Source organism: Sediminicola arcticus (genome assembly GCF_040566695.1).
In the GTDB taxonomy this organism is placed as follows: domain Bacteria; phylum Bacteroidota; class Bacteroidia; order Flavobacteriales; family Flavobacteriaceae; genus Sediminicola; species Sediminicola arcticus.
The window spans coordinates 1-57,671 of sequence record NZ_JBEXAE010000006.1; the positions used below are offsets into that span (position 1 = coordinate 1).

Sequence of the window (57,671 nt, forward strand, 5' to 3'; positions counted from 1 at the left end):
TTGACAGGGTTAAATTACAACTTAACTTGCTGTCCTAAAATTGGGGAGTATTATACTATCTATTTCGACCGTATTTTTAAAATTCTTTATTTCTTTTTCTTTGTTGTTATCGACAGTCTCTTTGAGAGAGTTTTTCATATTGAAAATTCTGGTTCTAACATCATTTTTCAAAGAGTCAATTCTTTCAAAATTTATTAATAGTGCGACATTATTTCCTTGTTCATCAATTAATTTAAAATCCATTGGTATCGTTGATGAAGAGCCTAGTGCCTCTTTCATATCCTGCGATACTTTTTCTGAAATACAGAATTTTTGATATGCTTCTAAATAGGCAATCGAATCATTTTTCGCTCGAATTATTATAGTATCTTTTTCGTTCCGTTCAGTTCCACCAAAAAGTGATTCATTTTGTCCAATTTCCACATATTCGTACTTTTTCGATTGTTCGCAAGATGTTATGATTGATATAAATATGACTAAAAGTAAAAGTTTCTTCATTGTTTATTGGTTTGGTTTAGCTAGTTGTCAACGGTAATGTATATGAAAAGTAGCGCCTTTAGTCGTCAAGATCGTTTCAGCTAGTATAAATATTTAAAAAGAGCACAAACTAAATGGCTTTCGCTAATCCTGCTATTTTTTATATACGTTGTTAGCAAATGTATGTTTATCATTAAGTCAATTTTTCCCAAATTTAATTTTCCGTTTTTTATTTAAACTCTCTTTTGTAATTATTCAATTTAAATATGCCTAAGCGACAAAATAATTGAATTATTAACTTTAAATAATCACAGCGCCCTCGCAAACCAGAACATGGGACACAAAATATTTAACTACATATTCTTAATTATGTTCCATCTGTATCCGAAATTCAAAATCGCTTTTGATTCAAATGACAAGGATGTATCGGAATCAAGTGGATTAAATTCAATGGAGGTAATCCAATATCCTTTTTTCCCTTTAGGAAAACTAGATTGCAAGTAGAGATTAAATGGGAATGGTCTTACTCCGACGATTACTTTAGTATTATTAAACTTTTTGCCTATTCCCAATTTGCCAGTCACAAGTGATGGAAGCGCAAAACCCGCTTCATATTCAAAAATGAAATTATTTTCATTGATATATGTCCTCCCCCAAAGAACTGAAGTTCCGGGGAAAATGAAATCATCATTAGGCATATAGGCAACACCAAAATTCCATTCTACGAAAGAATTCTTTGATTTTCCTGCAGATATTTCTTGTGCTTCACTTTTTTGAAAGAAAAAAATTGATAGAAGAGAAATCAAAAGTAGTTTTTTCATAATATTTATTTTTTAGATAGGTATAAATTAAGAATATTGTTTTACATGGCGATTTCTGTTTACAGGTTATTTCAATTTAATATTTTCCTAGAATTTTAGACAAATAATTAGTTCAATAGGACTTCCGTTAATACTATTCGATTTCGAAATATTTGTTAACGGTTGGTATATGAGCTTTGGCGTATCTCGGCACAGACCTTTGCTGACAAAAACTGGCTTTGGAAAATCCGCAGGACTTTCCAAGTGGCACAGACCAAGCCATAGCTTATATACTTTGTTAGCGGTTGGTTGTTTTTTACATTTTAGTGCAATAGTTAATTGAATACTAGATAAGCTATTTTCCACTCTGCTGCGTCATTCTTTTTTAATATAAGAAGGGCCGAACTAGATATATCTTTACTTTCATTGGTCTTAATTGTCGTTGCAATGGCCTTATAGTGGTAAGAAACATAAGCTAAATCACAGGATGAATCCACATAGTCAATTATTATTTCATCGTAGCTTATCTTTATACTTTTAAAAGCTTCCCGCATATCCTTGAAGCCAATCTTTCCCATTTTAATAGCCGGTTTTCCTTCTGACTGCATATATAAAAAGTCGCTTGTAAAGAAATCAGTCCATTGATTAAATGTTAGACTGTCAGATAAGTCATTGGTCATAACGGCATCATGCATAGAAAGCACAACCTGTTTTACATCAACAGAATCAATTTTAGTCAATTTTTCAGTTGTATTTTTTGTTTCCTTGTCTTTTTTAGGGTTGGTGTTGCAAGAAAACAAAACTGTAGATAAGGTCAATATTGTAAATAGCTTTTTCATTTTCTTTTATTGTTTTTGTCAATTTATGTGGTTGCTGAACTTACCGCTAACGTATGGATATAGTTACTATTAACTATATATCCATTTTAGTATTTATTATGCGTTTAATAATGAACAAAAGATAGTAAAAAATCTATGAAATGAAGTAAGCACTTATTCACAATACAGGAATCATACAAGAAAAGTATTTAAAAACAAAAAACCCTTGAAAATCAGATGATTAACAAGGGTCTTTGTACTCGAGGCGGGACTTGAATATTTAGATTTTCTATATTCTTAAATCATCTTTAAATTCTAGTGAAAGCCAATATATTCAACATAAATAGGCATTACGAAGGTAATTGAATTGTTGAAGTTAATCTAATACTGTATAATGATATTGATTAATTGTCGGGATTATGTCGGGAAGAATTTATTAATGCTTTATATTTGATTGTTCTAAGATTCAAATTTATGGCAACAATCAATTTTTTAGTAAAAGGAAAAGATAACCCCGCAACAATCAACTTAAGATTTGTACACGGTAGAAAATTCGATTTTACCAAAAGCACTGGGTTTTTAATAAACCCCAAGGACTGGAGCCCAAAGAAGAAGATGCCTAACCAAAGAGATGAGGTATTAAAAAAACTAACCACGGACTTACAGGAGCTCTCAAACGACATTATTAAATCATTTAATAATACGCCATTAGATGAAATTGGGCCCGATTGGTTACAATATCAAATAGATTTGTCGAAAGGTATTGTAAAACCTCAACAATCTAGAAGTGATTTATTAGATGACTGTATTAAGCATATTATTGATACGGCAAATATTAGGGAAAACTCAAAAGGTGGTTTAGGATTATCAAAAAGTCGTGTTAACTCCTATAAAAACTTACAAAAGATTTTCAATAAATACCAAGGCTCCAATAAATACAGGGTCAGGGATGTTGATATTAAATTTGGGAGGGAGTTTTTGGACTGGATGCTCAGTAAACAAAATTACTCCGAAAGTTATGCTCGCAAAAAGATAGACGATTTGAAAACAGTTTGCAGGGATGCCGAGCTAGATGGTATTATTGTTAGTGCACAACTAAGGAAGATAAAAGGAGGCAAGCCAAAAAAGGAGTATATAGTATATTTAAACCCTCAGGAGCTCAAAAAGATAGAAAAGGCTAATGTTCACAACAATGCCTATCAAAACGCCCGGAAATGGCTCTTATTGGGCTGTAATATAGGACAGAGAGGGGGCGATTTGTTGAAACTTACTAAGAATAATTTTTTTAATAGAAATGGACTGGAAGTTATAGAGCTCAAACAACAGAAAACAGGCAAACAAGTTATTATTCCTTTGTCAGAGGAAACTAAGGAAATTATTAAAGATGGATTTCCAAGGCCGATAGCCATTCAGAATTTCAACGAATACATAAAAGATATTTGTAGAATTGCGGGAATTGATGAAATGACCGAAGGGGTTAAGTCGGTAATGGTAGATAGTAAAGGCAATGAAATCATAAAGGACGAGAAAGGTAAATATGTTTCCAAAGGGGTTAAGAGAAATATAAAGGGAATATTCCCGAAATATGAATTAGTTGCCTCTCATGTTTGCAGGCGTTCTTTCGCGACTAACTTATATGGTGATTTACCTACACCATTAATAATGCAAATAACAGCTCATAGTACAGAAAAAATGTTTCTTAACTACATAGGCAAGGATAGTTTGGATTATGCCCAACAAATTGCAGATATGTTTGCGTTATTGACCCAAAAGAAAAAGAAAGAATCTACACTCGAGATAGTTCAAAAGAGGGTTAACGAATAACAAAAGGAAAAAGATGTATTGGGAAAACCTTTTAAAAAGTTATAGCTCCTTTGTAAAACATGAGGACATTTATAACGAAGATGAAAAAGACATAATTATAAATTCATTTCGTGAATACATAAAAAAGCAATTAAACGCCGGTAAATTGTAAATTTGAATGGGCAACGTAAAATAAATTTTAGATGATTGAGAGGTTAGAATATGATTATAATTTAAAGCTAAGGCAGTTTTTGAGTAAAAACGAAAATGTTACCGAATATAATTTTTTAAAAATAGAAATTGAAAACTTAACTCAATCTATTCCAGAACTTGAAGCTAAAATTAAAAAACTAGAGAGCGAAATACCTAGTCAGGACTATACCGAGGCGGCAGCACATTTATTTCCTAATAATTATCATCAAATTAAATTAGAACTAAAGAGAGCTAAAGATAGTATAGACGAGGCTAGAATGAAACTTAGAGATTGTGAAATTAAAATTAACAGGCTGCCGCAACATCATTTAGGAAGCAGTCAAAAGCAAAATAACGGTCCTTTAGTTAGCGGTAAAAAGTTAAATATTGTGGACCGATACCATATTGCAAAAGAAGTCTTGGATATCGATGGGATTATAAACTCAAAGAATATTTCTCTAACAGAAAAGCATAATTTGTTAGCTCATATTATGGGATGTAATCAGCAAACGGCTAGAGAACTATGGAACAATACACAACAAAAACGAACTAAATTAAACGAAGAAAACATAAATACCTATCTAGAAAAGTTGAAATAGATGTGAATTGTGTGAAAATATAATTACACACTTTTTACACATACCTACCTCTTAAAATAATATTGCATTGTAATTTAAAATAGACACAATGCAGACAATACAATTCGTTGGGGTAACACCCGAACAACTTCAAAATCAAATTGCCGAAACGGTCAAGAATCAACTAGGTGAATTTTTAGAGCACTACAAACCTAAACAGCCAAATGACTATCTAAGTAGAAAACAGGTAAGTGAATTGTTAGATGTGGACCTCAGCACAGTCGCCAACTGGCAAAAGTCGGGAAAACTAAAGCCTTTGGGAATTGGTGGCCGTGTTTACTTCTTACGCTCAGATATTGAAAAAAGTCTTATTTCAATTAACGGTTAAATTCGGGAAATGGTCAACGTACCTGAGTATATTAGCCACGTTTACAAGGTAGAAAAGCAATTAAAGAATTACACCGTTTATTCATTAGTTGAGGTTTCTGGCTCAAAGAATCTATTAACGGAGTTAATAAGGATAGAGGCGTTTAGGGAAAAGAGTGACACAAAAGTAATTAACTTTTATTTGCGGTTGCGAAATACTTCTAATTGGAAAAAATGTAGCCTTGTAACTGGCCTAAGACAAATAAAGAACAATGATGTTTTTTATGGGGATTGCAATATCCCTCAACTAATTGGCAATCGATCTAAATCCTTGCTAATGTTTAGTGATTCAAAATGGAGGTTAAAACTATATATCTACGTTTTCAGTGACTTTTATCCTTTTCAAAAGGGATTTCTTCACAGCATTGTAAATAACATAAAATAAGGCATAGGGGCATAGAATAAGGGGACTGTTAAGGTCCCCTCTATTTGTTCTAATGATCGTTTCTACGGGCAACCCAAAAACTAATCCAATATAGGTAATTGGTAGACTACATTAAAATAATTCTAAAGGGTTATTCAATAAATAAATTATTGGAGAATGACCTATTGAGTTTTGTTTACAAGGGTCTTAATCCCGATACGGGCGAACTATTGACACACAACCGGAATGGCAAGAAAATAACACCCTGTAGACATGCCTATTATGGGACTTTGGAATTTAAGATTTATGATGCCACTAAATTACACCCCGAAGGACTCGTAACACTTACAGGCAGTTTACATAAATATTTTAATAGGGGTTCACAAAATTACAACGACTTCACTGCAAACGACATGCGAGACGTTTTAAAGGAATTAAAGCAAAAGTTTAATTTAGACCTAGAGAACTCAATAATACAAGGAATAGAGATAGGTTTGAACATTACCCCTACCATGCCGACAACGGAAATATTACAGAATTGTTTATTACATAAGACAATGCCTTTTGATGCCCAATATTTTGGGGGTCGAGGCGAATATTTACAGGCGTCTCACAGTGATTACTATATAAAACTTTATAACAAGGGGCTGCAAAACATAAAAAGAGGATTGATTAAGAGAGGCACAGAGATAATGCGTTTTGAAATTAAGTATTCCAAAATGAGAAAGGTGAACGCAAAAGGGATTTTTAACCTCAACGACTTAATTCATTTTAATATGCTGGAATTTAAGGATGATATTTTAAAAGAGTGGAGAAATATTTTATTCTACGATTACACAATCGAACACAAAACAGAAAATTTGAAAAACTACAATAACCCTAATTATTGGAAGGGATTATTGAAAAGAAGTAGTAAGTCGGCGTTTAATAACCACCGTGCCAAATTACGGGGATTAATTAAAAATCATTCAGAAGACATTCAAGGAAAAATTGGACTTTTAATAACCGAAAAAATAGAAGAATTAAATACAAAGGGATGTACAAATACACCCTCTATGTATATGGTGAAAATGAACACCCCTCTCTATAATAAGCAATGCGGAAGAAATAGGCGATGTAGGGTAACAGGAATAGATATAAGAATGCAGGGTGAAAGAAGTTTTTTGTTGGGTCCAAAAGGGTTGAGGTATTACTGTAAAAACGAGCACAGGATATTTGAGCAAGTTAAAAGAAAATACCTTTCTAAAAAGTGGACAAATGAACCTTTAGAAAAGCAGATAGAAGAATTGTACCATAACATAAGGAACCATTACAGTAATGGAAAAGTAAAACAGGCAAGGCTCTATAATCATCAACAAATAAATTTTTTAGAATGTATTGATTACGATATTGAGGTTTATTCGCCCTTAGTTTAGAGCTAAAAAAGCACTGAGGAAGGGATTTAACAGGGAGGTAACAGGGAGAATCGATTTAAATATAAGATTAATTCAATAAAAATAATTAGGCCTAATATTTGCTTACTTTAAATATATTTCGTCCTTCACATAACTCGCATTTAACCAAAAACACTATTTTGTGTATTCCGTTTGTCATGCCTATCTATCAGCTAAATTTAATTCATAAGTGTTTGTTGTATTTCTTAAGTGTAGTATTGCCTGGCTTATCCAATTATAATTTTTTCTACTTCTTGTTTTGCATCTTCTAATATTCGTTTTGAATCACTTTTTAATAATTTAACTTGTTCTTGTAACGATTCAATATAGTCCGAAATCCTTTTTTGTGTTTGTTCATCCGGTAATGGAATTGGTATTTTTTTTAGGTCCTTACCGTAAACGTGAGAAGTTTGTCCAGTTTTTTCTCTATTGATAAGAGATTTAAACATTTCAGTTTTTAATAACGAGAATAGATATGTAGTATTTACTTTATCATTGGCCCTTACGCAAATTAATTCACCAACATAGGAGGTATCAATTTTAGGTTCTTCAATTAGCATTTTGATATGTCTTCCTACATATTCAGATTGGTGAGCAGCTGACAAAATAAAAATATCCCCTTTTTGAGCTTTTAGATTTTGTTTAGAAAATACATAATCAACTTTTTCTAAATCTATAAAATCGTTAGTGTAGCTTCCGACTTTTATGATAGGGAATTGTGTTTGTTCTTCAGAATATTCAGCTTTTGCAGGTGTTTTTCCACTGTTTAGTATGTCAGTAACATCTTTTAAATCAACTATTTCAAAATGTGATTTTTTAATTTCTGCAACAATGTTTTTATAGCTGATATTTTGATAATCTGGGTCAAGTCTACCGTTGGTTATTTCATTAAAATTAGCGTAGAACATTCTACTCAATGATGTGTTGTTTTCTACGGGTAATAAAACACCTAATTCATTAAGCAAATATGTATCTATAGTTTTTAAAAGTTCTTTAGCTTGAGCGTCTTTTGATTGTTTACGCCTGTTAGCAATATTATATAGCTCTACAATTTTAATTTGATTCTCAATGGTGATTTCTGGAACAGGTAAATTATTTATATCCTCTGTTTGAAGTCTTGGTAAAGTATTTCCAGTCATTAAATGTTTTGTTTGATTTACAATTAACGATGACCTTAAATAGATTGTCAAAAATTCATTACTATATTTTTCGCTATCAAAAATGTGAAATTCTGTTGAACAAATCCCATCAAATTCCGCCAAATATACCTTGTTTAAGTAAGGTCTCAGTTTTGGAAAAAGTATATGGCCTCTTTTAAACTTTCCGGCGCTGCTAATACTTTCTTTTTCGCTAGTTGGAATGTAATGCCCTGTATCACTTTCAATATTTTCTAATCCTACATAAACATCGGATTTGGTAATCTCAGAAGTTGTTGTTTTGACATTTTTTACTAAGTGTTTTAACTTAATAAGATTATTATTAAGTTTTAACTTCTCTATTGCATTTCTTCTTTCGACATGAAATTGGTGAGGATCCATTCTAGCTTCAATTTCAGACCGTTTGATTAAGAAGAACTTGATATTTGTATTTTGAGTTGTTTGTGCCATTTGATTAACTAATTACTAAACCGTAATCCTTAAGTAGAATACTTTTAATGTTATCATAAATAATACCTTCTAAATCGTTTAAAGGCCCATTTCCATTATATTTATTTGCAATGTCGTGACCATAATCAAATGGAATTTCTTCACCATCTTTAATAACTATAATTGAAGGTTTATCTAAGCTTCTGGCAAATCCTAATTCATACGCAACATTTGGATTTTTTTCTGAAATATCTGCTATGAAAATTTTACACTCTTTGATTTGATTTAGGAAATTAAATACAATATCCATAGTTCTTCCTATATGTTCCATAATTGGGAATAGCGAAATTTTAAGAGAAGGATTTTCTTGTTTTAATTTTTCAATAACTCTTTCATATGCCTCATTATAGCCTCTTATAATGCTGGAGTCGTGACCAAAATAAGGCATAGCTACAAAAACTGTAATTTCTTGTTCTGCTATTTTGTCAAATATTTTTATAATACTACTGGCTGTAATTTCCGGAATTTCGAAAATGTGGTTTTGAATTACCCACTTTTTGAATAAATTAAATTTTCCTTTATTTTCTTCAACGTGATAGTAAAGAAATGATGTAAGAAGGCCAAAACTAGAGTTGGCTTTTAGTTTCTCATTTTCATTGTATAAAGTATCAATAGCTTTTAACGATTCAAAAACTTTATCTACAATGGATTCAGGATTTTCTCCTTTTGCCAATAACTTGTGAAATACCTCAATGTAATATGTTCTATATTGTTTAGAAAGAATATTTTCAATTCCGGTGAAAATTTCAGGATTAACTTTTTTAATTAAAGTCCTAGTTAATACGCCTTCTAGATTTAAAATATCCTCTAATTCGGATTCTAAAAAGTTAGTTGAATCATCAATGATTACACGCAAATTTTCTTCAGAAGTGAGCGCAATTGTTTTGGTATTTATGTTATGAAAAAAAACTTTAACTGATTTGTCAAAAACATCAGTAGTTGAGTTTTTTACTGGATTTCCACCTTTATAATACTCTTCACCAAGTATAATACAAAAAGGAGCAACCATTCTTTGGACTTTTGGTGATTCAGATAAACCTGCAGCATCCAATCTGTGATTGCCATCAATTCTATGAAATGGTTTTTTAACTAAATCAAATTGAGAATCGTCAATTTCAATTTCTATTAAATTTATTTTACTATTACCTCGTACATCTTCTCTGGCTTTGAAATCAACAGGTTTTGGCTTGAAAACTGTTCCATCTACATTTGATTTGTAGCTTTTGCTTGATTGCAACTTTTGTAATGGCGTTTCACTATCTTTTGATTTATCAAAGGAGTGTTTTATTTTGTAACTTAAAATGACTTCAGGGAAAAACAAATATGTTTCATGTTCCAAAAAATCCGAAATATCTTTCCTATCCTCTATAGGATTTCTTTGATATTTATAGTCTGCTTCAGAAATTCTTGCTAACTCTTTTATTGGAGCAAAACCTCTTATGCATATTTGACCATTTAATGAACTATCTAATATTCCTCTTATTATCATAGATTATTGAATTCTAAATGATTAATGAATTTAGAAAGTTCTACTTTTATTACATCTAAATCGCCATCTCCATCAGCTGTGCTCTTGCCTGTGGCATCATATCCAATGTCTTCTGCTATCGCCATGAAAATAGGATAGTCTGGTAATTTTGTTTGTCTTTCTTTTAAATAAGCATCTTGCAATTGTTCCTTTAAATCGTTTACTTTTTCTGAATAAAAGGCATTTAGTTCTTCTTTCCAAGCTTTGTACTCGGCTGTTTTTTTTAGCTCTGTCATACTAAAGGAAGGATATGGATTGTAAAAGTTCTCTAATTCTATTGTTTTCCTTTTCTTTTCTTTTTCCCATTTTTGAAGATGCTCGAAATACTGAAATTCTTCTTTTAGGTTAATTTGAATACTTGCTTTTAAATTTCTTAAATGCATTGTTTGTTCGGAACTATGTTTTTTGACAAACAATACGGAGCTTTTAACTCCAGCACCTGTAGCACTAAAGGCAGTTTGAGGAATGCTTACAACCGAAACTATTCTAAATTTATCTTCAATATCATCTCGTACATACTGTAAACTACTATTCGTAAGGATTCCATCCGGTAATACAATCGCTAAATAGCCTCCTTCTTTGAGAAATCTATGGCATTGTTCTATGAAAAGAATTTCAGTGTTTTGTTTGTCTCTTTTGGAGATTGTTGTTTTTCCTTTTACATCCAACCAATCTGGTACTTTTTTGCCAAAATCATAACTACTTAAATAGGCTTTCTCAGATTTCCTTACAGAAGAACCAAATGGCGGATTAGTAATAATAAAATCAAAATGGTTGTATTTGAAACCTTTGTTGGTGGTTTTATAAGCGATATCATTAGAGCTTAAAAGTCCGTCCTCTGTGATTACGTTAGTATGACCATCATCGTGAATAATCATATTCATTTTCGCAGCCCTACTAATTTGTTCATTTATTTCAATGCCGAACAGATTTTTTTCTGCAAAATCATGCCAGTACTTTTTCCAGCGGCCGTATTGTTTTGTATCCTTTTTATAATTAGGATACATTCTATTGGCTTCTTCTCTTATTTTATTTAATGCGTAAAGTAAAAAACCTCCACTCCCACAAGAGGTGTCTAAAACGAAGGAATCATTTTTAATGGGCAAAATATCAATAGCGAACTTTACAATTGGTCTTGGTGTGAAGTATTGCCCAAAATTACCTCTAAAGAAGGAATCCATAAAGGTTTCGAAAGCTCTTCCTTTTGCATCTAAGTCTGTTTCTCCAAGATTTATATCTTGTAAGTAGCCAACAACGGTCCTAATTTTTTCGGCTGAAAGTCGAATGTTGTCTCTGAAAACTTCTGCATCTTTTTTTCGTCCTTCTTCATACAATTGGTTTACACGTTCCAGGAGTCTTTTGTTTTCTATATCTCTAATCGCCCTTCGTAATTCGTCATTGTTTAGTTTTTCCCAATTCTTTACTTCTTCTTTTTGAGCAGTAATAATCTGAAAATCGTAAGGATCCCCTGGCAATCTATGCTTTCTTTCGTCCCATATTTTACAAAAAATGAGTTTGTCAAGCTCATCAAATGCTTCTGAAGGGTTTAATTGACCACCAGCCCAAAGTGCATCGTGTGCTTGTTTGAATCGTATTGTTAAAACATTTTCTTCTACAATTTCTAGGTCAAAAAACTTTTGTTTTCCTTCAACTTCTTTTAGCGCTTCGGCCTCATAAACATACTTGTAGGTTGCTAATACTTTAACCCCATATTGCGGTATGTCTGGTTGTGTAATTCTGGTATTGCGTTTTTTGTCAACTTGAAAATATTCATCTTTTGCCCCAGATGTAACCCAAACATATTTGACATCATTAGGTAAGGCATAGGCGTAACTATATGCTTGTTCGATGGCTTGTAAAAATTCTTGTTCACTAACAGTATCATTTTTACATTCAACTAAAATGTGTGGTTGCGAACAATCATCATCATTGTAAACAATAATATCGGCTTCTTTTCTCTCGCTTCCCATTGTTACCATTTCGTACATTTTTATTCTCTCCGCTCGATAATCGTATTGTAAAACCAATTTCACAAAAGTTTCAGCTTGTACTTTTTCTTCAGGGTTTGAGTAATTTCTTGGTCTATGAAAGTTGCAATATGTAATTTGCTTTTCATCTTCACTTATTTTAATCAATTTTTCTTTTATGCCTTGTTCTATTATATTCATTTAGCCTACTTCTTTGATATTAATAGTTCTGTTACTTCAATTTACCATAACTCGAAAATGGCGACCAGTGTTTCTAAAGAGGGGGTGTACTGGGTTTATGTAACCTTAGGAAATTGTCGTTTTGATTTTCTCAAGATTTTCATCAAGCCCGTTGTTGTTTTTACCGTTTTTAACCAAAACTACTTTATGTCTGTTTCTTGTCTTCTTGCGCATTTATATAAGCATAAAACACAAATATATCAGCTTGCTCTGAAATATTGTTATTTAAGAGTTATGAAAATAAAATCTGGTTGAATTTGCCGTTGTTCCTTTTGTCAGCTTGTGTACAATTTTGCATTAAAGTGAAAGTGCTTATTTTACTTTTTCAATATACACTTTTATCTCAATTAATTGAAAATATTCCTCTCTTGAAAATAGGTTTTGTTTAAGTAGTTTTGTCCTTTGCTTGTTTTAATTAGTGAAATAATGTTGTTTTAAGTTTTACTAAGCTATGGATAGTAATTTAAATAAAGATGAGGGAAACCATAATTATGGTAAGGTTTAAATTTTCAAATAAGAAATGTTTTTTTTGATAAGAAAAAGAATTTGAGTTCGGTGTCATAGTTTATGAGGTTTTTAGATTTGTAATCGTAGAGTCCACTAAAAACTATTTGACAACAGTTTAAATTGTATTTTTCCGTATTGCCGGGAACATGTTGGGATAAATCACTATCTTAAATCAAAAAACCCTTGAAAATCAAATGATTAACAAGGGTACTTGTACTCGAGGCGGGACTTGAACCCGCACGGACTAATGTCCATTGGATTTTAAGTCCAACGTGTCTACCAATTCCACCACTCGAGCCTCTGCTTGCGCAGCGATCCTACCATTGGTAGAACGTGGATTTTAATATGAGCGAAAAACGGGATTCGAACCCGCGACCTCCACCTTGGCAAGGTGGCGCTCTACCAACTGAGCTATTTTCGCGAATGTTAAGAACGTTTGCCACTAGGGCCACATCTTTGTCTGATGCGGATGCAAATTTAATACAATTCTCTAAAAGGCAAAGAAATTTGTTCAAAAAGAAATAAAAAAAATAAGCCAGCAGAATCCATGGTCATCAGGCATTTCTCCCGGAAGCTATTGGGACCTTAATTACCAGCCTAATACGGTTCGTCATTTGCTGTCTAGGCGTTTTTCTTTTTAGTGAGAAGACGCTGAATTTCGTTTAATTTCATCAATGCCTCCACTGGGGTAAGCGTATTGATGTCTAAATGAAGAATTTCTTCTTTAATCTGCGCCAACAGAGGATCGTCCAAATTAAAAAAGCTCAATTGCATCTCATTCTGTGCAGCTTTTAGTGTATCCGTTAGCTCTTCATTGGAATGGGATTTCTCCAGCTTCTTCAGAATTTTATTAGCCTTAAGGATCACTTGTTGAGGCATCCCCGCCATTTTGGCTACATGGATACCAAAACTGTGTTCACTGCCTCCAGGGGTGAGCTTACGCAAGAAAAGGACGTTGTCTTTGAGTTCCTTTACGGATACATTGTAATTTTTTATCCTCGGAAAGGTTGCCGCCATTTCATTAATTTCATGGTAATGGGTGGCGAAAAGCGTTTTTGCCCTTGCCGGATGTTCATGAAGATATTCGGATATGGCCCAGGCTATTGAAATACCGTCATAGGTGCTGGTCCCACGTCCAATTTCATCCAAAAGTACCAAACTCCGTTCCGAGAGGTTATTCAAAATTGAGGCTGTTTCATTCATCTCTACCATAAAAGTGGATTCCCCCATAGAAATGTTGTCGCTGGCGCCTACTCTGGTGAAGATCTTATCCACATAACCAATTTCTGCAGATTCTGCGGGAACAAAACTTCCCATTTGAGCAAGAAGCACAATCAGTGCCGTTTGGCGTAAAATAGCCGACTTGCCACTCATGTTGGGTCCCGTGATCATAATGATCTGCTGATCCTCACGGTTCAGGGTGACATCATTGGCAATATAGGCCTCGCCCAAGGGTAATTGTTTTTCAATAACCGGGTGGCGGCCATTTTTAATGAGTAATTCCGTAGAATCATTCATGGTTGGCGCTACATAATTATTGTCTTTTGCTAATTGGGTAAACCCGCAAAGGCAGTCGAGCTGCGCTATTAATTGGGCATTGTTCTGCACGGGGGAAATATACTCCTGCATCCAAACAATTAATTGTGAGAACAACTGTTGTTCCAAATGTTGGATGCGCTCTTCGGCACCTAGAATTTTGAACTCGTATTCCTTTAGTTCCTCGGTAATGTATCGTTCTGCATTTACTAAAGTCTGTTTGCGGATCCATTCTTCAGGAACTTTGTCCCTATGGGTATTGCGGACTTCTATATAATATCCGAAGACATTGTTGGAAGCTATCTTTAGCGAGGAGATTCCAGTACTTTTGGTTTCCCGCTCCAGCATTTTATTGAGGTAGTCCTTCCCGGAAAATGCCAAGCCTCTTAATTCATCCAGTTCTTCGGAATATCCTTTGGCTATGGTACTTCCTTTTAAGATGTTCACAGGGGCTTCTTCACTTACCATTTCTTTGATCTTACCCCTGAGCAGCTCACATAAGTGTAATTGGTCGCCAATGAGTTTTACTGATTCATTGGGGCTCTTGGTAGTTAGTTGTTTTATGGGGATAACAGCCTCCAAAGAATTCTTTAATTGAATCACCTCCTTGGGGCTAATTTTGCCCGTGGCCACCTTGGAAATTAAGCGCTCCAGATCTCCCATCTGTTTGATGTTGTGCTGCAATTTCTGCAGGGTAATAGGATCATGGAACAGATAGGAAATCACTTGATGGCGCCTTCTTATTTTTTCAATATTCTTTAAGGGGAGCGCCAACCATCTTTTCAATAAACGCCCACCCATGGGAGATATGGTCTTGTCTATAACATCCAATAAGGTAACGGCATTGAGATTGTTAGAATGGTAGAGTTCCAAGTTTCGGATAGTAAACCTATCCATCCAAATATATTCCTCTTCAGCAATACGCTGTAATCTGTTGATATGTTGTAATTGTCGATGTTGTGTTTCCAATAAATAGTGCAACACGGCTCCAGAGGCTACCACTCCATACGTTAAATGGTCTACTCCAAAACCTTTTAGGGTACTGGTCTTAAAATGATTGGTCAGCGTTTCTAATGCATAATCCTCTTGAAAAATCCAGTCTTCTGTAAAAAAGGTGTGGAAATTCTTTCCAAAAACTCCCAAAAACTCCTTTTTATTGGCCTTGGAAACCAAAACTTCGTTGGGGGAAAAATTTTGGAGTAATTTATCGATTTGCTCTTCTGTCCCTTCAGAGGTTAAGAACTCTCCGGTGGAAATATCCAAAAAGGAGACTCCTATAGTCTTTCTTCCAAAATGAACGGCACATAGGAAATTATTGTCCTTGGCATTTAGGATGTCATCATTAAAGGCTACCCCAGGGGTGACCAATTCCGTAACTCCCCTTTTTACGATGGTCTTTGTTAGTTTTGGATCTTCCAATTGGTCGCAGATGGCTACCCGTTGCCCTGCCTTCACTAGTTTTGGCAAATAGGTGTTTAAGGAATGATGGGGAAAGCCTGCCAATTCCGTCCTATCACCTCCATTATTTCTATGCGTAAGGATAATGCCTAATATTTTGGATGCCTTTATGGCATCTTCTCCAAAGGTCTCATAAAAATCGCCTACGCGGAACAACAATAAGGCATCAGGATATTTGGTCTTGATGTTATTGTATTGTTGCATTAAAGGGGTTACCTTTTTTGTTTTTTTTGAATTGGCCAAAGCGATTTTATTAACTTATTTTTGCAGATATCTTATACAAACGAAAGTACCATTTTCTTTAGGCTTGGCAAACCATTGTTGATATTTTGGGAATAACTTTTAGCTCATTGGAGGTTTGAGGTTTCTTACGTGCGTGGAAAGATGATCAGAAAAAGTATACATGCGAAAATTAGAGAATAGCGAACTGAATAGATTGGATGTTGATGGTTTTAAGGATGCGGAAAAGACGCCTATAATATTGGTGTTAGACAATATCAGGAGCCTTAATAATATTGGTTCCGTTTTTAGGACTGCTGATGCCTTTTTGGTGGAGAAAGTTTATCTGTGCGGTATCACGGCAACCCCTCCACATAAGGATATCCATAAAACGGCTTTGGGGGCTACGGATAGTGTGGCCTGGGAGTACAGAAAGGATACATTGGAATTGGTGAAGGAATTTAAAAGGTTGGGTTACGAGACTCTCGCCATAGAGCAAGCAGAAAATGCCATAATGCTCAATGAGTATCAACCAAACACCAACAAAAAGCAGGTATTGGTATTTGGAAATGAGGTTAAGGGTGTGGCCCAAGAAGTGGTGACAGCCTGCAATAAGGTAATTGAAATACCGCAATACGGAACTAAGCACTCCCTGAATATTTCCGTGAGTGCAGGAGTGGTGGTTTGGGACCTTTGGTCAAAAATGACAAAGATTACTAAATCTATCGTAAAATAAAAGGACCCAACCGTGAAGTTGAGTCCAAATATAAAGTTTGAGTTAGTTAGTTCTTCTTTATTAAGCACCGCAATTACGTAAATCTGATTGATTTATACAATAATTGGATGAAAATATACATTTTAGGGCAGGGAGACGGTGAATTTTTGTAATTCGTCTAGGATATACTCATAATCATTCTTGTTTTTTACAAAATCGCGCTCACTCACATCAATAATCAAGCTCCTTCGTTCAGGAGTACTTTTGATGAAATCAAGATATCCCCGATTGATTTTCTCTAAATAATCTGCAGAAATATTTTGTTCGTAAGCACGTCCCCTTTTTTTGATGTTGGAAAGCAATCGCTCGGAGTTTTGGTATAGGTATATGAATATATCGGGCTTCTTAACTTCCTTGTGCATAAAGGCGAACACCTTTCTATAAAGAGAGAACTCTTCTTTTTGCAGGGTCACGTTGGCGAAAATCAAGGATTTGTAGATGTCGTAATCACTAACCATGAAATTTTTAAACAGGTCAAATTGTGAGGTGTCGTCCGTAAATTGTTGGTACCTATCGGCCAAGAATGACATTTCTAATGGAAAAGCATATCGGGATTGGTCCTCATAAAATTTAGGCAGAAACGGGTTGTCCGCAAACCGCTCCAAAACTAGTTTGGCGTTAAAATCATCGGCTATCATATTGGCCAAGGTGGTTTTACCTGCCCCAATATTTCCTTCAATGGTGATAAAATGCAGTTTAGAAAAAAGTTCTTCTTTGCTTTTGTACAATTTGAATAAGGTTTTTTCCATGACACTTTTATCTGGACATTCTTGTAACAGATTTCTAGTGTCTTTATCTATGATGGGATGATAAAATTGAGGTGCAATATCTGACAAAGGTCTTAAAACAAAATGTCTTTTGTGGAGATTGGGATGCGGAATTACCAAATTCTCGGTGTGGATCACTTCCTGTTCATAATATAAAATATCAATATCTATAGTTCTGGGCTGGTAGCCCTCCACTTCATCTCTTATTCTTCCTAATGCGGTTTCTACTTCCAAGATAGCCTCTAGCAGTTCTATCGGCGACAAAAATGTTTGCAGTGACAGGCATGCATTTAGGAAAACCTCTCCTTCAAAGCCCCAAGCAGGAGTTTCATAAACAGAAGAAAGCCCAGTAATGAAACCTGCTTTTTTTTGAATAGCGAACACAGCCTCCTGTAGGTTATTCAACTTATTGCCTAGGTTACTTCCTATAGATAGATATGTAGTCTTGGAATTATTCATAATTGGGAAAGCAAAATAAATAAAAGTAACCGACTTAAATTAGATTAATCTATAAAACAATTGAAATAAATATTTGTAACAAATCATATCAGTTTACGACTATATAGGTAGTTTGTTGTGAATACGGAACATTTACAATGCTTATCTTTGAAATCGTAAATTTAATATAGACTTTAATGAATTTTTTAAGAAACCTTCTAGCCTCAATCTTGGGCACTTTATTTGCATTTGGGATACTGTTTTTAATGTTTGTAATTCTTGGCAGCCTTATAGGAGGAGCCGAGGATAGTGTGAGTATAAAGAAAAACTCCATCTTGGAATTGCATATGGAAGACCCCGTAAGTGACTTTGTTGGGAGTGCAGATGCGGATCCTTTTGGAGGGTTTTTTGATAGGGCACAAGGGCTCGACGAAATTTTACATGCAATAAAAGTTGCTAAGGAAGATGATAATATAAAAGGCATCAGCATTAACAACAACTATATCTTGGCAGGTATGTCCCAGACACAAGCCATTAGAAATGCCCTTAAAGATTTTAAAGATGGCGGAAAATTCGTGTATGCCTATGGGGATTTTTATATGCAAAAGGATTACTACTTATCCAGTGTTGCCGATGGTGTTTATTTAAACCCTGTTGGTGCTTTGGACTTTAAAGGATTGTCATCTGAAGTATTGTTTTTTAAAGATTTACAAGAAAAGACGGGGATAAAAATGGAAGTGATCCGTCATGGGAAATACAAAAGTGCGGTAGAACCTTTTCTTTCCAATGAAATGAGCGATGCCAATAGAACGCAGATTAAAGAATTAATTAGTTCCTTATGGACGTCTATGGTAGATGATATTTCGGAAGGAAGAAATATAAGTGCTCTAAACCTAAATACTATTGCTGATACCTTGGGCGGTAGGACTCCAGAATATGCCAAGGCATCTGGTTTGATAGATGATCTCCTCTTCTATGACCAGTATGAATCTAAGCTGAAGGAAGTGGCAGGAGTGAACAATGATAATGATGTTAATTATGTGGGTCTTAAAGAGTATATAAAATATGCTAAGAAGAAGAAGCTGAACACAGGGGCTGATAAAATTGCAGTAATCTATGCCCAAGGCGAAATTATTTACGGAGAGGGAGGCCCTAATGTCATAGGTGCCGATATTATAAATGAATCCCTAATAAAGGCTAGGGAAGATAAGTCGGTAAAGGCGATTGTGCTTAGGGTAAATTCCCCTGGTGGTAGCGCCCTTACCTCTGATATTATTTGGAGGGAAGTGGAACTGACAAAAGAAATAAAGCCTGTGGTGGTTTCCATGGGGGATGTTGCAGCTTCAGGCGGATATTATATTGCGGTAGGAGCCGACAAGATTTTTGCCGAACCTACAACCATTACCGGGTCTATAGGTGTATTTGGGGTGGTACCCAATATGACTGAATTAGCAGGTAATATAGGAATTAATGCAGAGCAGGTAGGGACTAATAAGAATTCTGTGGACTACTCTCTTTTTGAGCCCATGAGCGATACCTTTAGAAAGACAATACAAGAAGGGGTAGAGTCTACTTATAATACCTTCCTTTCTAGAGTGTCTCAAGGAAGAAATATATCTATTGCTAGTGCCGATAGTTTAGCACAAGGACGTGTCTGGAGCGGTGTGGATGCTAAAAGACTTGGCTTGGTTGATGAACTTGGTGGTTTGGAAGAAGCTATTAAAGAAGCAGCCTCAATGGTAGGACTTTCCTCTTACGGCATTAAGAATTTTCCAAAATACAAGTCTGGTTTTGAACAGTTAATGGAAGACTTTGGTGGTAGTAGTGCTAAAGCCAAGCAAGCATTTATCAAAGAAGAAGTGGGAACAGAGATCTATTCCATTTTACAACAAATGAAATCGGCCATGGATCAAAAAGGAGTTCAGGCTAGAATGCCTTTTGTGCTTAATATTAAGTAAGCATGACCTTTAAGGATAAGAAATTTGCGCATACCATATACTTGTATCTGGGTGCGCTTTTTATAACCTCTTTGGTGGTCTCCAACCTTATTTTTCAAAAGTTTTTTTATTGGATGCCTTTTGGAGAGGATACCACACTTTTTAGTGCCCCATTATTTGTGGTGTCCGTGGGTATTTTACCTTATCCAATAACTTTTTTAATTACTGATCTAATCTCTGAGATCTACGGGGCCAAGAAAGCCAATCAAATTGTTACTGCCGGTATTTTTGCCTCTTTCTTTTCCATGGGGATTGTGCTCTTGGCTAATATTGCCCCGGCGGTGGATACTTCCCCAATAGACGACGCTACTTTTAACAAGGTATTTGCATTGTCCCCTGTGGCCGTTTTGGCCTCAATGATTGCCTATTTGTTTGCTCAATACGTAGACATAGGCATTTATCACTTCTGGAAACGATTGACGAACAGCAAAATGCTTTGGCTGCGCAATAACTTCTCCACCTTCGCCTCTCAGTTTATAGATACCCTCACTGTAGTAAGTCTATTATGTGTTTTTAAAGTGATTCCTTGGAGTATGTTTTACGGTTTGGTAGTAAGTGGATTTGTTTTTAAGATTTTAATAGCATTTCTCGACACTCCTTTTCTTTATTTTTTCGTATATCTATTTAGAAAACGATTTAAACTAGAAGTAGGTCAAGAAATAGATTTGGAAGTATAAGAAATTTCAATTCTTTTTGTACTAATTCAGAAGCAAAAACAAAGTATGGAGGATATGGTTCCTGCCGTAGTCTTAAATACATAACGTATATATATTTATGAAAAAGAAAATAGCAAAGATTACAGGATTAATTTTAGTGCTTATGATAGGGGTTCTTATTGCAGCTCCTTTTTTTCTGAAGGGAAAAATCACAAAACTGATCAAGGAAAAGGTAAATACAAGTATCAATGCAACGTTTGATTTTGCTGATGCCGATTTAAGTCTTTTTAGTAGTTTTCCTAACGCTACCGTGATCTTAGAGGATATTTCATTGATAAATAAGGCTCCTTTTGAAGGCGACACCCTTTTTGCTTCCAAGGAAGTACAATTGAAAATGTCTGTTTTGGAATTGTTCAAGGATGCCAATGCGCCCATAGAACTTACTTACTTAAAGGTAGATGGGGCCCAATTGAATATTACATATGACACGGCAGAAAATGCAAATTATGATATTGCATTAGATAAAGGAGTTGAAACCAAAGAGACAGATTCCAATTTTTTACTTAAACTTCAAGAATACGAAATAGTAAACTCCAACGTGGTCTACCATGATTTAGCATCCAATATGCGTCTAGAGATTTCAGAAATGAATCATACTGGAACTGGGGATCTTTCCCTAGATAAATCCGAATTGGATACGCAGACTTCTGCCTTGGTCTCTTTTGAAATGGAAAGCACCAATTATTTGAATAAGAACCCTGTACAGCTAAAGGCTTTGATTGGGGTAGATCTAAAAGAGAGCAAGTATACCTTTCTAAAAAACGAAGCGCTAGTTAACCAATTGGCATTGGTGTTCGATGGGTTTGTAAAGATGAATGAGGATAATCAGGAGGTGAATATCACTTTTAAGACCGCCTCTTCGGACTTTAAAAACTTTTTGGCGGTCATTCCGGAAACGTATTCCAAAAACATAGAAAATGTAAAAACTAGTGGAAATTTCACGGTGGAAGGTGCGTTTACGGGAGTTGTGGACGACCTGCATATCCCAAAGTTCAAAATAGATATCAAATCTGATAATGCATCGTTTAAATATCCTGATTTACCCAAATCGGTGAGCAATGTTCATATAGATACCGAAATAACCAATACTACCGGGATAACAGAAGACACTTTTGTCGATATCCGTAGGCTTAGCTTTATGATAGATCAAGATAAGTTTAATATGGTAGCGAATATTAAGGATCTTATGGGGAATACCAAGGTCAGTGCCCATATAGATGGTAGAATGAATCTTGCCAATATTTCCCAGGCTTACCCCGTTCCTTCCGATTTAAATTTGAAGGGAATGCTAACGGCTGATATATCCACGGCTTTTGATATGGCTACAGTAGAGAAAAAGCAATATGAAAATACCAAGACCAGTGGAAAATTGACCCTTCAGGGATTTGAATACAAATCTGCTGAAATTCCGAATCTAGTTAAATTGGAGAATACGTCCGTGACTTTTAATCCCAAGACGGTTACCTTAAATGAACTAAAGGGAACTACTGGAAAAACAGATTTTGATGTAACCGGGACCATCAATAACCTATTGGGCTTTATGTTCAATGATGAAAACGTGGAAGGTAACTTTAACCTTACATCCAACACCTTCGCCCTCAATGATATTATGGTGGCCGAGACGCTAGAGGAGAAGTCAGATGCAAAAAGCAAGACGCCAGCTAAACGTGAAGAAAAAATCAAGATACCTTCTTTCTTAGATTGTACTATTAACGCAACGGCTGCCAATGTGCTTTATGACAACCTTACCCTGAAAAATGTTTCTGGAACGCTTAAGATCAAAGATGAAAAGGCAGAACTTAGTAACATGAACTCTTCTATTTTTGATGGGAAGATGGCATTTAGCGGTGAGGTGTCTACCAAAACCGATACTCCTACTTTTGCCATGAAATTGGGAATGGATAGTTTTAGGATAGGAGAAACTTTCAAAGCCCTTGAGCTATTTAAGGTTTTAGCACCAATTGCAAATATATTGCAAGGAACCCTCAATTCGGATATAGTGCTTTCGGGAAACCTGAAAGATGATTTTACTCCAAATTTGGCGAGCTTATCTGGAAATATTTTGGCCTCCTTATTTACGGAAAATATAGACTCAGAAAATTCCAAAATTCTGTCCAGTTTGGATGGGGCTTTTAATTTTATTGATTTCAAAAAATTAAATTTAAAAGAATTGAAAACCGCTCTTACTTTTGAGGATGGGATTGTAAAGGTGAAACCTTTTACCATTAATTATCAAGATATAGCCATCAATGTAGCTGGGAGCCATACCTTCGATCAAAAGTTGAACTATGCTGCTACCTTGGATGTGCCTGCCAAATATTTAGGCAAGGAGATTTCCAGTCTAATTGCAAAAATAGATGATACATCCTTAGAAGGTTTAACCATTCCTGTAACGGCTAATATAGGAGGGCAATATTCCAGTCCTACGGTGAGCACGGACCTTACGAGTGGGGTAAAAAGCCTTACATCCAAACTTATAGAGATAGAAAAGCAAAAATTGCTTAATCAAGGAAAGGATAAGGCAAAAAGTTTAATAGGTGGTCTCTTAGGAGGTGATGCCAAAACTAAGGATTCCACTTCCCAAAACACTACTGGTCAAGAAGCTGTGAAGGGAGTTTTAGGAGGGTTATTGGGTAATAAGCCTAAATCTCAGGACACTACAGCTACAAAAACAAATACCACTACCACTAAGAAGGATGCCATTAAGGAAGCTGCTTCAGGGGTGCTGGGCGGTTTTTTAAACAAGAAAAAGAAGGATACTCCAGTCCAAAAAGATAGTGTTAATTAATACCTAGAGAAATATAGTAGCCTTCGCTACTCCTAACGTTAAACACAGTATTATCCTCAAAGATGAGGTATTGACCCTTTATTCCTTTTAAAATCCCTTTAAAATGTGGGGTTTTTTCGAGATTAAGGCTTTTTACCTTATCAGGGTACTGTAAAACAGGAAACTCCATATGGCTTTCCGTATTACTTTCAATAAAATATGGGGCAGCTTCCTCCGGGATGTACTGCCTCAATTTATTTCTATAAGCCACTAAGTCCTCATCATCTACATTATTGGTCAACATTTTGCGCCAATTGGTTTTATCTCCAATATGATCTTTAAGAGCAACCTCGGTAATACCTGCCAAGTACCGGTTGGGAACCTCTACTATCGCTATGGCTTCGTGGGCGCCTTGGTCTATCCATCTTGTAGGCACCTGAGATTTGCGGGTCACTCCCACTTTTATGTTGCTAGAATTGGCCAGATATACGATATGGGGCTGTAGCTGAACTTTCTTTTCATACTCCAAATCCCTATCCTCTTTATCCAAATGCGCCGTACTCAATTCGGGTCTCATGATCCAATCTCCAGCAGAAGGTATTTCAAAAAAACAATTACGGCAAAATCCCTGTCTATAAATGGGTTTATCCAAATTGCAATTTAGGCATTGGTATTTAATAAAGGTAATTTCCAATTCCTTGTCTAGCACCTGGTTGACATTTAAAAAGTCGGTTTCAAATACCAGATAATACTGAATGGGATTCCCTATTTCTGTTTGCATTTTTTTTAAGACCCCCTCAAACTGCATAAAAGCGTATTTTTTTTAATTAGAATTCAATTTGAAATGATAACTTTAAAAGCTATTTTAAAAGAACAAACCAAAAATTAAAGCCTATCATTTTAGGATAAAGATACCGAAAAATGCCAATACCTTTGTTTAATTCGATCGCATCTTGGTTGTTGAAAAAGCGCGATCACCAAATAGAACTCTTCTTAAAATATCCAGCAGAAGTGCAGGAAGAGGTGTTGCGTCAATTATTGTCCATTGCCGAAGATACGGAAATTGGAAAAAAATATGGTTTTGAGTCTATTCCCAATTATAAAACTTTTGCACAAAGGGTTCCCATAGTTTCCTACGAGGAAATTGAGCCTATGATAGAACGGACCCGAAAAGGGGAGCAAAATATTTTTTGGCCTACCGCTATAAAATGGTTTGCCAAAAGTAGTGGTACCACCAACGCTAAAAGTAAATTTATACCGGTAAGCAGCGAGGCTCTGGAAGATTGCCACTACAAATCAGGGAAGGATTTGTTGTGCCTCTATCTGAACAATAATGAGAATTCCCAATTGTTTACGGGGAAGAGTCTTCGGCTTGGAGGGAGTAAGGAGCTGTATCAGGATAATGGGACCTTTTTTGGAGACCTATCGGCTATTCTGATAGACAACATGCCTTTTTGGGCAGAATTAAGTAGTACCCCAAGTAATAAAGTGTCCCTAATGAGCGAGTGGGAATCCAAAATGCACGCAATAATAAAAGAGAGCGTACAGGAAAATGTGACCAGTTTGGCTGGTGTACCCTCTTGGATGTTGGTGTTATTAAATAATGTGTTGGAGGAGACCGGGAAGGACCATCTGTTCCAAGTATGGGAAAACTTAGAAGTCTATTTTCACGGGGGAGTTAATTTTGGGCCCTATAAGGACCAATACAAAACATTACTCCCAAGAAAAAACTTTAATTACTACGAGATTTATAATGCCTCTGAAGGCTTTTTTGCCATACAGGATAGAAACCATGCCGATGACCTTTTATTGATGTTGGACTATGGAATATTCTATGAGTTCATCCCTATGGATAATTATGGCACCTTGGAGCAAAGAGTAGTTCCTTTATGGGAAGTGAGGGTAAAAGTAAATTACGCCATCCTTATTACGACCAATGCGGGCCTATGGCGTTATAAAATAGGGGACACGGTTCGATTTACTTCTACAGATCCCTACCGCATAAAAGTAACTGGTAGGACCAAACACCATATCAATGTTTTTGGGGAGGAATTGATTATAGAAAATGCGGAGGAGGCTCTAAAGAGCATATGTAAAAAAACAGGTGCCGAAATCAAAGATTATACGGCAGCACCAATCTTTATGATTAATAAGGAAAAGGGAGGTCATGAGTGGATCATTGAATTTAGGACGCCGCCTGAAGAGATAGGGTATTTCACGGAAATATTGGATAATGCCCTCAAATCCTTGAATTCAGATTACGAGGCGAAACGGTATCACAATATCACATTGAATATGCCTAAAGTGCATATTGCTCGTCATAACCTCTTCTACGATTGGTTAAAATCTAAAGGTAAACTGGGAGGTCAGCACAAAATACCGCGTTTGTCTAACGAACGGACTTATGTCGAAGAATTGCTACAAATGAACAAGTAAATAGTGTTTATAACGGAATATGACGCAAATTGGCGATAGAATTATACCCTTATTAACCTTTAAAACTTTTTATGATGGCAGAACGGCTCGTAGTATTATCTGATATGTGGGGTGCAAAGAAAGGTCTCTGGATTACTTCCTATCTTGGGTATTTGCAGCAGCACTTTGATATTGTATTTTATGATTGCCAACAATTGGCAAATATAGATGTAGCAATAGATTCCAACAAGAATGTACATCAAGCCTTTGTGAATGGTGGTATAGATATCGCTATACAACATCTATTGAAAAAAGAGACTAATCCCAGTCATTTTTTGGCATTTAGTACGGGAGGAACCATTGCTTGGAAAGCAGAACTTGCAGGGTTAAAGATGAAATCACTTTACAATGTTTCGGCAACGCGGATAAGAAATGAATCTGAGAAGCCCAAGTGCAGAACTACTTTAATTTATGGAGGTAAAGATGCATATAGGCCTTCAGATGAATGGGCCAAAAATATGGAATTGGAATTAGAGATCATTCCCAATTTTGGACATGAACTTTATTCCGATGAAAAAATAATACAAAAAGTCTGTAAAGACCTTTTGGGTAGAGCAATAAAAAAGCAGCTTCAATCTTAAGAAGCTGCTTTTAGTTTTTTCAATGTAACAAAGGAAAGTTTTTCTTCTGCATAGGATCTTGTCACTTTAAACTCACTTTCATCGCTGCTAGGTAATTCAAACATAGCATCGGTGAATATGGCTTCACAAAGAGATCTCAATCCTCTTGCTCCCAATTTGTATTCAACAGCTTTCTTTACAATGTAGTTAAGTGCTTCCTCTGTAATGTTAAAGCTAATATTATCCATAGCAAACAACTTTTCATATTGTTTGATAATGGCATTCTTGGGTTCAGTAAGTATAGCTCTTAGTGTTTCCTCATCTAATGGATTCATATGGGTAAGAACTGGTAATCTCCCAATAATTTCTGGGATCAGACCAAACTCCTTTAAATCCCTAGGAATAATATATTGCAGGATATTGGTATTGTCCAAGTTGTCCTCAGCTTTGGATGCGCTATAACCAACAGCTTGCATATTTAAGCGTTTGGTAATAATTCTCTCTATTCCATCAAAGGCACCACCAGCAATAAATAGGATATTTTCTGTATTGACCTCAATAAATTTTTGGTCGGGGTGCTTGCGCCCTCCTTTTGGTGGGACATTTACAACGGTACCTTCAAGAAGCTTTAGCAAACCTTGTTGTACCCCTTCGCCAGATACATCTCTGGTTATGGAAGGATTATCACTCTTACGGGCTATTTTATCTATTTCATCAATAAAAACGATTCCTCTTTCGGCTTTCTCTAAATTATAATCGGCTGCCTGAAGCAATCTAGTAAGGATGCTTTCAACATCTTCACCTACATAACCTGCTTCTGTTAATACAGTGGCATCTACAATAGCCAACGGTACATTCAACATTTTAGCGATAGTTTTGGCCATCAATGTTTTGCCTGTTCCCGTTTGTCCGGCCATGATGATATTACTCTTCTGTATTTCTATATCATCGTCCTTGCTTTTTGGCTGTAATAAACGTTTGTAGTGATTGTACACTGCAACTGACATTACTTTTTTGGTACGATCTTGTCCTATAATAAACGTGTCCAAGAACTCCTTGATGTCCATAGGTTTTCTTAGGGTCAGTTCGGAAGATAGATCGTTCTTATTAGATTGTTTTGATTCTTCGGCAACTATTCCGTGCGCCTGCTCAATACATCTATCACAAATGTGTGCATCCAACCCGGCAATCAATAAATTGGTTTCCGGTTTCTTCCTTCCGCAAAAAGAGCATTCTAAGTTTTCTTTTGCCATACTAATGGGGGTAACATAAAATACAATAACGATTGTCTTGTATTTTTGGTTTAATTATAAAGAATTTAATTCCTGTATGTTATTTTGTTTTGTCGAGATTATTTGGAATCCCTTACCAATATTTCATCGATCATGCCGTACTTCAAGGCTTCATCTGCTTTCATCCAATAGTCCCTATCACTATCGTCGCTCACCTTGTCAAAGGATTGCCCGGAGTGCTTGGAAATGATTTGGTACAATTCATCTTTAAGCTTAAGAATTTCCCTAGCTGTAATTTCTATATCACTAGCCTGTCCTTGTGCGCCACCCAAAGGTTGGTGAATCATCACACGAGAATGGGTTAACCCACTTCGTTTTCCTTTTTGGCCTGCACATAAAAGTACGGCTCCCATAGAAGCGGCAATTCCGGTACATATAGTGGCCACATCTGGTTTTATGAATTGCATTGTGTCATAAATTCCTAGGCCGGCATATACACTTCCTCCTGGGGAGTTGATGTATATCTGAATATCCTTGGAAGCATCTGTGCTCTCCAAAAATAACAATTGTGCTTGTACAATATTGGCTACCTGATCATTGATACCGGTTCCCAAAAAAATGATCCTGTCCATCATTAATCTGGAAAAAACATCCATTGCAATAGCATTGAGCTGTCTTTCCTCAATAATGTTAGGGGTCATTGCCGACGGGTACATGGTACTCATAATTTTGTCGTAGTACATGCTGTTGATCCCTTGGTCTTTTATAGCGTAGTTCTTGAACTCTTTTCCGTAATCCATGTGTTTTTATTGATATTTTTTTTGAAACAAAAAAAGGTGCCGAAAGATAATTTCCGGCACCGTAAAGATACTTAAATTATTTTTGAAAACTACCCATAAACTTCTTTCACAAAGTTCTCATAGGTCACTTCTTTAGTTTTTAAATTTGCTTTCTCTTTGTATAGTTTCAATAGTTTTTGGCTCATTAATTGTTCAGATAATCTACGAACCTCGTCTTTATTTGATAAAACCCTAGCGGCAATACTGTCTAATTCTTCCTCTTTGGGATCTAATTGTCCAAATTGTGCCATTTGTGTTTTGATAAATCCTTTGGCAAAGTCTTTTAACTCGTCAAATTGTACTTGAATATCATTTTCTTTAATGATCTTACCTTCAATCAATTGATAACGCAATCCTTTTTCAGACTTTTCATACTCTACTTTTGCCTCTTCCTCAGACAATGGCTTTTCACCAGTTGATTGAATCCATTTTGTTAGGAAATCCGCAGGAAGGTCAAATTTTGTGCTGTCAATAAAATGCTCAGTAACATCATTCAATAATTTTTGATCTGCTTGTTGTTCAAACTGCTTTTCAGAATCTTCCTTTATTCTTGCTTCAAGTTCTTTTTTGGAAGTAACTACGTCTTTTCCAAAAAGTTTATCGAACAATTCTTGATCCAATTTAGCAGGCTCTCTTTCATTGATTTCCTCAACAGTAAAAGTAACCTCTATATCTAACTTTTCAGCTTTATCTGCCTGTATTCCCAATACATTGGCAAGCAGATCGTCCTCCTTAAAAAGACCTTTTGTTTTTAAGGTAACTACATCACCTGCTTTTTTACCCAAAAGGCTATTGATAGCTTTTTTATTGGAGATTTGATCTAGTTCAAGAGTTGATTTCTTGTCTACTCCTTCCTCCTCATTTTTGAAAAATCCAGTAATTTCATCTTTTTTGCCAGCCTCGGGCTTGTTTACCAATTTCCCGTATTGTTTTTGGATACGTTCTATTTGCTCGTCAATCATTTTCTTGTCGGCAACAATTTGGTAATGCGTTATGGCTTTTTTAGATTTTAGGTTAATCTCAAAGCTCGGGGCTAATCCTAATTCGAATTCGAAGTCCAAATCCTCGGCATCCCAGTTAAAGTTGTCCTGTTGTTTTGGAAGAGGGTTTCCAAGAACATCCAATTTTTCCTCAGTAAGGTACTTATTAAGGTTGTCTTGAAGAAGTTTGTTCACTTCATCAACCAAAACGGCTTTCCCGTATTGTTTTTTTATCAAGCCCATTGGAACCTGGCCTTTTCTAAAACCTGGAATATTGGCTTGTTTTCTGTAGTCTTTTAATATATTTTCTACTTTGTCGTTGTAATCGTCCTTTGTAATGGCAACTTTTACAACGGCATTTAACTCGTCAATCTGCTCTTTTGTGATGTTCATCTCTGTATCGAATTTTACATAAATAAAATGGGATGCAAAAGTAGTACATTTTAATAAGTCCGCCAAGTTTTTAAATTACTGAATGTCAAACGGTAACTCAATTATTTTTATCCTCTTTAAGGATAGAATATAATATAGATTGCAAAAAAGATAGTAAAAGGCTAAATAGTAAGGCCCACCATATGTTGGTAACTTCAAAACCGGATATTAAATTATCGGCCAATAATATAATAATGGCATTAATAATCAACAGGAAAAGACCAAGAGTCAGAACCGTGATTGGTAAGGTCAATATTACCAAGATGGGTTTCACGATAAAGTTTAAAAGACTTAATACAATGGCTACAATTATGGCAGTTGTATAAGAATCTACGCCAATCCCTGGTAAAATTTTGGCCAATATTACGACAGCAAGGGCGCTCAATAATATTCTTAGAATTAGTTTCATCTCTTAAATTTTAAGGTTGGGTCATATTATCCACAATAAATGTAAGCAATTAAATGGAAAATAAAGGAATGCTAGAGAGGTGTTTTGAAACCATTTTTTATGTTTTTTAAGGGACCATTTTGCTTCTACCCTTTCATAAAAGCCATGGATTTTTCGAAAAAAGATTCTGGGTTTTCGGCATGAAGCCAGTGTCCGGCCTTTTCGATAGTATCCAATTCAGCGAAGGGAAAATGCCTTTTTATTTCAGGGAGGTCCCTCATGGTTACATATTCGGACTTGTCACCCCTCAAAAATAGGGTAGGCCCTTGAAAATTTGCTATAGATCCAATATTTTCTCCTACTTCTTCCATCTTTGTACTTAAGACAGGCAGGTTGAAACGGAAAGCTAGTTTTTCCTTGCTTTTCCAATAGAGATTTTTTAAAAGGAACTGCCGTACTCCAAAATTGGTAATATGCTTCGCCAATAGTTTGTCTGCCTCAGTTCTCGAGGTTACTGTGTCTAGGTCTATGGCGTTTAAGCCGTTCAGAATATCGTCGTGATGGGGTGGGTAGTATTTTGGAGCAATATCTGCTACCAATAACTTGGATACCACCTTAGGATAGGTACAGGCCAATTGCATACCTGTTTTTCCTCCCATAGAATGACCAATTACTATAACATCTTTTAATTGGTAATGTTGAATATAATCAAAAACGTCTTTCGCCAACAGATCGTAATTGAAATCGCTAGAGTGGAAGCTCTTTCCATGGTTACGTTGGTCCAATAAATGCACTTCAAACCCTGCCTCTGCATATTGGGAACCTAGGGTCTTCCAATTGTCCAACATGCCTAAAAAGCCGTGAAGGATTAGTAAGGGGGTTCCTTTTCCTAAAATGTTCGAATGTAATAATGGCATTATTTCAGTTTGTTTAGGTACATGTTCACCACATTCTCCAGCCCAAGGTAAAGGGATTCGCAAATTAGGGCGTGTCCAATGGAGACCTCTAAAAGTTGGGGAATGTTTTCCTTGAAATATTTTATATTATCCAAGCTAAGATCATGCCCTGCATTGATGCCTAAATTTAGGCTATTGGCCATTTTGGCAGCTTCTATAAAAGGAAGGATTCCTGCCTTGCAGCGTTCGGCATTGCCTTCTAAGTAGGCTTTTGCGTAACTTTCTGTGTACAATTCTATTCTATCAGTACCAGTTTCAGCGGCTCCTTCCACCATTTTGGTGTTGGCATCCACAAAAATGGAAGTGCGTATACCATGCTGTTTGAAGGTGGAGATTACCTCTTTAAGGAAGTCTTTGTGTTTGATAGTGTCCCAACCTGCATTGGAAGTAATAGCATCCACACCGTCTGGTACTAAGGTGACTTGGGTTGGTTTTACTTCCAAGACCAGATCCATGAATTTTTGTACTGGATTTCCCTCTATATTGAATTCGGTAGTGACTACCTTTTTAAGGTCTCTGGCGTCTTGATACCTAATATGTCTTTCGTCCGGGCGCGGGTGTATGGTGATTCCTTCTGCTCCAAACGCCTCTATATCTAGGGCGACTTTGATCAGATCAGGAGCATTTCCGCCTCGCGCATTTCTTAAAGTAGCTATTTTATTTACGTTAACACTAAGTTTTGTCATGTTGTAATGCTGAATTATTCCTGGCAAAAATACAAATAAGGCATGCTTTTTGCCATTAAAAATTAGTAATTTGCATTATATTTAAGAATTATGGAGATCCAATCCCGAATTATAAAAAATATCCCCGTGTTCAAATTAGGGGATTCATTAAAAGAAGTCATCAAATTCTTTAAGAACACTACCTATTCCCATGTGGCAGTGACCGATGAGGGACAATTTATTGGGCTTTTGAGCGAAAATGACTTGGAGACCTTTGAAGGAGCGAAAAAGATAGAAGATCATAGGTACAGCTTGGAGTCGTTTTTCGTGACTATAGAAACCTCTTGGTTAGATGTTCTGGAATCTTTTGCTCGCAATGAGGCCAACTTAGTTCCGGTGATGGACGTGGAAGGAAAAATCTTGGGCTACTATAATTTAACGGATGTAGTCACTGTTTTTATAGATACGCCATTTTTTACGGAGCCAGGTGGTGTTTTGGTAATTGCCAAAGGAATTAAGGATTATTCTTTCAGTGAGATTGCTCAGATTGTTGAAAGTAATAACTCCAAATTATTAGGTGGCTTTGTCACAGATATGAAAAATGATGTGGTGCAGGTGACCATCAAAATAGGTGCTACAGAGATCAATGATATTATACAAACGTTTAGAAGATACAACTACACCATTCTTTTTGGTAATACAGACGATCAGTTTTTGGAGAACCTAAAACAACGTTCTGATTATTTGGATAAATATCTAAACGTTTAATTTTTATGAAGGTTGCCATCTACGGACAAACGTACCAAAATAATGCACTAGAGCATGTGGTGGCTTTCTTAGACGAACTACAGAAGTCAGATTCAGAGGCTTATTTTGAAGAAGATTTTTACAAACTTTTATTTTCATCAGGGGAGCTATCTGCCTATAAGACCTTTAACATAGTAAAAGGTTTAGACAATTCCTTTGATATGTTTGTCAGTTTTGGAGGAGATGGAACCATTCTGCGTGCTATTACTTATGTTAGGGAATTAGATATCCCCATTGTAGGAGTTAATACGGGAAGATTGGGATTTTTGTCCACCTTTAAAAAAGAGGATGTACGTAAGGTGATACAGGAATTTGTTTCCGGAGCCTATACCATTGTGGAAAGAAGTTTATTGGAAGTGCATGCAGTTGAGGAGATACCCGAATTTGGGGATCTCAATTTTGCGCTTAACGAAATTACTGTCAGCCGCAAGGATACAACTTCTATGATTACTGTGGAAACTCATTTGAACAACGAATATCTTACTTCCTATTGGGCAGACGGACTTATTGTTTCCACGCCCACTGGATCTACTGGATATTCTTTGAGTTGTGGAGGACCCGTAATAGCTCCAACGGCTAAATCCTTAGTATTAACCCCAATTGCACCTCACAATCTAAATGCGAGACCCCTTGTGGTTTCTGATGATACGGAAATACGACTGCGTGTTTCTGGACGCGAAGTATACCATCTGCTTTCGTTGGATTCACGAATTGCTACCTTGGAAAATGGCAAGGAGATTTTAGTTAAAAAAGCTGGCTTTACTATCAAGATGATAGAGTACACTTCTGAGAGTTTTTTTAAAACACTTCGCAACAAATTATTATGGGGAGAAGATCGCCGAAATTGACCCCAGTCTCGGACAATAAACGAAGCTAAATATTGTTTATCAAAATGAGAATACATGTATGACCATTTAACTAGGCTAAAAAGCTGAAATGGTTATATTTGCAAACTTTTAGGATGTATGAGGATATTTTTTGCTTTAATTCTAGTAATGATTTTTGGCCAACTGAGGGCACAAACCTACGAGGTGGGTATTTTTGCTGGAGGGGCCAACAACATCGGTGATGTTGGGAGGACTAATTATATATTACCTTCTGGTCCAGCATTTGGAGGGTTGTTCAAATGGAATAAAAGTAAAAGGTATGCATGGCGTGCAAGTGCCACATATGGGAAGTTTACGGCAGATGATTTTAAATCGGATATGCCATCAAGACAAAGTAGAGGTTATGTGATGGAGAATTCGATCTTGGAAATGTCTGCGGGATTGGAATTTAATTTCGTGGAATATAATTTACACAAACTAGGGCCTGCATTTACGCCCTATTTGTATACTGGAATTACCTATTTCAGGTATGACTATGCCTATTTTGATGCAGGGCAGTTGCAAGAAATTGCTGGCGGGCAGCGGGATGGTTCCTTTGCAATACCCATGACTGTTGGTGCTAAGGCCAGAATTAACCAGTATTTGATACTGGGTGTGGAAATAGGAGGAAGATATACCTTTACGGATAATTTGGATGGTAGTAATCCTGTAGGATCTAATTTTGAGGAATTTAGATTTGGGAATGTTTTTAGTGATGATTGGTACGTTTTTTCAGGTTTGACCCTGACCTACACCTTTGGTAGGAAACCGTGTCGTGATTGCTTTCAGTAATACGTAATGATGAACACTATAGAAGATATCAATAATCAGAATTTGCCGGTGCATATAGCCATAATTATGGATGGTAATGGAAGATGGGCCAAAAAACAAGGTAGGCTTCGCGTTTTTGGTCATGAAAATGGCGTTAATACCGTACGGGAGACTGTAGAAAATTGCGCAAAGATTGGTGTTGGCTATCTTACCCTTTATACGTTTTCTACAGAAAACTGGAACAGACCAAAGATAGAAGTGGATACTCTAATGAAAATCTTAGTGTCCTCTTTAAAGAAGGAATTGAAAACCCTTCATAAAAACAATATCCGTTTAAACGCTATCGGCAATATTGATTCCTTGCCCAAGAGGGCTAATAAGGAATTGAAGGAGGTGATAGGAAAAACAGCAGAAAATTCCGGAATGACCCTAACCTTAGCACTTAGCTATGGCGCTAGGGAAGAGATTAGGAACGCTGTGGAACAAATAAGTATCAAAGTTAAAAATAATATAATTTCTCCCGAAAAGATTGATGAAACGATTATAAATAACCATCTTTACACGCATAATTTGCCCGATGTAGACCTGCTAATTAGAACAAGCGGAGAGCACAGAATAAGCAACTTTTTACTTTGGCAGATTGCATACGCCGAATTATATTTTATTGATGTATTTTGGCCCGATTTTAAGGAGCATCATTTGGTAGAGGCCATTATAAATTACCAAAACAGAGAACGAAGATTTGGAAAAACTAGCGAACAACTTAACTAGCGATATGAAAAGGTTGATATCCTTTGAACTTTTAACAACATTCCTACTACTTATTTTTACCACAATTGCCACCGCACAGGACACGTCTTATGAGGATGGTAAAAAGTATATTTTGGGGGGTCTGGAAGTAAGTGGCCTTCAGAGCTACAATGAGCAAACGGTAAAAACGTATACGGGACTTAGGGAAGGACAACCTATCACCATTCCAGGAGAGGAAATAAGTGCCATCATCAATAAATTGTGGGGCTTGGAGCTTTTTAGCGATATAACCTTCTTCATTACCAATATTGAAGATGATAAGATTTTTCTTGAATTGAATATTTTGGAGCGCCCAACCTTATCAGAGGTTACGGTTTTTGGAGTTAAGAAAAGGAAGGTAGAGGATATCATTAAAGATACAGATCTTAAAAAAGGGAAAAAGATTACCGAAAGTTTAATCGCCAATACCAAAAACTACCTTCAGAACAAATATAAGAAGCAGGGTTACTTAAACACCAAAGTTACTATAGCAACCGCTACGGATACCGTGGGTAGCAATACTCAAAAAATGGTAATCAATATCAAAAAAGGGGGTAAGGTAAAAATAAAGGACATCGAGTTTGAAGGAAACGAAAAACTTTCCGATAAAAAACTAGCTAAATCCTTAAAGAAAACCAAGCAAAAGAAATTTTATCGCCTCTGGAAAAAATCTAAATTTATTCAGGAAGATTATAAGGAAGATCTAACAGCCTTGATAGAGAAGTATGCTGAAAACGGATTTAGGGATGCCAGAGTAATTTCTGATACTGTTCTTAAAGTAGATGAAAATAACATCAATCTAAAGATCAAAGTAGAAGAAGGTGAAAAATACTACTTTGGGGAAATAGATTTTGTTGGTAATACAGTGTATTCGGACCGGGTGTTGAGCCAAGTTATCGGTATTAAGAAGGGAGATACCTATAATGGGGTATTGCTGAAGAAACGTATTGCGGACGATAGTAAGCCAGACGGACAGGACATTACCAATCTATACCAAAATAATGGGTACCTATTCTCTAGTGTAAACCCAGTGGAAATTTCGGCGCAGAACGATACTATAAATTTTGAGATCCGTATCATTGAAGGAAAGGAAACCTTTTTGAACCATGTAACGGTAGAGGGGAACGACAAGACCAATGATCACGTAATCTTTAGGGAACTTAGAACACGGCCAGGGCAGAAATACAGCAAGGATAATATTATCCGTAGTATACGTGAATTAGGGCAATTGGGCTTCTTTGATGCGGAAAATATTAAACCAGACATCATTAACCCGAACCCTAACGATGGTACGGTAGATATTAACTATAGCTTGGTGGAGTCTGGATCTAGCCAGATAGAATTGCAAGGTGGTTATGGTGGTGGTGGTTTTATAGGTACATTAGGGCTTTCTTTTAGCAATTTCTCTTTAAAGAATATTTTAAATGGGGAGGCTTATAAGCCAGTACCCATGGGAGATGGGCAGACCATGGCCTTGCGTTTACAAGCTAGTAGAACCTTTAGAGTATATAGCCTTAACTTTTCTGAGCCTTGGTTGGGTGGTAAGAAGCCGGTTCGTTTTAATATGTCACTTTCCAGAACACAGCAGTTCCAATTTGATTTTAGAACCAGACAGCCAGATAAAAACAGACAGTTTTCCATAACAGGGGTTTCTTTAGGGTTGGCCAAACGTTTGCAATGGCCAGATGATTTCTTTACCATTTCCCATTCCATCGGATATCAATTGTATGATTTTCAGAATTACAATATAGGGTTGTTTAATTTTGGTAATGGAAAATCCAATTCCTTGTCTTATACCTTTGGACTATCCCGTAAATCTTCAGGTCCTAACCCAATCTTTCCATTAGGAGGTTCTAATTTTGAGTTCACGGCCAAGTTTACCCCTCCTTATTCTTTGTTTAGTAGCAAGGATTATAATCAGTTGAATAGAGATGAGCAAACGGCGATTGAAAATCAAGACTTAGTAGCTTTAGAAAATGTAGACCGTGAGCGTTTTAAATGGCAGGAATATTATAAGGTTAAATTTAAAGGAGATTGGTACACAAATCTAGTGGATAAACTAGTATTGCGTTCCAATGCTGAATTTGGATTTCTAGGGAATTACAACAGTGCTATTGGGAATGTTCCTTTTGAGCGTTTCTTTGTTGGTGGTGATGGTTTAGGTAACTTTACTTTAGACGGTAGGGACGTAGTACAGTTGAGGGGGTATGAGAACCAATCCTTAACACCTTTTAGTTTAAACCCTACAACTGGAAGAGAGGAGCAAGATGGAGGTGTTGTATACAATAAATTCTCTTTGGAACTTAGGTATCCATTGACATTAAAGCCTTCTGCCTCTATTTATGGGCTCACCTTTTTGGAAGGTGGTAATTCTTTTAGTGGTTTTAGCGAGTTCGATCCATTTCAAATTAAAAGATCTGCAGGAGTAGGATTACGTATCTTTATGCCAGCATTTGGTTTGTTGGGAATAGACTTTGGTTACGGATTTGATTCTGATAATATTCCAGGGTCTGTTGGTCCTAGCGGATGGCAGACACATTTTATTATTGGGCAGCAATTCTAATAATTCAAAGAACTTTCTTATAAGTGTGAAACAAGAATTATCTTCATTTTAAAATATTTACTTATTTTGGCACGATATTTTCTATATACTAAAAAGTAAACAGGATGAAAACGAAAGTTCTTTTAATTCTAACAGCTGTATTCTTTTCAACAGCCATTTTTGCCCAACGAGGGGTAAGAATCGGATATGTGGACATGGAGTATATCTTGGAAAATGTGGAGGAGTACCGCGATGCTAATGAGCAGTTAGAAGTTAAAGTGCTGAAGTGGAAGGTGGAGATAGAGCAGAAGCAGAGTGTAGTGGAACAAATGAAGAAGGATCTCATGGCAGAAAAGGTGCTGTTGACCAATGAGCTGATTGCAGAACGCGAAGAGGAAATACAGATTTTGGAAAAGGAATTGTTCCAATACCAACAAGATCGTTTTGGACCTCAAGGAGATTTGGTGCTTCAAAAACGAAGATTGGTACAGCCTATCCAAGATCAAGTTTTTAACGAGGTGCAGAAGATTGGAGCCAATAAAAATTATGATTTTATTTTTGATAGTTCTGCAGATGTTGTAATGTTGTATTCCGAAAAAAGGCACGATATCAGTGACTTGGTACTTAGGGGTATAGCAAGGACTAGAAAAATAAGTAAACCTTTAAAAGGGAACGGAATAAATAGTCGTTTAGATGCTTTTGAAGGTAACGGGGAGCCAGAAGAAGAAGTGATTACTGAGGAGCTTCAGGAAAGATTGGATAAAGCTGGTGCTGCCCAAGAAGCAAGAGAAAAGAGCGCTGAAGAAAAAAGAGCAGAACAGCTAAAATTACGGGAAGAACGTAAAAAAGCATACGAGGATAGACGTAAGAAATTGCTGGAAGAAAGAGAAGCCCAGCGAAAAGGTAAAATAGAAGAAAGAAAAGAAGGCGAAGTGAAAAAGGATACAGTCAATTAAGAATTGGAACTTCGTAGAAATTTAAAACCATTAATTTAACACGTAAATAGTAATTAAAATCATGAAACACTTAAAGAAAATAGCTGTAGCCATTGTATTGTTTGTAGGAGCTACTAGTTTTGTTAATGCACAGAGCAAGGTTGCACATATCAATGTAGAACAACTGTTGTCTCAAATGCCTGAAATGATAAAGGCACAAGCAGAATTGAAAAAACTACAGGAAACCTATAGGGCGGACATAGAAGGTTCTATGACTGCATTAAAAAATAAGTATACCCAATATTCCAATGAATCTGCTTCTAAGACTCCAGAAGAGAACGAAAAGAGAGCTTTGGAATTGCAAGGATTCGATAAGAATATTAAGGAAGCCGAGCAAGCAGCTTATCAGGAATTGCAAAAGAAGCAAGGAGAGCTAATGGGTCCTATCACTGAGAAAGCAAAAGTAGCCATAGAAAAGGTTGCCGCTACGCTAGGATATGACTATGTGATGGATGCAACCCAAGGTGGTGGCTTAATCGTTGCCAAAGGAAAAGATCTATTATCTGACGTAAAGAAGCAATTAGGCTTCTAAGTAGTTAGAATTTTAGTATATAAGAAACCACACAAGTACTTGTGTGGTTTTTTGCTTTTGAACTGGAAAGGAATTGGTATTTAAGGAAGGTTTTTATAAAAATTCCTATGGGAATTAAAGTGTAACTTCATACTTTTAAATGCAGAACAAAGAATATGGACAATAGGCCAATCGGCATTTTTGATTCGGGTGTAGGGGGAACTTCAGTCTGGAGGGAAATTGAAAAATTACTTCCCAATGAGGATACTATTTATTTAGCCGATAGCAAGAATGCCCCTTATGGAGAACGTTCAAAAGAGGAAATACTTCAGTTAAGCATTAAGAATATAGATTTTTTGTTGGCAAAAGAATGTAAGCTTATCGTTGTGGCTTGCAACACGGCCACTACCAATAGTATATCGTACGTACGTAAGCACTATGTAGTGCCTTTCATCGGTACAGAACCAGCTATAAAGCCTGCAGCATTGCAGTCCAAAACAAAAACAGTGGGGGTATTGGCGACCAAAGGGACTTTGTCTAGCGAACTTTTCTTTGCCACCTCCCAAAACCACGCAGGTGATATCAATAAAATTGTACAAGTTGGGACTGGTCTTGTGCCTTTAATTGAGGCGGGAAAGGTTAATTCTTTAGAAACAAGGGAATTGTTACAGACTTATCTGGCGCCTATGTTGGCAGAAGGTATGGATTATTTGGTGCTAGGGTGCACTCATTACCCGTATTTGATTCCCGTGATAAAAGAACTAATTCCGGCTAATGTAGAGATTTTAGATTCTGGTGCGGCCATTGCACGGCAAACAGTGGCTATATTGAAGGAAAACAATCTTTTGGCAAACCTTGATAATAAAGGGATCCATTTGTTTTACACCAATGCAAATCCAAACATCTTGGCTAGTTTTTTGACCGATGTGGATGCCAACTATAAAACCGCTTATTTAGATTTTTAGTTCTTCAACTTTATATAGGTTCTATAGGTGAAGTCCACTGCATGTTTATCATCTTTAGCGTGATATTCTTCACGATCCAATTTCCATTCAGAGGGATTTAATGCAGGGAAAAAGGCATCGGCCTCATACTTTTCGTGTACCCTCGTAATCTCCAAGATATCGCAAAAGGGCAAGGCCAAGGTGTAGATTTCACCTCCACCGATGATATAGGACAAGTTTTCGTTAGCAACTATGGCAAAGGCATCAGCTAAAGAATTTACAATGGTGCAATTGGGATAATCAACTCGGTAGCTTTTGTCTCTAGTAATAATGATGTGGTGCCTATTGGGTAGCGGTTTGGGGAAGCTTTCAAACGTTTTTCTTCCCATAATAATCATATGGCCGGTGGTCATAGACTTAAATCTTTTAAAATCATCCGGAAGATGCCAAAGAAGGTCGTTGTCTTTGCCAATGGCATTGTTTTCTGCAACGGCGGCTATTAAGGTAATTTTTCCCATGAATCTTTTTTTTGGTTGATGTTGGACATTGGAAATTCAGTCTCTATTTCCTTTTGGAGTTCAGCTATTCGCTGCTTTTGTTTTTCAACTAGCCTTTCCCTTTGCTTTCGCTCCCATTCCCAACCCATAAATTTTTTGGTCAACCCTACATTTATAGCATGAATCACAAAAAGAAAGGCCCAAAAGGTAATGACCCAGATGAACCAATCATACGCATCACCATACTTAAGGATTTTGTTGGTCATGACCAGAAAAACACTGCCCACTAAAAAGATGATAAGGTGGTTGTATAGCCTCTTTTTTTCTTTGATCCTCTCCTGGGCGTGCTCCAAGAGTTCATGTTGTTCTGTATCTATTTTTGAAGTCTTTTTATTTCTGGAAAACATGGAATACCTATCTTTACTTACAAAGATAAGTCAATTACTAATTATCATTTCGGTTCCCTATGCAAAAGATTACAAAGCAGTTTCCAATACTAAACCAATATGTTTATGCTAATACCGCAGCCTCTGGATTGCTTTATGATGATCTGTTGGACTGGCGGCAAGAACACGATCTTGATTTTTTGATAGGCGGAAGTATCATGAGGGCAAAGTCGCATAAGGTTATAGAGAATACCCGGGAAACAGTCGGACAATTCTTTGGTTGTAATCCTTCTAACGTAGCCTTGATACCCAACTTTTCTATAGGAATTAACTTGTTGCTCGAAGGTTTGTCCAAAGAACATAAAGTATTATTGATTGATGGCGATTATCCGTCCCTAAATTGGCCTTTTGAAAATAGAGGATTCGCTATTTCTAAAATTATTTTGGACGAACATTTGGAAGGGAATATTCTGAAAGCAGTAAAGACCGAGGGTATTACTGTTCTCGCTCTTAGTTTGGTTCAGTGGCTTAACGGAATTAAAATTGATGTAGCGTTTTTAAAGAATCTAAAGAAGGATTACCCTAATTTGATCATCATTGCTGATGGCACCCAATATTGTGGGACAGAAAATTTTAATTTTGAGGAATCTGGTATAGACGTTCTTGGTGCTAGTGGTTATAAATGGCTTTTAGCAGGCTATGGCAATGGTTTTATATTGTTCAAGGATGGGGTAAAAAATAATTTCGCTCCTAAGGGCATAGGGTATAATTCTACAAATTTGGATCTAAAGGCAAAGGATACCATTGCCTTTAATAAGCATTTTGAGCCTGGTCATTTGGACACCTTGAATTTTGGAAGCCTTAAGTTTTCACTAGACTTTTTATCAAAAATTGGGAAGGATACCATTGCGGACCACCTCGAAACTTTATCAGAATTGGCTAAAAAGGAGTTAACTGGTTTGGGACTTTTGCAAGAGTCTGTGGTTAACAGATCAAAGCATAGCACTATCTTCAATATCAAAGGAGGAGACAAACTCTTTCAACATTTGACAGGGAATGATGTACTCTGTGCACAAAGGGGAGATGGCATCAGATTGAGTTTTCACTTCTATAATACAGAGAAAGACATACAAAAGATCATAAAACTTCTAAAGTCGGTAAAGTAGTTTTTAACTACATCAAAATTTACTGTACACAATTTTATTGAAGCTAATCAAATACTACTCAAATATTATCAAATTGATAATTTTGATATAAATCATTGTCCATGAGGTTTTTAATCCGTTTTTTTGTGCTATAATTTAATAATGGTATTATGGCAATTGCAAAACAATATCTTAAGACTAAACCAGTATGTAAAGTTACTTTTACTGTTCCTGCTGAGGACGCAAAAAAAGTTTCTGTGGTAGGTGATTTCAATGAGTGGAATCCAAAGAAAAACATATTAAAAAAATTAAAGAATGGAACCTTCAAGGGGTCATTTGATCTGCCAGTGGAGACCACATACGAATTCAAGTACCTTATTGATGGTAGTTATGCTACCGAAGCTGAAGCTGATGGTTTCAAGTGGAATGAGTTTGCTGGAACCGAGAATCCTATTTTGGCACTTTAAGAATTTTAAATTTGGAAGGTCACCATTGATTTATTTTTCGATGGTGACTCCTTTCCAAAATGCAATATGGCCTTTAATAGTTTTGGCCAATTCGCTAACTTCTGGGTAATACCATGCCGCATCTTTATTTTCTTTTCCATCTACTTCTAGGGAGTAGTATGATGCTTTTCCTTTCCAAGGGCAAGTGGTGTTGGTATTGCTTGATTTAAAGTATTCTTTATTAATACTTTCAGCCGGAAAATAATGGTTATTTTCCACGACCACGGTATGGTCACTTTCGGCTATTACAGTATTGTTCCAAATTGCTTTCATCTTCTATATTTTTTTAAGGGCATAGTTTTTATAATATTTTTTTTCGTCAGAAAACTGTTCAATAATCTTAAGTCCTGATTCCTTCGCTAGCCACGATACCACTTCGTCATCGTATTTTTGGGAAATTTCTGTATGTATGGTTTCCCAGGGTTTAAGGAATATGGTTAGGTCTAAATCTTTTATGGTCACGGTTTGTGCTTTTTTGGATACTAAGTAACTTTTGGCAGTTCCGGTTTCCGGATCATACACTTCCCAGTGTAGGAAGTTATCCGCAACAAAGTTTCCTTTTAATTCCGCATTGATACGCATCAATATATTTTTGTTAAAAGCTTCTGTTATGCCAGTCTCATCATTATAAGCGTCTAAAATGGTCTGGGGGTTTTTCTTTTGGTCGAACCCTACAAAGAATATGTCATCTTTCTTCATAGCTTTTTGAATATTTTGCAAAAATAAAACTGCTTGTGGGTGAAGTAGATTCCCTACATTGGAACCCAAAAAAAGAATAACTTTTTTCGTGTCCCTAATGGAGTTAATGGTGTCTAGAGTCTCCAGGTAGGTGCCTTGTAAAGGTTCTGTCTTTAATGATGGAATCTCAATTTGAAGGGCCTTTTCCAATTGATTTAAGGCATTTTGACTAATATCTATAGGAAGATATTTAAAATCTAATTTGCTCTTTACCATATGTTTTAGTAATATCTTGGTCTTTTTACCATCTCCTGCACCCAATTCAATGAGATTAAAATTATTTGAATCTCCGGCAAAAAGGGCAGCAATTTTCTTCTTATTTTTTTCTATGATATCGTACTCGCAATCCGTAAGATAATATTCAGGCATGGCCATAATGTCCTGAAATATTTTATCACCTTTAGTATCATAAAAATATTTAGAAGATAAATATTTAGGATTTGCCGTTAATCCAGCATATACTTCCTCTTTAAATTTGGATATGGTGATAGTGCGGGTCTTTTCTTGCATAGATGTATAGTCGTAATTATTTTACCAATCTTAATCCCGTGTATTGCCACCTAACTGAGGGTGGAAAAAAATTACGGTACGTTGGTCTTGTATGTTTGTTGGGCGTGGCTATAGAGCCTCCGCGTAGTACTTTTTGATTTACCATAAACTTTCCGTTGTATTCCCCTAAAGCACCAGCCGCCTTGGTGTAATTTGGATAGGGCAAATAAGCACTTTCCGTCCATTCCCAGCGCTGACCCCAAGAGAAGTGCTCTTGGGCCGCTTCCCATTCAAATTCTGTGGGAAGACGCATCCCTTTCCATTGTGCAAAAGCGAAAGCTTCGTAATAGGAGAGGTGGGTAACTGGGGCATTAGGTTCAATATGGCGTAAACCTTTCAAGGTATAGTACTGCCAAGAACCGTCTATTAGGTGCCAATATTGAGGGGCTATTATTTGGTTGGTATTGACCCATTCCCAACCGTCTGCATGCCAATATCCAAAATGTCTATAGCCTCCTGTATTAATAAATTCTAGATATTCCCCATTAGTGACCAATGTGCTGGAAATTTGATAGGCATGTAGGTATACTTTATGTTGTCCTAACTCATTGTCATAGCAAAAGCTTTCAGAATTATGTCCAATGTCGTAGATACCTTCTTCTATTTCTATCCATTCGCATGAAGTACTTTCGTTTGGATGTTCCTTATAAGTGTTGGCGTATTTAGGGAGTAACGGATTGTTACCCAGAATATACTTGATGTCCGTTAGCAATAATTCCTGGTGTTGCTTTTCATGATGGATTCCTATTTCCAATAAGGATTCTAGCTCATGATCTACGGTGCTTTCAAAAAGGTTTTGTATGGCCATGGTCACATAGTTTCGGTATTCATAGACTTTCTGTACAGAAGGTCTAGAAAGGTTGCCTCTATCGGAGCGAACAACTCTTTTGCCTACAGATTCATAATAACTATTAAAAACAAAGGAAAAATCGACATCGAAAACCTGATAATCTCTTTTGTGTTTTTTTAGGATGAATTCTTCAAAGAACCAAGTAGTATGACCTAAATGCCATTTTGGAGGAGATACATCGGCCATCGGTTGAACCACGTAATCTTCTATCTCCAAGGGCGCGCTTATATTTTCGGTATGTTTTCTGGATTCTTTGAAGAAATCCAAGAGTGTTTGAGTAAGTATCATTCATCTTGAGTTAAGAGGTATAAAGATAATTAATTTATTTTTTTTAATTTATCCCAAAAGGAACAAGGGTTAATCCTATACCGCTACTGCTCCCTTAATGTGTGGATGTGGATTGTAATCTACCAAAGTGAAATCTTCAAACGTAAAATCAAAAATATTTTTGACCTCTGGATTTAGAACCATCTTAGGTAAAGGTCTTGGTTCTCTGCTCAATTGTAGCTCTACCTGCTCCAAATGGTTGTTGTAGATATGGGCATCCCCAAAGGTATGAATGAATTCCCCTGGCTGTAGGTCGCATACTTGAGCCATCATTAAAGTGAAAAGGGCGTAAGAGGCAATGTTGAAGGGCACTCCTAAAAAGATATCGGCGCTACGTTGGTACAATTGACAGGAAAGTTTGCCGTCCGCTACATAGAATTGAAAAAAGGCATGGCAAGGAGGCAATGCCGCTTTTCCATTCGCAACATTCTCAGCAAATGAAATTGAAGTGTCTGGCAATACGCTTGGGTTCCAAGCGGAAACTAACATTCTGCGACTATTTGGATTGTTTTTTAAGGAGGTAACCACTTCTTTGATTTGATCTATTTCCTCTCCATTCCAATTACGCCATTGATATCCGTAAACAGGACCTAAGTTGCCATGGTCATCGGCCCATTCGTTCCAGATGCGCACCCCATTTTCTTGAAGGTAAGTAACGTTCGTGTCCCCTTTTAAAAACCAAAGTAGTTCATGAACTATGGATTTTAAATGTAGCTTTTTGGTCGTTACCATTGGGAAACCTTCACTGAGATCAAATCGCATTTGGTGGCCAAAAACACTAATGGTTCCTGTTCCTGTGCGGTCTCCTTTTTGATTTCCTGATGCTAATACGTGTCGGAGTAAATCGTGGTATTGTTTCATGGGTCAGTCTTCTTTTTGCACACGAGCAAATCAGTGGCATTATCTGCTACGAAAATAAACAAAGCGTAAAAAAATTACCTTTATTCTTGAATCCTACTTATAAAAACTTATTAACTAGGAATTGTTTTAGGCCTAAAAAATGAAATTATCCTAAAATCATTCCCGCTATCGTTGCTGATAATAAAGAAGCCAAAGAACCGCCTAATACGGCCTTTAATCCAAATTCGGATAACGTTTTTCTTTGATTAGGAGCTAAGGACCCAATTCCTCCAATTTGAATACCAATAGAGGCGAAATTTGCAAAACCGCACAACATGTAAGTCGCCATAATAACAGATTTGTTATATGCCAAATGGGTGCCGTTAATCACATCTTTTAATTCTGCCAATTGGATATAGCCAATAAATTCGCTCGCTGCCAATTTAATTCCCAATAACTGTCCCATTAGGGAGATGTCCTCATCGGCAACTCCAATCAGCCACATTAAAGGTGAAAATAGGGTTCCCAATATTGCTTCTAAGGATAGTTTGTCATAGGAGGAATTCGCGGCAATCCAACCATTTATGGATGTAACATCACCGATCCACCCAAAGATACCATTCAACATGGCTATAAATGCGACGAATACAAGTAGCATGGCCCCCACGTTTACGGCTAATTTTAAGCCCTCTGTGGTTCCATTAGCGATGGCATCCAGAATATTGGAGCCTATTTTTTCAGATGAAACTGATACATCGGTAATCACTTTTTCTGTCTGCGGATAAAGTATTTTTGAAATAATAATAGCACCAGGGGCAGCCATCACCGATGCCGCCAATAAATGTTTGGCAAATTGAAGTCTTAAAAGCTCATCGCTACCGCCCAAAAATCCAATGTAGGCCGCCAATACAGCCCCAGCAACAGTTGCCATTCCGCCTATCATGACCAATAGCATTTCGGATTTGTTCATTTTTTCCAAATAGGCTTTAATGAGCAAGGGGGCTTCTGTTTGTCCTAAGAATATATTTCCGGCTACAGAAAGACTTTCTGCTCCAGAAATACCTAAGGTTTTTGTCAACAGCCAAGCCATTCCTTTAACTACTTTTTGGATGATACCGAGATAAAACAATACTGAAGTAAGGGCCGAAAAGAAGATAATGGTCGGCAATACCTGAAAGGCAAAAATAAAACCAAACGTATCCATGTCCACTACTAGGCCTTCAAATAAAAACTTACTACCTGCGTTGGTGAAATCCAATATACTGACAAAAACTTGTCCGATTTTTTCAAATACCAATTGGATAAAGGGTACCTGTAATACCCCAACGGCTATTACGAGTTGAAGGGAAAGTCCAATTCCAACAGTTTTCCAATTGATGGCCTTTCTGTTTGAACTGAAAAGTACCGCTATAGCTATAAGCACTACCATTCCTAAAAGTCCTCTCAATAAACCTTGGGTAGTAAATCCTTGGTTAGGAATAATTTCACTAGAGGCGGCTAATAACGCGGGCGTATTATCTGCTGCTAATGGGGTGGCGATTTGTTGTATAGTGTCGGTTAAAGTGGGCTCTTGCGCAAAGGAGGAAAAAATGGACAGGCATATTGACAGGGTAATCAAAAGACTATATTTCATAAAATCGTATTTGGATTAGCGCTGACGTTTAGAAATCTCGTCCCTTAGTTTTGCAGCCTTTTCGTAGTCCTCATTGGTTACTGCCTTATCCAATTCTTGATGTAATTCTTCTAATGACAACTCTTTATAGGCATCAGATGCACCACTGTCTATTTCCACAGTTTCGCCTTCTTGCAATATTTCGTCCACCATAATACTATCCGTACTATCTTCTTTTTCCTTGTCTTTAGCAGAGAATTTTAAGAAAATTCCTGCCTTGTCCAAAATGGTCTTATAGGTAAATATGGGAGCGTTAAAACGAAGTGCCAAAGCAATAGCATCACTTGTTCTAGCATCTATAATTTCCTCAATTTTATCTCTCTCACAGATAATGCTCGAGTAAAAAACACCATCAACCAATTTGTGAATGATTACCTGTTTTACAATAATTTCAAACCTGTCCGCAAAATTTTTGAATAGATCGTGGGTAAGTGGCCTAGGTGGTTTTATTTCCTTTTCTAGGGCTATGGCAATAGATTGTGCCTCAAAGGCACCAATTACTATAGGCAGTTTTCTGTCGCCATCAACTTCATTCAATATAAGAGCATACGCGCCATTTTGCGTTTGGCTGTAAGAAATCCCTTTTATTTTTAATCTAACTAAACTCATATCATTCAATAAACAAAAAAAGGCTGTTAAAATAAAAGGTTTGTCCTAGTTATTTAACAGCCCTTTAAGAGGCACAATTTAACAAAAATTAAGCGTTTTGTGCCTTAAATTCTTTTAATTTTTCTATGAGTTTAGGTACCACTTCAAAAGCGTCTCCTACAATTCCATAATCCGCAGCTTTAAAAAACGGGGCTTCTGGGTCAGTGTTAATTACCACTTTAACTTTTGAAGAGCTCACCCCAGCAAGATGTTGTATAGCTCCAGAGATGCCTATGGCAATATATAGGTTACTAGCTACGGGCTTTCCTGTTTGTCCCACATGTTCTCCATGAGGTCTCCATCCTAAATCGGAAACTGGTTTGGAGCAAGCTGTGGCAGCACCAAGTACATTTGCCAATTCCTCTATCATTCCCCAGTTTTCTGGACCTTTTAAACCTCGGCCTGCAGAAACCACAATATCTGCATCGGCAATGGTAGCTTTTCCTACTACTTTGTCCACTTCTGTTGATTTTGTCGTAAAATCTGCATCAGTGATTGCTGGACAAAAAGCTTCTACGGCTGCTGTTATTTTGTGTTCTTTTATGCCAAAGGCATTATTTGATACTCCAACGATTTTGATGTCGGTGTTAATTTCGGTGTGCGCAAAACCCTTGTTGCTAAAAGCAGTTCTTTTAACAGTAAATGGACTTGCATTTTCTGGAGCAGTAACCACGTTAGGAACGTATCCTGCCTTTAATTTAGCAGAAACTATAGGAGCTAAATATTTAGTATCTGTGCTAGAGCTTACAATAACTACATTGGCGCCTTCTTTTTCGGCGGCCTCGGTAATGGCATGTGCATAAGCCTTGGCGTTAAATGTTTTTAAGATGTCGTTGGTGACGTTCAAAACCTTAGCAACTCCATAATCTCCTAACACCTCATTATTAGAGGTATTAAAAGAAATAGCCGTAACCGTAGTGCTCAATAACTGAGCAACCTCGTAGGCATAAGAAGCGACTTCAAAAGCATTTTTCTTGAACTTTCCGTTTTCTGATTCTGTATATACTAAAACTGACATGTCTTTAATTTTTTAATGATAAAATATCGTATTTTATGTAGAATTCCTTTTAGGTAACGAAATCAACCTAGATGACCTTGGCTTCGTTATGCAGTAAATTGATCAATTCATCAATATTGTCTGCGTTTACCAATTTAACAGTTCCTTTTGGGGCAGGTTTTTCAAACTTATCATCGGTCGTCATGGCTTTGGCATCAATAGGTTCTACCACATTTAATTTTTTCTGACGAGCCATCATGATCCCTCTCATATTTGGAATTCGAAGATCACTTTCTTCTACCAATCCTTTTTGTCCTCCGATAATCAAAGGTAAGGAAGTGGATAGCTTTTCCTTGCCACCATCTATTTCTCTTATAGCCGTTACTTTATCTCTATCTATTTCTAGACTGATACAGGTGTTGACGAAATTCATATCTAAAAGAGTAGCCATAATTCCTGGCACCATTCCACCATTATAATCAATGGATTCCCTTCCTGCAATAACTAGGTCATAACCACCGCTTTTAATAACATGAGCCAATTGTTTTGCAACAAAATAGCCATCGATAGGTTCTGCATTTACCCTAATAGCCTCATCTGCTCCTATAGCCAAGGCCTTTCTGATTGTAGGTTCCGTATTGGCACCTCCAACGGTGGCCACATGTACCGTAGCACCTTGTTTTTCTTTAAACCACATGGCTCTTGTCAATCCAAATTCGTCATTTGGATTAATGACAAATTGTACGCCAGTGGTGTCAAACTTAGTGTCATTGTCGGTAAAATTTATTTTGGAAGTGGTGTCCGGAACGTTACTTATACAAACGAGTATTTTCATTTTGCTTTATTGTTTTTCTTTTTCTTAAAAATGAATTCCTCAAAGATAGCCATTAATTTTTAAATTTACTATGCATGCATAGTAAATTTGTTGTTATTTTGAATCTCTCAAGGTATTATTTGACATATAATTTCTTATTTTTGCTTGCGTTTTAGACAAACAGAAAAATTTTACTCTATTATACATGAGAACTATACAATTCAGAGAAGCCATAGCGGAGGCAATGTCCGAGGAAATGAGACGTGATGAGACCATTTATTTAATGGGAGAAGAAGTTGCGGAGTACAACGGGGCATATAAGGCTTCTAAAGGAATGTTGGACGAATTTGGTCCAGAGAGGGTAATAGATACCCCTATTTCTGAGTTGGGTTTCGCAGGTATAGGAGTTGGTTCTGCAATGGGTGGTAACAGACCTATTATTGAATTCATGACCTTTAATTTTGCTTTGGTTGGTATTGATCAAATTATAAGTAATGCAGCCAAAATTAGACAAATGTCAGGCGGACAGTTTAATTGTCCAATCGTTTTTAGGGGCCCTACAGGTTCTGCTGGTCAATTAGGAGCAACACACTCACAAGCTTTTGAGAGTTGGTTTGCTAATTGTCCTGGTCTAAAAGTGGTTGTACCTTCCAATCCATATGATGCAAAAGGGCTATTAAAAGCTGCCATTAGGGACGATGATCCTGTTATTTTTATGGAATCGGAACAAATGTACGGTGATAAGGGTGAGACACCAGATGGCGAATACATCATTCCTTTGGGAGTAGCAGAGGTAAAAAGAGAAGGAAAGGATGTGACCATAGTTTCCTTTGGAAAGATTATAAAGGAAGCATATAAGGCTGCCGAGGAATTAGAAAAAGAAGGGATTAGTTGTGAGATTATAGATTTACGTACCGTACGTCCTATGGATCATGATACCATTCTAAAGTCTGTAAAAAAGACCAATAGATTGGTCATTTTGGAGGAAGCTTGGCCTTTTGGAAACGTAGCTACGGAAATTACGTACCAAGTTCAATCCCAAGCGTTTGATTATTTGGATGCTCCTATTGTTAAGATTAATACTGCCGATACTCCTGCGCCTTATTCACCAGTTTTATTGGAAGAGTGGTTGCCAAATTACAAAGATGTGATAAAGGCAGTTAAAAAAGTATTATATAAATAAGTAAAACTATTTTGTTAAGGTATTTTAGCTTTGCCGACCAAGTGTCGGCAAAGCTTTTGTTTTATTAAAAGGTGTCGTGGCTATCAATGGTTTAAAAACCAAAAAATAACAAGGCTTTCAGGGGTTTTATCTATCATTCCTGATTACAATATGTATGCTTCATGAAAAGAATTTTTTTAGTACTATTTGTTCTTTCCTGTCTCTGGTCTAATGCGCAGACCAAGGTCAGTGGCGTTGTTGTAGATGAGAAAGGGGATCCTGTAGCTTTTGCCAATGTGCTTTTTAAAAACTCTTCCCAAGGAACTATCACCAATGATAATGGTAGGTTTTATATGGAGTCCGACGAAACGTATACAACTTTAATTATTTCTTTTATTGGGTATAATACATTAGAACTGCCCTTGCCTTCTAAAATTAATTATGATTTAAAGGTGGTCTTATTAGAATCTAGTGAACAATTAGATGAAGTTGTGGTATACATGGGTAAGCAATCCAAAAAAAACAACCCTGCCATAGATATCCTCAAAAAAATCTGGGCCAAGAAAAGGGAGAATGGTGTTAGCAAGTTTAAGCAATACCAATATGATAAATATGAAAAGGTAGAGTTTGATTTAAATACTATAGATAGTGCGCTAATCAAAAGCAAACTCTTTAGGGGAATGGAATTTGTTTTCGAAGATTTGGATACCTCTAGGATAACAGGAAAAACGTATTTACCGATTTTCTTAAATGAGACCTTTTCCAAGGTGTATGGAGATAATAAGATGGTGGAAACCAAGGAAGATATTCTCGGTAATAAAAACTCTGGGTTTAGTGATAACCAAGCTCTAATTGCCTTCGTGAAGGACTTGTATTCGGAATATAATATCTACGACAATTATCTAAAATTTTTCGACAAGAGTTTTACAAGTCCTCTGTCCAAGACGGGCGTGGATACCTATAACTATGTGTTGGCAGACAGCGCCTTTATTGGTAATAAATGGTGCTATAACATTATTTATTATCCAAGGCGAAAGAACGAACTGACCTTTAAGGGGGATTTTTGGGTAAACGATACCACTTTTGCAATCAAGAAAATTAATCTCGAAGTAACCAGAAGTGCCAATATCAATTGGGTTAAGGATATATATATAGAACAAGAATTTGAAGTATTGAACGATTCCGTATTCCTTTTGAAACGGGACTATATGCTAAGTGATTTTAGTTTGAGCAAAAAAGAAAAGGCAAGGGGTGTGTATGGTAAAAGGACAACCGTATATAATAACTACATGTTTGATATTCCTAAACCCAGGGATTTTTACAAGGCAGATGCCAACCAATTTGACCCTTCGGTCTTCGAGAAGGAAGACAGTTTTTGGAGCGACAATAGATTGGAAGCTCTGAACAAGGATGAAAAAGGAATTTATCAATTACTGGACACCTTGAAAACAGTTCCTAAGTTCAAGACTATTTATAACGCAGTCAGTATCTTGAATTCCGGTTACGTGGAAATTGATAAATGGAATGTGGACATTGGTAGTGTTTTTGGTGCTTTTGGGTATAATGAGGCCGAAGGGGTTAGACTTCGTGCGGGTGCAAGGACTTATTTTGGACAGAACGATCCATGGCGATTAGAAGGATATACCGCCTATGGTTTTAGTGACCGTAAATTTAAACATGGGTTTTCCGCGAAGTGGTTGGTAGATAAGAAAAGTAGGCTGATCCTCTCCGGTGGCAATAGAAGGGATGTAGAGCAATTGGGTCTTAGCCTTACGGCCACCAACGATGTTTTGGGTAGGAGCATAGCTTCTTCCTCTGTATTGACCGTTGGTTCAAATAATAGGCTTACAAATATCAATCTATCTGCTTTTTTTACGGAAATGGAGCCAATAACAAACTTTAGGATAGGAATTGGTGCTACATATAGGGAGTTGAGTTCTGCACTACCTGATGCCTTTAGTCTGGATTATGTAGATCCATCATCGCCAACGGGCATATCTTCTGAGGTAAAACAATTTGATGTCAATGCCCTGTTAATTTATACGCCGGGCAAAAGAACTATAGGGTATGGGGTAGAAAGGCGCAATATCAATGACAATTATAGCACCTTACTTTTTAGCTATACCAAGGGGATAGAGGGTGTTATGAACAGTGATTTTGATTACAACAAGCTGCAATTCTCGTATAGCCAACCGTGGCAGTTAGGATGGGGTAGGTTATTAAGTACTGTGGAATTTGGCAAGACCTTCGGAGAAGTGCCTTTGGGACTATTAAATGTAATACCGGGAAACCAGACCCTTTTCTCCATTTACAATACCTTTCCAAACTTGGATTTTTATGAGTTTGTTACCGATACTTACGCAGCGGTACATTTGGAGCATAACTTTAATGGAAGGTTGTTTTCCAGGATTCCTTTTATGAGAAAGCTGAACCTTAGAGAAATAGTTGGACTTAGGGGTGCTTGGGGAGACCTTTCCGATGCCAATATCGCACTTAGTAGTCCCACAAATATACCCTTGATGGCTCCAACTGACAAGATTTATTGGGAATACTCCCTTGGGGTAGGGAACATATTTAGAATTCTAAGGATAGATTTTAATTTTAGAGGTAATTATCTTGAAAACCCCAATGCAAGACCTTTTAGCGTTACAGGGTCTTTTGGGTTCAGCTTTTAAAAACATATCGGTTCTATTCCCCTAGCATAGGGTCAAAAGAATAATTTCGATTATCTTTGCACCACAATATAATAAACCATGAGTAAAGAAGAAATAACATCATTTGATGTGCTTATTGAAATTCCAAAAGGGAGTAGAAACAAATATGAGTATGATTTTAAATTGAAGAAGGTTCGTTATGACCGTATGATTTTTTCTTCAATGATGTATCCAGCTGATTACGGTTTTGTACCGGAAACCTTAGCTTTGGACGGTGATCCCTTAGATGTTTTGGTTTTGGTAACGGAGCCAACTTTTCCAGGATGTGTGATGGAAGTGAAACCAATTGGTGTTTTTCATATGACCGATGAGAAAGGACCAGATGAAAAAGTGATCTGTGTTCCAGTTTCAGATCCTATTTGGAACAAAGTAAATGATCTCAATGAATTAAATCCGCACCTTATTAAAGAGATAGAGCATTTCTTTCAAGTATATAAGGATTTGGAAAAGAAAAAAGTAGATGTTGGTGGATGGGGAGATGTCAATGAGGCTAAGGATATTGTTGTAAAATGTATTAAACGTTTTGCAGATAGTGATGTTCCACTTAGGGATGTGACCATTTCTTAGAATGAAAGCATAACAATTTTTATCATATAAGCAATATTCTTAAGGGAATATTGCTTTTTTTATTTCTATTTGATTTTACTACTTTAGTCCGGCAAAAAATATAACAAACAAACGAATGGATTCAATTATGATTTATGTGCCGATTATCATGGCAATCATTGGGCTTCTTTTTATGTGGATAAAAAGAGCCTGGGTTTTAAAACAAGACGCTGGAGATGGAAAGATGAAAGAGATTTCCGATTACATTTATGAAGGCGCACTAGCTTTTTTAAAAGCGGAATACAAATTACTGACATTCTTTGTCATTGGGGCCAGTATTGCATTGGCCGTAGTTTCATTTATCGTTCCTACAACGCATATCTTAATTGTTGTAGCCTTTGTTTTTGGAGCATTTTTCTCTGCTTTGGCGGGAAACATGGGAATGAAGATTGCTACCAAGACAAACGTTAGAACTACCCAAGCTGCTAGAACCAGTTTGCCGCAAGCCTTAAAAGTAGCTTTTGGTGGTGGTACCGTTATGGGATTGGGAGTAGCCGGATTGGCGGTTTTAGGACTTACAACTTTCTTTATTATACTGTTTCATTTCTTTATGAACGGTACTTGGACCTCCACAGAGGATATGACCATTGTACTCGAAACCTTAGCCGGATTCTCGTTGGGAGCTGAGTCTATTGCTCTTTTCGCCCGTGTTGGTGGGGGTATTTATACTAAAGCAGCCGATGTTGGCGCAGATTTGGTAGGAAAAGTGGAAGCTGGAATACCTGAAGATGATCCTCGTAACCCTGCGACCATTGCAGATAATGTTGGAGACAATGTTGGTGATGTAGCTGGGATGGGTGCTGATTTATTTGGTTCCTATGTGGCTACTGTTCTTGCTGCTATGGTTCTAGGTAATTATGTTATCAAAGATATGGGGGGTAATATTCAAGATGCTTTTGGAGGTATAGGCCCAATATTATTACCAATGACCATTGCTGGTTTTGGTATTTTGTTTTCCATTATTGGAACCATGTTGGTAAAAATTAAAAGTAACGATGCCAAAGAATCACAGGTACAAGGAGCATTAAACATAGGAAACTGGGTATCCATTGGCCTAACTCTTGTCGCTTGTTTTGTATTGGTAAAGTATATGTTACCGGAAACCATGAAAATGGAATTCTTTGGGGAGGGTTTAAAAGATATTTCTTCAATGCGTGTATTTTATGCCACTGTGGTCGGTTTGGCCGTGGGAGGGATTATTTCTTCCGTAACGGAATATTATACTGGTTTGGGAACAAAACCAGTGATGGCCATCGTTCAAAAATCTAGTACCGGAGCTGGGACAAACGTTATTGCCGGATTGGCTACAGGGATGATTTCTACATTTCCAACCGTATTGATATTTGCTGCTGCTATATGGGGGTCTTACGCTTTTGCAGGATTTTACGGGGTTGCTTTGGCGGCATCTGCTATGATGGCTACCACGGCCATGCAGTTGGCTATTGATGCTTTTGGACCCATTTCTGACAATGCAGGTGGTATTGCTGAAATGAGTGAATTGCCTAAAGAAGTGCGTACACGAACTGATATATTGGATTCTGTGGGGAATACAACGGCTGCTACGGGTAAAGGTTTTGCCATTGCATCCGCAGCCTTGACTTCCTTGGCTCTGTTCGCTGCCTATGTGACCTTTACTGGGATTGATGGTATCAATATATTTAAGGCTCCTGTTTTGGCCATGCTGTTTGTAGGAGGGATGATCCCAGTGGTCTTCTCAGCCTTGGCTATGAACTCTGTAGGAAAGGCAGCTATGGATATGGTTAACGAGGTGCGTAGACAGTTCAAGGAGATTCCGGGAATTTTGGAAGGTACAGGTAAACCTGAATATGGTAAGTGTGTGGAAATATCTACTAAAGCAGCATTGCGTGAAATGATGTTGCCAGGGATCTTGACCATAGGTTTCCCAATTGCAATTGTGATACTTGGGAAACTAGTTTATTCTGACAATGATCAATTGACCGCAGAAATGCTTGGGGGTTATATGGCGGGTGTTACAGTATCTGGCGTGTTATGGGCTATTTTCCAGAACAATGCAGGAGGTGCTTGGGACAATGCCAAGAAATCCTTTGAGGCCGGTGTGGAAATTAACGGAGAAATGACTTATAAAGGTTCAGAAGCCCACAAGGCTGCCGTAACCGGTGATACTGTAGGAGATCCCTTTAAGGATACTTCTGGTCCATCCATGAACATTTTAATCAAGCTAACCTGTTTAATAGGGTTGGTCATCGCTCCAATTTTGGGAGGCCATGCTGTTGAAACAGGTGTTGCGCTAAAAGGACAAGAAGTACGTGTAGAAATGATGGTGATGGACGATGATGCTGCAGAAGCGACTGTTAGTTATGCCACCATTGTAAATGGTAAAGAAGTTGTAAAAGAAAAAAGGTTCGTAGGGACTACTTTAGAAGTAAAAGCCCAAGTGGAAGCTTTTAGGGATGGTGTAAAGGTTCAAATAGAACAATAGAAATAAAGGTATATGCCTAAAAAGTAAAAGCCGCCCATATTAATATGGGCGGCTTTTTATATGATGGTGGTATGCACTTCTAAAACAAACCGTTGATCTCCGCATCAATTTTATTAAGTACCAATCCCATATCCTCCGGGTTGTCTACAAAATTCAGTTTATCCACATCTATGATTAAAAGATTACCCTTTTCATAGCCTTCTACCCAAGCCTCATAGCGTTCGTTCAATCTACTGAGATAATCTATAGAAATAGAGTTTTCATAATCCCGTCCTCTTTTATGAATCTGATTGACCAAATTGGGAATAGAACTCCGCAAATAGATCATTAGGTCTGGTGGTTGTACCAAGCTTTCCATCAATTGAAATAGACTTGAGTAATTAGTAAAATCGCGATTGGTCATTAGGCCCATAGCGTGCAGGTTAGGAGCGAAAATAAAGGCATCCTCGTAAATGGTTCTGTCCTGAATAATACTCTTGCCACTTTCACGGATCTGTAAAATTTGTCGGAAACGGCTATTGAGGAAATAGATCTGTAAGTTAAAGCTCCAACGTT

The 57,671-nt window shown here is 36.8% G+C and carries 50 protein-coding genes and 2 tRNA genes (1 of these 52 running past the window's edge); 24 read left to right on the top strand and 28 right to left on the bottom strand.

All coding sequences use genetic code 11. The annotated features are described in order from the left end of the window. Positions 1-21: 21 nt before the first annotated feature. From ABXZ36_RS12445 to ABXZ36_RS12455, 3 genes are all read right to left on the bottom strand, one after another. Positions 22-498 carry a hypothetical protein gene (locus ABXZ36_RS12445; RefSeq protein ID WP_354616006.1) on the bottom strand — a complete coding sequence of 159 codons (477 nt, stop codon included), beginning with the start codon at positions 496-498 and terminating at the stop codon, positions 22-24. Between the two features lie 332 nt (positions 499-830). Next, positions 831-1,298 carry a hypothetical protein gene (locus ABXZ36_RS12450; protein ID WP_354616007.1) on the bottom strand — a complete coding sequence of 156 codons (468 nt, stop codon included), beginning with the start codon at positions 1,296-1,298 and terminating at the stop codon, positions 831-833. A 314-nt stretch (positions 1,299-1,612) separates the two neighbouring features. Next, the gene (locus ABXZ36_RS12455) at positions 1,613-2,116 is read right to left on the bottom strand and encodes a Cif family virulence factor (RefSeq protein WP_354616008.1); all 504 of its coding nucleotides are present in this window, start codon (positions 2,114-2,116) and stop codon (positions 1,613-1,615) included. A 453-nt stretch (positions 2,117-2,569) separates the two neighbouring features. On the opposite strand from ABXZ36_RS12455, the gene ABXZ36_RS12460 reads away from it, so the two are divergent. The 4 genes from ABXZ36_RS12460 (at position 2,570) to ABXZ36_RS12475 (ending at position 6,873) form a co-directional block, all read left to right on the top strand. After that, positions 2,570-3,919: a tyrosine-type recombinase/integrase gene (locus ABXZ36_RS12460; protein ID WP_354616009.1), complete on the top strand. Its 1,350-nt coding sequence runs from the start codon at positions 2,570-2,572 to the stop codon at positions 3,917-3,919. Positions 3,920-4,101: 182 nt separating this feature from the next. Next, on the top strand, positions 4,102-4,689 hold the full coding sequence (locus tag ABXZ36_RS12465) for a hypothetical protein (RefSeq protein WP_354616010.1): 588 nt from the start codon (positions 4,102-4,104) through the stop codon (positions 4,687-4,689). Positions 4,690-4,777: 88 nt separating this feature from the next. Next, entirely contained in the window at positions 4,778-5,056 is a 279-nt protein-coding gene (locus tag ABXZ36_RS12470) for a helix-turn-helix domain-containing protein (protein ID WP_354616011.1), read from the top strand. Positions 5,057-5,577: 521 nt separating this feature from the next. Further along, entirely contained in the window at positions 5,578-6,873 is a 1,296-nt protein-coding gene (locus tag ABXZ36_RS12475; protein ID WP_354616012.1) for a hypothetical protein, read from the top strand. Positions 6,874-7,118: 245 nt separating this feature from the next. Here ABXZ36_RS12475 and ABXZ36_RS12480 read toward each other — a convergent pair whose 3' ends face one another. From ABXZ36_RS12480 to mutS, 6 genes are all read right to left on the bottom strand, one after another. After that, a complete protein-coding gene (locus ABXZ36_RS12480; protein ID WP_354616013.1) occupies positions 7,119-8,498 on the bottom strand; it encodes a restriction endonuclease subunit S in 1,380 nt (459 codons plus the stop codon). Between the two features lie 4 nt (positions 8,499-8,502). Then, positions 8,503-10,026 (bottom strand): hypothetical protein, encoded by a 1,524-nt coding sequence (locus tag ABXZ36_RS12485; protein ID WP_354616014.1) that lies wholly within the window; start codon positions 10,024-10,026, stop codon positions 8,503-8,505. Next, positions 10,023-12,233, bottom strand: coding sequence for a type I restriction-modification system subunit M (locus tag ABXZ36_RS12490; RefSeq protein WP_354616015.1), 2,211 nt, complete (start codon positions 12,231-12,233; stop codon positions 10,023-10,025). The genes ABXZ36_RS12485 and ABXZ36_RS12490 overlap by 4 nt, the downstream gene beginning before the upstream one ends. Positions 12,234-12,993: 760 nt before the next feature. After that, positions 12,994-13,077: transfer RNA gene (locus tag ABXZ36_RS12495), tRNA-Leu, on the bottom strand. Positions 13,078-13,127: 50 nt separating this feature from the next. Beyond that, positions 13,128-13,200: transfer RNA gene (locus ABXZ36_RS12500), tRNA-Gly, on the bottom strand. 200 nt (positions 13,201-13,400) lie between these two features. After that, complete coding sequence (gene mutS, locus ABXZ36_RS12505) at positions 13,401-15,977, bottom strand: DNA mismatch repair protein MutS (protein WP_354616171.1); 2,577 nt, start codon at positions 15,975-15,977, stop codon at positions 13,401-13,403. A gap of 199 nt (positions 15,978-16,176) precedes the next feature. Here mutS and ABXZ36_RS12510 point away from each other — a divergent pair, with 199 nt between their 5' ends. Then, positions 16,177-16,728, top strand: coding sequence for an RNA methyltransferase (locus tag ABXZ36_RS12510; protein ID WP_354616016.1), 552 nt, complete (start codon positions 16,177-16,179; stop codon positions 16,726-16,728). Positions 16,729-16,850: 122 nt separating this feature from the next. Here ABXZ36_RS12510 and folK read toward each other — a convergent pair whose 3' ends face one another. Further along, on the bottom strand, positions 16,851-17,993 hold the full coding sequence (folK, locus tag ABXZ36_RS12515; RefSeq protein ID WP_354616017.1) for a 2-amino-4-hydroxy-6-hydroxymethyldihydropteridine diphosphokinase: 1,143 nt from the start codon (positions 17,991-17,993) through the stop codon (positions 16,851-16,853). A 176-nt stretch (positions 17,994-18,169) separates the two neighbouring features. Here folK and sppA point away from each other — a divergent pair, with 176 nt between their 5' ends. From sppA to ABXZ36_RS12530, 3 genes are all read left to right on the top strand, one after another. Further along, a complete protein-coding gene (sppA, locus tag ABXZ36_RS12520; protein WP_354616018.1) occupies positions 18,170-19,930 on the top strand; it encodes a signal peptide peptidase SppA in 1,761 nt (586 codons plus the stop codon). 2 nt (positions 19,931-19,932) lie between these two features. Continuing rightward, positions 19,933-20,646, top strand: coding sequence for a queuosine precursor transporter (locus ABXZ36_RS12525; RefSeq protein WP_354616019.1), 714 nt, complete (start codon positions 19,933-19,935; stop codon positions 20,644-20,646). A 97-nt stretch (positions 20,647-20,743) separates the two neighbouring features. Next, entirely contained in the window at positions 20,744-23,473 is a 2,730-nt protein-coding gene (locus ABXZ36_RS12530) for an AsmA family protein (protein WP_354616020.1), read from the top strand. Here ABXZ36_RS12530 and ABXZ36_RS12535 read toward each other — a convergent pair. After that, complete coding sequence (locus tag ABXZ36_RS12535) at positions 23,466-24,260, bottom strand: DUF2797 domain-containing protein (RefSeq protein ID WP_354616021.1); 795 nt, start codon at positions 24,258-24,260, stop codon at positions 23,466-23,468. The two genes, ABXZ36_RS12530 and ABXZ36_RS12535, sit on opposite strands and share 8 nt — an antisense overlap. Positions 24,261-24,373: 113 nt before the next feature. On the opposite strand from ABXZ36_RS12535, the gene ABXZ36_RS12540 reads away from it, so the two are divergent. Together ABXZ36_RS12540 and ABXZ36_RS12545 are read left to right on the top strand one after the other, a co-directional pair. After that, positions 24,374-25,888: a GH3 auxin-responsive promoter family protein gene (locus tag ABXZ36_RS12540; protein ID WP_354616022.1), complete on the top strand. Its 1,515-nt coding sequence runs from the start codon at positions 24,374-24,376 to the stop codon at positions 25,886-25,888. A 71-nt stretch (positions 25,889-25,959) separates the two neighbouring features. Next, positions 25,960-26,508 (top strand): alpha/beta fold hydrolase, encoded by a 549-nt coding sequence (locus tag ABXZ36_RS12545; RefSeq protein WP_354616023.1) that lies wholly within the window; start codon positions 25,960-25,962, stop codon positions 26,506-26,508. On the opposite strand, the gene clpX is transcribed toward ABXZ36_RS12545, so the two are convergent. From clpX to ABXZ36_RS12575, 6 genes are all read right to left on the bottom strand, one after another. After that, positions 26,505-27,740 (bottom strand): ATP-dependent Clp protease ATP-binding subunit ClpX, encoded by a 1,236-nt coding sequence (gene clpX / locus ABXZ36_RS12550; protein ID WP_354616024.1) that lies wholly within the window; start codon positions 27,738-27,740, stop codon positions 26,505-26,507. The genes ABXZ36_RS12545 and clpX overlap by 4 nt on opposite strands. A 98-nt stretch (positions 27,741-27,838) precedes the next feature. After that, positions 27,839-28,519, bottom strand: a complete 681-nt coding sequence (gene clpP / locus ABXZ36_RS12555) for an ATP-dependent Clp endopeptidase proteolytic subunit ClpP (RefSeq protein ID WP_354616025.1) — start codon at positions 28,517-28,519, stop codon at positions 27,839-27,841. Positions 28,520-28,608: 89 nt separating this feature from the next. Further along, on the bottom strand, positions 28,609-29,931 hold the full coding sequence (gene tig / locus ABXZ36_RS12560) for a trigger factor (protein WP_354616026.1): 1,323 nt from the start codon (positions 29,929-29,931) through the stop codon (positions 28,609-28,611). A 97-nt stretch (positions 29,932-30,028) separates the two neighbouring features. Further along, complete coding sequence (locus ABXZ36_RS12565; protein ID WP_354616027.1) at positions 30,029-30,379, bottom strand: phage holin family protein; 351 nt, start codon at positions 30,377-30,379, stop codon at positions 30,029-30,031. 125 nt (positions 30,380-30,504) lie between these two features. Beyond that, positions 30,505-31,275, bottom strand: coding sequence for an alpha/beta fold hydrolase (locus ABXZ36_RS12570; protein ID WP_354616028.1), 771 nt, complete (start codon positions 31,273-31,275; stop codon positions 30,505-30,507). Further along, positions 31,275-32,000 carry a pyridoxine 5'-phosphate synthase gene (locus tag ABXZ36_RS12575; protein WP_354616029.1) on the bottom strand — a complete coding sequence of 242 codons (726 nt, stop codon included), beginning with the start codon at positions 31,998-32,000 and terminating at the stop codon, positions 31,275-31,277. Before ABXZ36_RS12575 ends, ABXZ36_RS12570 begins: the two co-directional genes overlap by 1 nt. 90 nt (positions 32,001-32,090) lie before the next feature. Here ABXZ36_RS12575 and ABXZ36_RS12580 point away from each other — a divergent pair, with 90 nt between their 5' ends. From ABXZ36_RS12580 to murI, 8 genes are all read left to right on the top strand, one after another. Further along, positions 32,091-32,747: a CBS domain-containing protein gene (locus ABXZ36_RS12580; RefSeq protein WP_354616030.1), complete on the top strand. Its 657-nt coding sequence runs from the start codon at positions 32,091-32,093 to the stop codon at positions 32,745-32,747. A 5-nt stretch (positions 32,748-32,752) separates the two neighbouring features. Next, positions 32,753-33,634 (top strand): NAD kinase, encoded by an 882-nt coding sequence (locus ABXZ36_RS12585; RefSeq protein WP_354616031.1) that lies wholly within the window; start codon positions 32,753-32,755, stop codon positions 33,632-33,634. Between the two features lie 117 nt (positions 33,635-33,751). Beyond that, on the top strand, positions 33,752-34,444 hold the full coding sequence (gene porG / locus ABXZ36_RS12590; protein ID WP_354616032.1) for a type IX secretion system protein PorG: 693 nt from the start codon (positions 33,752-33,754) through the stop codon (positions 34,442-34,444). 9 nt (positions 34,445-34,453) lie between these two features. Further along, complete coding sequence (gene uppS / locus ABXZ36_RS12595) at positions 34,454-35,194, top strand: undecaprenyl pyrophosphate synthase (protein ID WP_354616172.1); 741 nt, start codon at positions 34,454-34,456, stop codon at positions 35,192-35,194. Positions 35,195-35,198: 4 nt separating this feature from the next. Next, positions 35,199-37,775, top strand: coding sequence for a BamA/OMP85 family outer membrane protein (locus ABXZ36_RS12600; RefSeq protein WP_354616033.1), 2,577 nt, complete (start codon positions 35,199-35,201; stop codon positions 37,773-37,775). Positions 37,776-37,879: 104 nt separating this feature from the next. Then, positions 37,880-38,710 carry an OmpH/Skp family outer membrane protein gene (locus tag ABXZ36_RS12605; protein ID WP_354616034.1) on the top strand — a complete coding sequence of 277 codons (831 nt, stop codon included), beginning with the start codon at positions 37,880-37,882 and terminating at the stop codon, positions 38,708-38,710. Between the two features lie 61 nt (positions 38,711-38,771). After that, entirely contained in the window at positions 38,772-39,281 is a 510-nt protein-coding gene (locus ABXZ36_RS12610; RefSeq protein ID WP_354616035.1) for an OmpH/Skp family outer membrane protein, read from the top strand. Positions 39,282-39,436: 155 nt separating this feature from the next. Further along, entirely contained in the window at positions 39,437-40,225 is a 789-nt protein-coding gene (gene murI / locus ABXZ36_RS12615) for a glutamate racemase (protein ID WP_354616036.1), read from the top strand. On the opposite strand, the gene ABXZ36_RS12620 is transcribed toward murI, so the two are convergent. Together ABXZ36_RS12620 and ABXZ36_RS12625 are read right to left on the bottom strand one after the other, a co-directional pair. Next, the gene (locus tag ABXZ36_RS12620; RefSeq protein WP_354616037.1) at positions 40,222-40,722 is read right to left on the bottom strand and encodes a dihydrofolate reductase; all 501 of its coding nucleotides are present in this window, start codon (positions 40,720-40,722) and stop codon (positions 40,222-40,224) included. The two genes, murI and ABXZ36_RS12620, sit on opposite strands and share 4 nt — an antisense overlap. Next, positions 40,704-41,108: a 2TM domain-containing protein gene (locus ABXZ36_RS12625; RefSeq protein ID WP_354616038.1), complete on the bottom strand. Its 405-nt coding sequence runs from the start codon at positions 41,106-41,108 to the stop codon at positions 40,704-40,706. Before ABXZ36_RS12625 ends, ABXZ36_RS12620 begins: the two co-directional genes overlap by 19 nt. A gap of 59 nt (positions 41,109-41,167) precedes the next feature. Between ABXZ36_RS12625 and ABXZ36_RS12630 the strand changes: the two genes are divergently transcribed. After that, positions 41,168-42,253 carry an aminotransferase class V-fold PLP-dependent enzyme gene (locus tag ABXZ36_RS12630; protein ID WP_354616039.1) on the top strand — a complete coding sequence of 362 codons (1,086 nt, stop codon included), beginning with the start codon at positions 41,168-41,170 and terminating at the stop codon, positions 42,251-42,253. 149 nt (positions 42,254-42,402) lie between these two features. Next, on the top strand, positions 42,403-42,699 hold the full coding sequence (locus tag ABXZ36_RS12635) for an isoamylase early set domain-containing protein (protein WP_354616040.1): 297 nt from the start codon (positions 42,403-42,405) through the stop codon (positions 42,697-42,699). Between the two features lie 30 nt (positions 42,700-42,729). Here ABXZ36_RS12635 and ABXZ36_RS12640 read toward each other — a convergent pair whose 3' ends face one another. The 8 genes from ABXZ36_RS12640 to ABXZ36_RS12675 all read right to left on the bottom strand — a co-directional run bounded on the left by ABXZ36_RS12640 (position 42,730) and on the right by ABXZ36_RS12675 (position 50,194). Then, entirely contained in the window at positions 42,730-43,011 is a 282-nt protein-coding gene (locus ABXZ36_RS12640) for a DUF427 domain-containing protein (RefSeq protein ID WP_354616041.1), read from the bottom strand. A 3-nt stretch (positions 43,012-43,014) separates the two neighbouring features. Further along, the gene (locus ABXZ36_RS12645) at positions 43,015-43,986 is read right to left on the bottom strand and encodes an L-histidine N(alpha)-methyltransferase (RefSeq protein WP_354616042.1); all 972 of its coding nucleotides are present in this window, start codon (positions 43,984-43,986) and stop codon (positions 43,015-43,017) included. A gap of 16 nt (positions 43,987-44,002) precedes the next feature. Beyond that, positions 44,003-45,163, bottom strand: a complete 1,161-nt coding sequence (egtB, locus tag ABXZ36_RS12650; RefSeq protein ID WP_354616043.1) for an ergothioneine biosynthesis protein EgtB — start codon at positions 45,161-45,163, stop codon at positions 44,003-44,005. Between the two features lie 75 nt (positions 45,164-45,238). Further along, a complete protein-coding gene (locus ABXZ36_RS12655) occupies positions 45,239-46,063 on the bottom strand; it encodes a thymidylate synthase (protein WP_354616044.1) in 825 nt (274 codons plus the stop codon). Between the two features lie 145 nt (positions 46,064-46,208). After that, positions 46,209-47,675: a NupC/NupG family nucleoside CNT transporter gene (locus ABXZ36_RS12660; RefSeq protein WP_354616045.1), complete on the bottom strand. Its 1,467-nt coding sequence runs from the start codon at positions 47,673-47,675 to the stop codon at positions 46,209-46,211. 15 nt (positions 47,676-47,690) lie between these two features. Continuing rightward, positions 47,691-48,323, bottom strand: coding sequence for a bifunctional nuclease family protein (locus ABXZ36_RS12665; RefSeq protein ID WP_354616046.1), 633 nt, complete (start codon positions 48,321-48,323; stop codon positions 47,691-47,693). Positions 48,324-48,411: 88 nt separating this feature from the next. Next, positions 48,412-49,380 carry an electron transfer flavoprotein subunit alpha/FixB family protein gene (locus ABXZ36_RS12670; RefSeq protein WP_354616047.1) on the bottom strand — a complete coding sequence of 323 codons (969 nt, stop codon included), beginning with the start codon at positions 49,378-49,380 and terminating at the stop codon, positions 48,412-48,414. 67 nt (positions 49,381-49,447) lie between these two features. Further along, a complete protein-coding gene (locus ABXZ36_RS12675; protein ID WP_354616048.1) occupies positions 49,448-50,194 on the bottom strand; it encodes an electron transfer flavoprotein subunit beta/FixA family protein in 747 nt (248 codons plus the stop codon). A 184-nt stretch (positions 50,195-50,378) separates the two neighbouring features. Here ABXZ36_RS12675 and ABXZ36_RS12680 point away from each other — a divergent pair, with 184 nt between their 5' ends. The 4 genes from ABXZ36_RS12680 to ABXZ36_RS12695 all read left to right on the top strand — a co-directional run bounded on the left by ABXZ36_RS12680 (position 50,379) and on the right by ABXZ36_RS12695 (position 57,116). Further along, the gene (locus ABXZ36_RS12680) at positions 50,379-51,356 is read left to right on the top strand and encodes a pyruvate dehydrogenase complex E1 component subunit beta (RefSeq protein WP_354616049.1); all 978 of its coding nucleotides are present in this window, start codon (positions 50,379-50,381) and stop codon (positions 51,354-51,356) included. A gap of 161 nt (positions 51,357-51,517) precedes the next feature. Further along, on the top strand, positions 51,518-54,010 hold the full coding sequence (locus tag ABXZ36_RS12685; protein ID WP_354616050.1) for a DUF5686 family protein: 2,493 nt from the start codon (positions 51,518-51,520) through the stop codon (positions 54,008-54,010). A gap of 78 nt (positions 54,011-54,088) precedes the next feature. After that, positions 54,089-54,616, top strand: coding sequence for an inorganic diphosphatase (locus ABXZ36_RS12690; protein WP_354616051.1), 528 nt, complete (start codon positions 54,089-54,091; stop codon positions 54,614-54,616). A 115-nt stretch (positions 54,617-54,731) separates the two neighbouring features. Continuing rightward, a complete protein-coding gene (locus ABXZ36_RS12695) occupies positions 54,732-57,116 on the top strand; it encodes a sodium-translocating pyrophosphatase (protein WP_354616052.1) in 2,385 nt (794 codons plus the stop codon). Between the two features lie 79 nt (positions 57,117-57,195). On the opposite strand, the gene ABXZ36_RS12700 is transcribed toward ABXZ36_RS12695, so the two are convergent. After that, positions 57,196-57,671 carry the 3' portion of a deoxynucleoside kinase gene (locus ABXZ36_RS12700; RefSeq protein ID WP_354616053.1) on the bottom strand. It continues 139 nt past the right edge of the window, so only the last 476 of its 615 coding nucleotides appear in the window; its start codon lies off the right edge, out of view — the gene reads right to left on this strand; its stop codon occupies positions 57,196-57,198.

Coding starts and splice junctions, on each gene's coding strand:
- ABXZ36_RS12460 (WP_354616009.1), top strand. CDS start 2,570: ATGGCAACAATCAATTTTTTAGTAAAAGGAAAAGATAACCCCGCAACA.
- ABXZ36_RS12455 (WP_354616008.1), bottom strand. CDS start 2,116: ATGAAAAAGCTATTTACAATATTGACCTTATCTACAGTTTTGTTTTCT.
- egtB (WP_354616043.1), bottom strand. CDS start 45,163: ATGATACTTACTCAAACACTCTTGGATTTCTTCAAAGAATCCAGAAAA.
- ABXZ36_RS12535 (WP_354616021.1), bottom strand. CDS start 24,260: ATGCAGTTTGAGGGGGTCTTAAAAAAAATGCAAACAGAAATAGGGAAT.
- ABXZ36_RS12510 (WP_354616016.1), top strand. CDS start 16,177: ATGCGAAAATTAGAGAATAGCGAACTGAATAGATTGGATGTTGATGGT.
- ABXZ36_RS12540 (WP_354616022.1), top strand. CDS start 24,374: ATGCCAATACCTTTGTTTAATTCGATCGCATCTTGGTTGTTGAAAAAG.
- ABXZ36_RS12600 (WP_354616033.1), top strand. CDS start 35,199: ATGAAAAGGTTGATATCCTTTGAACTTTTAACAACATTCCTACTACTT.
- ABXZ36_RS12530 (WP_354616020.1), top strand. CDS start 20,744: ATGAAAAAGAAAATAGCAAAGATTACAGGATTAATTTTAGTGCTTATG.
- ABXZ36_RS12610 (WP_354616035.1), top strand. CDS start 38,772: ATGAAACACTTAAAGAAAATAGCTGTAGCCATTGTATTGTTTGTAGGA.
- ABXZ36_RS12620 (WP_354616037.1), bottom strand. CDS start 40,722: ATGGGAAAAATTACCTTAATAGCCGCCGTTGCAGAAAACAATGCCATT.
- ABXZ36_RS12680 (WP_354616049.1), top strand. CDS start 50,379: ATGAGAACTATACAATTCAGAGAAGCCATAGCGGAGGCAATGTCCGAG.
- porG (WP_354616032.1), top strand. CDS start 33,752: ATGAGGATATTTTTTGCTTTAATTCTAGTAATGATTTTTGGCCAACTG.
- ABXZ36_RS12575 (WP_354616029.1), bottom strand. CDS start 32,000: ATGACAAAACTTAGTGTTAACGTAAATAAAATAGCTACTTTAAGAAAT.
- ABXZ36_RS12450 (WP_354616007.1), bottom strand. CDS start 1,298: ATGAAAAAACTACTTTTGATTTCTCTTCTATCAATTTTTTTCTTTCAA.
- ABXZ36_RS12625 (WP_354616038.1), bottom strand. CDS start 41,108: ATGTTTTCCAGAAATAAAAAGACTTCAAAAATAGATACAGAACAACAT.
- ABXZ36_RS12660 (WP_354616045.1), bottom strand. CDS start 47,675: ATGAAATATAGTCTTTTGATTACCCTGTCAATATGCCTGTCCATTTTT.
- ABXZ36_RS12685 (WP_354616050.1), top strand. CDS start 51,518: ATGAAAAGAATTTTTTTAGTACTATTTGTTCTTTCCTGTCTCTGGTCT.
- ABXZ36_RS12445 (WP_354616006.1), bottom strand. CDS start 498: ATGAAGAAACTTTTACTTTTAGTCATATTTATATCAATCATAACATCT.
- ABXZ36_RS12645 (WP_354616042.1), bottom strand. CDS start 43,986: ATGCAAGAAAAGACCCGCACTATCACCATATCCAAATTTAAAGAGGAA.
- ABXZ36_RS12665 (WP_354616046.1), bottom strand. CDS start 48,323: ATGAGTTTAGTTAGATTAAAAATAAAAGGGATTTCTTACAGCCAAACG.
- clpP (WP_354616025.1), bottom strand. CDS start 28,519: ATGGATTACGGAAAAGAGTTCAAGAACTACGCTATAAAAGACCAAGGG.
- ABXZ36_RS12580 (WP_354616030.1), top strand. CDS start 32,091: ATGGAGATCCAATCCCGAATTATAAAAAATATCCCCGTGTTCAAATTA.
- mutS (WP_354616171.1), bottom strand. CDS start 15,977: ATGCAACAATACAATAACATCAAGACCAAATATCCTGATGCCTTATTG.
- ABXZ36_RS12480 (WP_354616013.1), bottom strand. CDS start 8,498: ATGGCACAAACAACTCAAAATACAAATATCAAGTTCTTCTTAATCAAA.
- clpX (WP_354616024.1), bottom strand. CDS start 27,740: ATGGCAAAAGAAAACTTAGAATGCTCTTTTTGCGGAAGGAAGAAACCG.
- ABXZ36_RS12545 (WP_354616023.1), top strand. CDS start 25,960: ATGATGGCAGAACGGCTCGTAGTATTATCTGATATGTGGGGTGCAAAG.
- ABXZ36_RS12525 (WP_354616019.1), top strand. CDS start 19,933: ATGACCTTTAAGGATAAGAAATTTGCGCATACCATATACTTGTATCTG.
- ABXZ36_RS12655 (WP_354616044.1), bottom strand. CDS start 46,063: ATGAAACAATACCACGATTTACTCCGACACGTATTAGCATCAGGAAAT.
- ABXZ36_RS12565 (WP_354616027.1), bottom strand. CDS start 30,379: ATGAAACTAATTCTAAGAATATTATTGAGCGCCCTTGCTGTCGTAATA.
- ABXZ36_RS12690 (WP_354616051.1), top strand. CDS start 54,089: ATGAGTAAAGAAGAAATAACATCATTTGATGTGCTTATTGAAATTCCA.
- ABXZ36_RS12675 (WP_354616048.1), bottom strand. CDS start 50,194: ATGAAAATACTCGTTTGTATAAGTAACGTTCCGGACACCACTTCCAAA.
- ABXZ36_RS12485 (WP_354616014.1), bottom strand. CDS start 10,026: ATGATAATAAGAGGAATATTAGATAGTTCATTAAATGGTCAAATATGC.
- ABXZ36_RS12490 (WP_354616015.1), bottom strand. CDS start 12,233: ATGAATATAATAGAACAAGGCATAAAAGAAAAATTGATTAAAATAAGT.
- ABXZ36_RS12465 (WP_354616010.1), top strand. CDS start 4,102: ATGATTGAGAGGTTAGAATATGATTATAATTTAAAGCTAAGGCAGTTT.
- ABXZ36_RS12635 (WP_354616040.1), top strand. CDS start 42,403: ATGGCAATTGCAAAACAATATCTTAAGACTAAACCAGTATGTAAAGTT.
- uppS (WP_354616172.1), top strand. CDS start 34,454: ATGAACACTATAGAAGATATCAATAATCAGAATTTGCCGGTGCATATA.
- ABXZ36_RS12695 (WP_354616052.1), top strand. CDS start 54,732: ATGGATTCAATTATGATTTATGTGCCGATTATCATGGCAATCATTGGG.
- ABXZ36_RS12570 (WP_354616028.1), bottom strand. CDS start 31,275: ATGCCATTATTACATTCGAACATTTTAGGAAAAGGAACCCCCTTACTA.
- ABXZ36_RS12630 (WP_354616039.1), top strand. CDS start 41,168: ATGCAAAAGATTACAAAGCAGTTTCCAATACTAAACCAATATGTTTAT.
- sppA (WP_354616018.1), top strand. CDS start 18,170: ATGAATTTTTTAAGAAACCTTCTAGCCTCAATCTTGGGCACTTTATTT.
- ABXZ36_RS12585 (WP_354616031.1), top strand. CDS start 32,753: ATGAAGGTTGCCATCTACGGACAAACGTACCAAAATAATGCACTAGAG.
- ABXZ36_RS12470 (WP_354616011.1), top strand. CDS start 4,778: ATGCAGACAATACAATTCGTTGGGGTAACACCCGAACAACTTCAAAAT.
- ABXZ36_RS12605 (WP_354616034.1), top strand. CDS start 37,880: ATGAAAACGAAAGTTCTTTTAATTCTAACAGCTGTATTCTTTTCAACA.
- ABXZ36_RS12640 (WP_354616041.1), bottom strand. CDS start 43,011: ATGAAAGCAATTTGGAACAATACTGTAATAGCCGAAAGTGACCATACC.
- ABXZ36_RS12670 (WP_354616047.1), bottom strand. CDS start 49,380: ATGTCAGTTTTAGTATATACAGAATCAGAAAACGGAAAGTTCAAGAAA.
- tig (WP_354616026.1), bottom strand. CDS start 29,931: ATGAACATCACAAAAGAGCAGATTGACGAGTTAAATGCCGTTGTAAAA.
- murI (WP_354616036.1), top strand. CDS start 39,437: ATGGACAATAGGCCAATCGGCATTTTTGATTCGGGTGTAGGGGGAACT.
- folK (WP_354616017.1), bottom strand. CDS start 17,993: ATGAATAATTCCAAGACTACATATCTATCTATAGGAAGTAACCTAGGC.